We start from the raw sequence: 57671 nt of genomic DNA, 5'->3' as shown, positions 1-57671 counted from the left end.
GGCAGAAAATGCTGACATTCCTCGATAAATATATCGAACATTGATAAAGAGAGCCGCCATTTGGCGGCTTTCTTCATTTTACAATGGGGTAATTCATTCCCTAAAGAATACGTTCGACGGGTTTCGATTTAACTAGCGCTAAATAGTCGCTAAGTTCGCTTCTGGCGAGTTCGTAATCTTCAAAAAGTTGCGCTGATTCAGGCTCGCGCATTAACGCTTGAAAGGCAACATCAGTACGATCGAGTAGTCGTTTTAGATAGGCGTTGTTCACATCCATTTTGGTTTCTCTTTAGAGGGTAGGGCGACAAACTTCCACTGCAATCGCCGATAAAAAAATTAAAAAGGTTTCGTCACCGCTAAAACAACGATACTCAATATTAACAACACCGGGGCTTCATTCAAAAAACGGTAGAACTTAGACGAATGATGATTCTCGTCACGTGCGAACGATTTCATCAGTTTATATAAATAGAAGTGATAGCCGTAAATTGCAAGTACCAGAGTGAGTTTTGCATGTAGCCATCCTGATGCCTTGAGCCACGCTAGCCCATATGATCCAATAAGGCATATGCCGAATACTGCGGTGAGTATGGCAAAAGGGGTTACGAAGAACCATAGCCTACGTTCCATAATTTTGAATTGTTCTTTCACCGCTTGTTCGGTGGCTTGAGCGTGATAAACAAAGATTCGGGGTAAATAAAACAAGCCTGCCATCCATGCGAGCATAAAGAAAATATGAAGGGCTTTGAGCCATAAAATAGACATAAAGAAGTTCTCTTATTCGTGAGCAGACGAGTGTACCAAACTTGGCGTACTGCAACTGCCCAAACTACAAGCCTCTGTTGATTCGAATCAATATTGGGCTTTTTGTAAATAACTCTGCAGGCGATTCCAGGTAATCACGCCTTGGATATTTTGCGGTTCATCCTCGTAGATGTAAACGCCACCGGTACGAGAACCTCGCAATATTTCGTACACTTCTGCCAGTGTTACCTGCGAATTTAAGCCATCCATGTCATGGTATTTTAATGCGGCGGCATCGTGCTCCAAACTCACATCGTACTGTACTAATCGATAACGAATATCGAGTTCAAATTTGTGCTGTTGCACCACGACTCGTGTGGGTTCACCTTCCAAAAACTTATGAATGGCTTGTTCTGGCGCATCATAGAAATGTTTGAAGTTTGTGTCCATGGCCGCCATGACGCCGGTTTTCTCTAATGTTTCTCGAATCGACGACACGCCATAAGGTAGTTTTTGATAATCTAATTGGCGGATAAATATAGAACGATTGCCCAAAAATTGCGTTGATGTGACATAGGCTGGCACTATCACAAGCATTGCAGGCAAGATGATTTGTGGGCTGTACGACAACTCCATTACCGCAGAAAGGGCTGCCAGAGGCGCATGCAGAACTGCAGTTAGCATGCCGGCTATTCCGAGTAAGGCAAAGCTTGAGGTGTATTCTTCTGGCAATAGCCACTGACCAATGGGGAGCAGCAGTAATGCGCCAGACAGCATGCCTATAACCATTACTGGGCCAATTATACCGCCTGGCACGCCTAGCCCAATCGCGAACACCGCTAAAAGAAACTTTACGATCAATATCACTAATAAAACACTGAAGCTGGGGTTGTCTTGAAACAAGTGGTGCACGTCGACAAAACTAGCCCCCAAGGCTTCGGGAACAATTGCCCCTGCACTGGCTGTGATCACACCGGCTAAAATTAAACGCCATACCATGCTAAATCGCCGGAACAGCGTCATGATACTCATTAACAGGTTATTGAATAATGTGGCCAGTGCGCCCAACGCTATTCCCAGCAGCACGAGGTAAAAATATACCCATTGGCTAAATGACGAGAACGATAGAAATGACAGTTCATTCGCCTCACCGAAAACAATTCGTGTGAGTACTGAGCCACAGGCGGCGGCGAGCATCACGGGAACAAAAAGGTGAATGCGGTATTCTCTTAGTACCACTTCCATTACAAAGATTACTGCGGCAAACGGGGTGTTGAACGAAGCGGAAATACCAGCAGCAATGCCACAGCCTGCAAGAATACGAATACTGTTAAACGGGAGCTTTAACCACTGACCAATAAAACTACTACCTGCTGCTCCCAAGTGCACAGAAGGGCCTTCTCGACCAACGACAAAACCGCCAGCTAAGGCGAGCATACCACCAAAAAATTGGTTAATCGTGGTACGAAATGGAATGTGGCCATAAAAGTGTTTGACTCGGTGGATGACAAAGGGAATACCCAGCCGGTAATGGCGAAAGCCTGTGATAAACGCGATAACTAAGATACATACCACAGCAAGAAGAGGCATGAGTACCCAAATATACCCACTACTGACGCCGAACTCTTTGAGTTGATGCTCTGCCAAATATTGAACTAATTCAATGCATAAGCGAAAAAGTATGATCAATCCAGCGGAGCACACACCAGCTACAATTCCCAACAAACACAACTGCACCGAGGTACGTGGGTGAGCTAATTCACGACGCAAAGCCAGAAAACGCATACAATGGATTTAATACTCTGATTGATTATAATCGCAAGCTTATCACAAGTGATTGGTTTGCAAAGTGTAATCGCGGCTTATATCCGCCCGAGAGAATGAATCTATATGAAGTTAGCCGATATTAAGGGCGTGACCAGCAAAAACGCCACACTCATCAAAGTTATAGTCGCCATGGTCGTTATGCTGTATTTTGGCTACTACATTGCAGGCTTTCAACATCAAGCACAGCAGGACGAAATTCGCCGAGCCAATCAAACATTAGCGATGTTAAACAGTGACAACAACGCGCTAACGACGGCGAAAAATCAGCTAACGATGAAGCTGGACATTGCAACAATGAAGGCAGATAAGCTCGCCCAACGTCTCGCCGAAGCGAACGACAAAGTGAGAGCGCTGGAAAAAGAAAAAGCTTTTTATACAAGAGTGATGGCCCCAGAAGAAACCCAGGATGGTTTTCTGATAGAAGGCTTACAAATAACAGATGCTGCCAGCCCTGGTTTCTATCACGCTAATCTGGTGGTGTTGCAACAGCGACAAGTGAAAGCCGTGGTGCGAGGGACGCTGACCATACGAGTGTCGGGAAGTTTAAACGGTAAGCCAGAGCAAATTACCTTGGGGCCAAACAGCAACATTAATCCCGATCAGGTTGAATACGGGTTTAAGTATTTTCAGCCGGTGTCGTTTCTGTTTTCGTTACCGGCATATTTTGTACCTGAATCCTTGGTGATAAGCACTACCGTGTTTCAATACAAAAGAAAGCGCGGTGATTACCAGCGCGCTTTCAGTTGGCAAGAAGTTTATGAAAATGGCAGTGTTGCCATTAGTGCTGAGTAGCAGAGGGTGAGTGGCTTCTCTTCATATCAATATGCGGGATACCATCCTCTACATACATAGCTGAGGTGGGCGTAAAACCAAAACTGGCGTAAAAGTCAGTAAGATATTCCTGCGCACCAATTTCAATATTGTCAGATGGCCACAAACGCGCACATTCTGTTAACGCTTGTTGCACTAAGGCTTTGCCCAGTCCATTCCCTCTATGATCCGCCGCTGTTGCCACTCGACCAATCGATACCGAGGGGTAACTCAGGCCTTTTGGCAATAGCCTCGCATAGGCGATGATTTTACCGTTTTGATAACCGAGTAAATGACGGGTTTGCGGATGGCGGTCTTTGTCGTCCAACTCGGGGTAAGCACAGGCTTGCTCAACTACAAATACGTCAACGCGAAGTTTGAGTAGTTCAAACAACTGTGTTGTGGTGAGTTGGTCGAATGTGAGTGACTGCCATTGCATGTTAGTTTCCTATTTTACATCGGTTATTGGTGATTACAGTGCGGCTTTCCACGCACTTTCTGGTAGTAAGTACAGGCCTTTTTCGTGGTTTGCTCCTTCGCCGACGATATGGCCAATACCTGCTGCCATTACCGCGAGAGTCACGTCGAAGGCATTGAGGCTGTCACCATATCCAGCGGTTAAGTTAAACATGGACCCATCGGCAAGTAAAAACAGGGTCTTGCCGTTCAAGTCATAGGCGTTCACGTAAGGCATTGGCTCTGAGTGAGCTGCATTGTTTTTCAAATAAGCAACGTCGATTTCTCGGGCAACATGGCCAACATTAAGAATGAAAGTGCCTGTTTTCATATTGTCTAAGTGTTGTGCACTGACCACTCCGTATGCACCGGTGGCGGTGGCAATGACATCTGCTGTTTTAACCGCCTCGGCGAGATCTACTACCGGCCAGCCATCGTACTTGGCCTGTAATGCGCGAGCTGGGTCTAGCTCAGCCACTTGTACTTGCGCACCAAACGCCTTGGCTGAAGCCGCAACGCCTTGACCCACCAAGCCATAGCCAATCACTACCACGGTTTTTTCGTGCAAAGTAAGGTGAGTGGTTTGGAAGAAGGTTTGCCATGCACTCAGGCCTACCATGTGACGATTGTGCAAGCCCTCTTTTACTGGTAAATCGTCCCAGTTAAAAATAGGGTAACGAGGCTCGACACCGCCTAAACGAGTAATGCCAGAACCCGTAGCTTCAAGGCCTGCGATAATCTCCGGCTGATAATCGCCTGTGTGTAAACGGGTTGTGAGATCGGCGCCCATCTCACACAAGTGTGTTGGATTCCAAGCAAGGGCTTTATCGAATGAATCAGACCAATCACTATCACTCATGTCTCGCCATGCATGAGCCACTGCACCTTTTTCGACTAAATAAGCAACCACATCATCTTGCACAGTTGTGGGGTTACACGTGGTGAGAAATACTTCACAGCCACGATCGAGCAAACCCGCAACAAGAGGCGCCATTTTTAAATCGAGGTGCATATTACACGCGAGTTTTATACCGCTTAAATCGGGAAGCGCAGCGACAGCTGCGCGAGTGCGAGGCATATGTAAGGTGGCCCAATCGAGCTCTGCTTGAAAATCTTGATACATAGGAATACTTGAAAACAAAGAAAATGAAACACGAATAATAAGCCACAATACGACACGACTACAAACCCAACACGTGAGAATTAATGTGCCTTTGATTCAGCACAAATTACTCACCCTAACCGTTAAGCTCAGTGCTATAGTTGATTGAATTACTCAAGTATTAGATAATAAGGCCTTGCGCTTGAAAGTGCGACCAGCCGTAACAATATTGGTATACACCGTATTGAACCACCAAAGTTGTAAAGAGAGGACGTTATGTCAGTTGAGACAGCATTGCCCATCGAGTTTTCTGATGCTGCAGCCAAAAAAGTACGTGAGCTAGTGGAGGAAGAAGAAAATCCGTCACTAAAATTGCGCGTGTACGTTACCGGTGGTGGTTGCTCTGGGTTCCAATATGGCTTCACCTTTGATGAAAAAGTGAATGACGGCGATATGACCATAGAAAAGAACGAAGTGACTCTAGTGGTAGACCCTATGAGTCTGCAATATCTCGTAGGTGGTATTGTCGATTATGTCGAGGGCTTAGAAGGTTCTCGTTTTATGGTTGAAAACCCTAACGCAACAACAACCTGTGGTTGCGGTTCTAGCTTCAGTATTTAACTCTTCCAGTTTGATGATGGGCTGCTCCTTATCGTGAGGGTAGCCGTCTTCACTTCCTATATTGTATTCACTGTTATTTCTCCGCTGCGAAGTTTGGTAGAGATTAGTCTATTGTCTGTCGCAAAGTACTAGGGATACCCACTAGTCTGATCTAGCATGGTCGTTCACTTATTTATCATCAAAGCACATGGAGAGCGGTATGAAATTATATGGTTCGATCACGTCACCCTTTGTACGTCGAATTCGAATGAGTTTAGCTCAGACTGACTATACCTTTATTCATTGGAATATCTTTGAAGGCCCTGACCGCGAGGCATTGGCGTTAAAAAATCCAACAATGAAAGTACCTATGTTGGAAGACGGTGAAAATCTGATTTTTGATTCGGGGGTGATTTATCGCTACTTGTGTGAAAAGCTGTCGTTACCCAAATTAAGTTGGTCTCAAGAAAATTTAGTCACGTTAATCAATGCGGCCAACGATACCTTTGTTCAACTCTTTATGTTGCAGCGTTCTGGTATTGAACTGGAACAGGGCTGTCTTTATCACCGATTGCAATATGACCGTGTTAACAGCACATTGGCAGCTCTTAGTTCCGCAGCGGAGCAAGGCGAGTTTGACGAGTGGCATTATGCATCGATAAGCCTGTTTAGTTTATTGGACTGGGCGCATTTCCGAGGGTTGTATGACTTTACTGAGTCTGCGCCACTTAAAGCCTTTATGGAAAAACACGGCGACAGAGAAATTATCGCCACTACGGACCCTCGTTTAACCGCGTAAGTTTATGTTCTTACGAGGCTTCACACATCAATAACCCTTGGCAAAGTCGAACTCATACATCAGTGGTGTTCGGTTTTGCCAACGCATTAAATTGTCGGTAAATACCCTGACAATATCTTCAGGTTTGGATATGGCTGCGGTATGTTGGGTTACAATCACTTTAGGGTGACGCCATAATTCACTGTCATCGGCCAATGGCTCAGCTTTGAATACGTCTAGCACAGCGGCGCGCAATTGGTTAGCATCTAATGCCTTTATCAATGCAACTTCGTCTACACTGTTGCCGCGCCCTGCATTAATGAGCACTGCTGAAGGTTTCATCGCAGCAAAAAAACGCTCGTCTAACACATGGTAGGTACTCTGTGTATCTGGTAATAAGCTCACCACAAAATCGCTTTGTTGCGCCAAACGCAATTTATCTTCAACGGTGAAGATCTGGTTAAAACCCGATTTAGGCTTACCACTTTGCGACAGCCCAATTACACGCATATCAAATGCATTTGCGACAGGTAGTAGGTCGTCACTAATACTGCCTGCACCCACAATTCCCAGCGTTTTACCGGCAATGTAGTCGAAGGTGGGTTGTGTCCACTTTGGGTGCGGTACAGATTGTTGTTGAATATAAGTTTCGATGTGACGGCTGAAATACAGAATATGTGCAAATACATACTCCCGCATTTGTTGTCCGAATACGGTTTTCACACCTGTCAGGTGGTAATCTTTTTTGGGCGATTTCAGCAACGGGGCATTACCTGCCCAGCAAGACTGACACCATTGTAGTTGGTGGCAACGCTCAATGACCTCAACGATAAGGTCAGGATCACCAAGGAGTATGGTGACACTGTCACAAACGAGCTGCGCCGGATCATCCGTAGCTTGAATCACCTTACATTCTAGGGGAAGTAGGGGCTGGAGCAATTTCGTATAGACAGCGTGGTCCCTGCTTAAAATAGATATTTGGCTAGTCGTGGTGGTATCGGGGGACGGCCCTTTAATCATCATTTATCGTACTCACTACTTAGCCGTGGTTAAGCAGCCTAATACCGCCTCTCTCGCAGCGCCTGTTACACTGGGAACATTGCCGGGTATGTGTTGCAAATACGCATGAGCAAGCCATGCGAATGCGGCACCTTCTACCCATTGTGGGTGAATATTCAGTTCGCTGGTGGAGGAAACCGGGCTACTCAGTCGTTCCGCTAACGCAGCGATAAGCACAGGGTTGAATGCCCCGCCGCCACACACATAGCAGTGGTCAATCGGCGGTAGTGTTTTGACAGCATCGGCAATGCTCTGCGCGGTAAAGGCCAGTAACGTGGCTTGCACATCTTCTTCTTTGAGGCTAGGAAATTTGGCTAAGACTGTGTCTACCCATGCAAGATTAAAGTCTTCCCTGCCTGTGCTTTTGGGGTAATGACAAGCTAAATAAGGATGCTCTAGTAAGGCGAGCAATAACGCTTCATGCACTTTCCCCGATGCTGCCCACATTCCTTGTTGGTCATAATTCACTTGTAAATGTCGGCGACACCAAGCGTCCATTAAGGTATTCGCGGGGCCAGTATCAAAGCCAACTATTGTGCCGGAATGAGCCGGTAAATAAGTGACATTGGCAATACCGCCTAAATTAATAATCAGGCGATTTTCGTCTGGGTCACCAAATTGATGGGCGTGAAATGCAGGCACTAAAGGAGCGCCTTGGCCACCTAGTGCAACGTCTTTGCGCCGAAAGTCGTGCACCACATCGATGCCGGTTTCGATAGCGATGGTGTGTGGGTCGCCAATTTGCAAAGAAAATCCAGCACTTCCACGCACAACGCCTTCGGGGTAATGGCGAATTGTTTGCCCGTGGCTGCCAATGGCACGGATATCTTCTGGGGAAAGCTCGTTATCGAGCAAGAGTTGCTTTACACAACGGGCAAAACAAAAAGCCACGGCTCGCTCTGCTTCGCCCATAATATTGATTTCATCTGGGCTGGGTTCACACAGTTGATGCAGTGTGGCCAATAGTGAGTCTGAGTAGGGGAGCGAGGTGGCAGCGAGGGTGTGTAACTGATTGCCCTGAATGTCGACAAGCACCGCATCGACGCCGTCCATGCTGGTGCCCGACATCAGGCCAATATACTTCGTCATATCACTGCATTGCCAGCATAATACGTTTACTGGTATTTAACTGGGCCAAACGTTGTTCTGCTATTTCCATAAACTCAGCGCGTTCCGACGAATCAATCGGGCGAGCTTTAGGTAATTCAACAGTACGGGGGTTGCGATGTACGCCATCGACCAAAAATTCATAGTGCAAGTGTGCGCCTGTTACCATGCCCGTATTACCTAAGTAACCAATAGTTTGCCCCTGCTTTACCGTTTCGCCTTGCTTCACAGCGCGCTTTTTCAGGTGCAGATATTTAGTCACGTACTTTTCGCCATGTTGCACGAAAACGTAGTTCCCATTGTATTTGTTGTAAGCGGCTTTAATGACTCGACCGTCACCGGCAGCCATAATTGGGGTGCCTATTGCCGCAACGTAGTCAGTACCATTGTGGGCCTTCCAACGTTTTTGTACGGGATGGAAACGGGCTTTAGTAAAGTTAGAGCTTACATACTTAAAGTTGATGGGCGCGCGCAAAAAGCTCTTGCGCATACTGCGGCCTTCGGGCGTGTAATAGTTACCGTCTGAATGTTGAATAGCTTGGAAAAGATCATTCTGGTTAACGAACTCGGCAGCGACTATATCGCCATAGCCGACAAACTCACCGTCGATGTACTTTTCTTCAAACACGACATTGAAGCTGTCACCTTGGCGAATTTCCATCGCAAAGTCGATATCCCAGCCAAAAATGCCAGCTAAGTGCATAATCTGATTATCGGTCAGGCCTGCAGCAACACCTGCATTCCAGAAGCTGGAAGAAATTTCGCCTTGAGCGTAATTCAGGCGTATATCTACGTCTTTGGTGTCGATGCTAGCTTGTAAATCGCCTTTGTCACCCCCTTCAATAAACAGAGTTTGGGTGGCCGATAATTGATAACGCAAGGCACTAAAAAGGCCTTGTGCATCTTTGCGAATATCGAGTTCATCACCGGGAAGTAAGGTAACAAGGGTTTTTGCTGTTTCGCCTGCGTGTGAAACGCGATAGGTGTCTTTCGCTGTTAGCCCTGCGCGTTTGAATATTTTCGCGAGAGTGTCGCCTTTTCTCACTTTATAGGTTGCCCATTCACCGTCGTCTTCCATGTCTTCAAAAGCATCGGTTTCGGTAATAGACAAATTGAGAGGGTAGCGCACACCCGTGTCGAGAATCATGGCTGATTCTGCAGAACGGCTTGCTTCAACATCTTCAGAAGGCAAAATCATTAATGCGCAAAGCAGCGCGCTGGCGGCGATAATGCCGAGGCGATGTGCTTTGGGCAATTGTTTAAATGTTCGAACAATCACTGTATTTGCTTTCTCATGGTACAACTGGAATTGAGAATATATGCTTCGACCGAGACTTTCTAGCAAAGTTGCTCAAAAAAGCGCTTTTTTAGCTATTTCAGCCTTTTTTCATCGCTTTAATCACGCGACAGGCTTTAAATACGCTAGGCTGACGCGTAAAATGCCCAGCCAAGTTATGCCAATTATAGCAATTGGTGAAGTATAAAATAAGTACAGTGTGGAAATAAGCGTAATGACTGATTGGCAAACCGCTCTCGCGGAAATCAAGCGAGGCACAGATGAAATTCTGCCTGAAGAAGAACTGATTGAAAAACTCAAGTCGGGCAAAACTTTAACCATTAAAGCGGGTTTTGATCCAACTGCGCCTGATCTACACCTAGGTCATACAGTACTTATCAATAAGTTACGGACATTCCAGCAACTCGGCCATCAGGTAGTTTTCCTTATTGGTGACTTCACCGGTATGATCGGTGATCCAACGGGTAAAAACGTCACACGTAAACCGCTTACTGAAGAGCAAGTGCTTGAGAATGCGAAAACCTACCAAGAGCAGGTTTTCAAAATTCTAGACCAAGAAAAAACGGAAATCCGGTTTAACTCTGAGTGGATGAGCCAATTGGGTGCGGCGGGCATGATCAAGCTGGCGGCAAGCCAAACGGTAGCCCGTATGCTAGAGCGCGATGATTTCAAAAAGCGCTATAACGGTGGCCAGCCTATCGCAATTCACGAATTCTTGTATCCACTGGTACAAGGTTATGACTCAGTAGCGTTGAAGTCAGACGTTGAGCTAGGCGGTACAGACCAACGCTTTAACTTGTTGATGGGCCGTGAACTGCAAAAAGAAAATGGCATTGCGCAGCAGTCTGTGATCATGGTGCCTTTGCTTGAAGGTTTAGACGGTGTGCAGAAAATGTCTAAGTCTTTGGGTAACTACATTGGTATTACCGATACGCCAAACGAAATGTTCGGCAAGATCATGTCTATCTCTGATGATCTAATGTGGCGTTACTACGACTTGTTGAGCTTCCGCCCGCTAGAAGATATCGCTAAGTTGAAAGACGATGTAGCCAATGGTACTAACCCTCGCGACGTGAAGATTTTGCTCGCACGTGAAATTATTGAGCGTTTCCACGACGCAGCAGCGGCAGAAGGGGCTTACCAAGATTTCGTTCAGCGTTTCCAGAAAAATGCGATCCCTGACGATATGCCAGAAGTGACAATTACCCTTACCGACGGTGAAATTGCCATTGGTAACTTGCTAAAAGAAGCGGGTTTAGTTGGCTCAACCTCAGACGCGATGCGTATGATCAAACAAGGTGCAGTAAAAATTGACGGCGAGAAAGTAGAAGATTCGCGCCTAACACTGACTGAGGCGGGCGAAGCCGTTTACCAAGTGGGTAAGCGTAAGTTTGCACGGGTAACATTGAAATAAACCAATGATTCGCTTTATTCATAGATAACAAAAACCCCGACGCGTCGGGGTTTTTTATTGCCTGTTGTTGATTTAGGCGAAGGGTTGGTCGATGGTATTGGCGGGTTCAGTAAACCACTTGGGGCCGTCGTCAGTCATATAAAAATGATCTTCTAAACGAATGCCAAATTCACCGGGCACCACAATCATTGGCTCGTTACTAAAGCACATGCCTGTTGCCAGTGGTTGCGGGTTGTCTTTCACCAAATACGGCCACTCATGAATGTCCATACCTATACCATGGCCTGTGCGATGAGGCAGACCCGGTAAGTTATAATCTGGGCCTAACCCATAGGTCGCCAATGAAGCACGGGCCGCGGCATCCACATCGCCACAGGGCGTACCTAGTTGCGCAGCTTCAAAAGCAGCAAGCTGGGCGTCTTTCTCGGCTTGCCAGTAAGTGCGCAGTTTGTCACTAACGTCGCCGAAAGCGTAAGTGCGTGTTATATCCGATAAGTACCCATGTAATTTACAACCTGTGTCGATCAACACCAGATCGCCTTGCTTCAGCACTTGTGGATCTTTTACGCCATGGGGAAACGACGTGGCTTTGCCAAATAACACAATACAAAAATAAGAACCGCTCGCGCCGACTTTTTGGTGAGCGCGATGAATAAACTGCTCGACTTCTGTTGTTGTGATACCTTCATGCAGCATAGACGCCGTGGCCTTGTGTACCGCGAGCGTCATGTCCATTGCACGTTGAATCAATGCAAGTTCAGTGGAGGACTTATGCATACGACAGTGCGCAGTCACTTCGCTGGCATTAAACAGCGTATATCCTAAATTGGCTTTACTAAAACCGTCGGCAATGAAAAATGCAGTGGATTCATCGATGCCAAACTTATCACCCGTGGTTAGGCCTAAGCGATCCAATTCCTGCATGACTAACTCATAGGGAGACTCGTGTTCATGCCAGCCTTTAATCTCACCGGCCATCACTTTGCGCTCTTCTAATGAATCAATTTCAAACGCCGGAGCAATATACACAAGCTCGCCGTTGGCTGGCAAAATAGCACCGACTAGACGCTCGCTGGCGTACCAATCCATACCAGTAAAATAGCTTAAGTTAGTACCCGCATTTAAATAAATGGCAGCAATCTCGTGCTGCTGCATATAGGTTTGCGCTTTGGCCATACGTGCTACTAACTCATCTTTCTGGATGGGGGGCACGTCTGTTGTCATCGTTGAAAGCGAAGCGAGGGCTGCTTCGGCGCTACAACCGCCGATTCCGTTTTGATTCATGAACTACCTTCTTTATGTGGACTCAACCGCGCCAGTCGCACGCGGCTGAGTGCTCAAAATACTATGCTTTTGATAGCTTGGGTTTAAACAACAAAACGCCAAAAACAGGGCCTGCAGTATTACCCGGTTCAGGCTCAAATTTCACATTGACCGACGTTTTATCTTTGGTTAATGATTGTGGAATATCGTAAACCACATCAAAAAATTCCCCAGGCTTGTCGAAGTTAAGTGTTTGCGCGGCAATGCGCTCTCCGTCTACCAATATATAGAATAAACGTTGTCTTTCCTCGCCCCAATAGGTCGCTTGCAGTTTTAACGGGCCAGGTGCCACTTTCATATCAAAAGAGAAAAAGCCCATGGTTCTTGCATCACGGCCTGCTTTACCTCGGTATACCACGGGGTAGCTGATTTCAGATTCTAGGTTATGGTCACGTTCGGGCTGCATTTCACCTAGGTGCATCACGTCTACAGAGCGCTCAGCTAAGTCTTTTAATCGAGCTTGTTCGGCCGCATAGGCTTGTTCCGCTTGGGCCCATTGGGCATCAGTAAAACGTTGAAAATACACCGCGCTGCGTCTGTGGTGGTTGGCGTAAAACGGAGAGAACTTCATATCCGCCGGTCGACCTATGCCTTCAGATTGGAATGTGGCCTTGTTCAATTGAGTCGCAGTAAAGCTTCCCAACAGGTCATTACCTACCAATGCCGGTGCCGTGCCTTTGTATTCTTCATCACTACTCCCAAGATCCGCTGCCAACACCATGGGGCCGCGCAGAACCGCAACTACTTGATCATTGCCCGGTGTTGATTCAAAGCGCAAATCCATGGGTAAGGTGAGCGATACTTTATCGCCGGTTTTCCAACGACGGCGCAAATAGGCATAACCGCGATCTTGGGAAACATTGGCTGGTTCACCATTGATGCTAACTTGCCATTTTTCACCAGCCCATGCAGGAATGCGCAGGGCAAGGGTAAAGGCACTTTCGGCTTTTTCTATGGTGAGATCGATTTGCCCTTGATAAGGATATTGGGTGTCTAGTCGCAATGCGGCATTTTGGTTGGTCCATGACAGTGTCGACGGGATGTACAAGTTGACGAATAAGTTGTCGTCCTGCTCCCACCAAATGGAATCACCGTGTTTGGCGTGGCTCTCCATGCCCGAACCGGTGCAGCACCAGAAGCTGTCGAACGGTGTCGAATGTTCACGAGCCGAACCTGACATAAGCGGTGTCATGTAGGTCACCATGCCAGTTTCAGGATCAATTTGAGATAAAATGTGATTGAGGTGAGCGCGCTCGTAATAATCAAAGTATGCGGCGTTGGTTTCCCAGCTATAAAGGTGGCGAGTTAACTTGAGCATATTATAGGTATTACAGGCTTCACAGGTTTGCTCTGTGATGTGGTTGGCAATGCTGTCAGGTGTGAAGAAGTATTCTCGGTCTGCGTTACCACCAATCACGTAACTGTGGTGCTCGGTTACTGTGTCCCAGAAAAAGCTTGCTGTGTCGCCTTGTTCAGCCTTGCCTGTGAGTTCGTGCAAACGCGCTAAGCCAATCAATTTAGGAATTTGAGTATTGGCGTGAATGTTAGCTAGGTTATCAGTGCCTTCACTGAGCGGCGACAATACTTTTTTGTGATACAAGCGTTCGGCTAGGGCTAACCAACGTGTGTTACCAGTACGGGCGTAGAGTTCGGCAAAGCTTTCATTGATACCGCCGTGTTCACAGTCTAAGACCTTTTCCACTTGGGTATCATTTAAAGCAGCGAAGACCTTCTCTATATAGCCACCCAGCTTCTCTGCAATGGGAATACCTTTATCGATTCCGCAATAGGTTTGTGCATCAAACAAGCCCGCATAAAGTTTATGCCAGTTGTAAAACGGTACCCAACAACCATTGAGATCAAAACCCGCCGAGCGGATCTCACCAGCCATGATCTCTGGGAAAATCTCTTTGCCATCTACCACGGTTTTGTCTTTTCTTTTGCGCGTGAAGCCAGCGACATAGCCATCACCTTGAGCGTCTTGAATACGTGCTAGTTCGTCGATGATGTAGCTTAAACGCTGCTTGGCTTCTTCGCTGCCTGTTTGTGCGTGAAGTAAGGCCAACGCTGACATGTAGTGGCCGAGGCTATGACCTGCAATCGTGTCGCCTTCCCAGCCGCCATACACTTCGCCTTTGGCAGGTAAGCCAGCAAATACGTGGAAGTTGTGTAAGAAGCGGTCGGGCTCTAGTGCCATTAAGTAGCCCGTGTTAGCGGTAACTGCCTTTTTAAAATCTGAGGCTAATAGCCTGACATTATTGAGCGGCACCGCTTTCGCCGATGTAGGTAGTGACACACCTTCGATGATTTTTTGTGGTTGTTGTGAGCAGGCAGTAAGCGGTATTGCTGACAGTAAAGCCAAAGACGACATGCCTTTGAGCACCTGTCTACGTGTAGGGTGATTGTCGCAGAGCTGACACATAAATGATTTCCTTTTTGTTCTTCGAATTCGCCCTTTACCGCTCAGGGGCGTCACTAGCAGTGAAATAGTTTTATTGTTATACCGTATACGATATACGTCAAAGGTGTCGAAATCAAGGAGTCGTTTTATGAATAATTTGAAGCGTGTGTCGCAGAGCGTTGCAGCGGTACTGTTTTTTTCCTCAGCCAGTTGGGGCGCTTTCGCCAATCAAACCGATGAACAATTTGAAGCAGTATACAAAAAGGAATGGGCGTGGCGTCAGCAGCAGTTCAGTGTGAATGAAGACAGCATGGTAGAGGCGGTACCTTCGTCTTTGCCCGACGTGAGCCTTAAAACACAACAAGCACGAACGGCTTATTGGAAAAATATCGATAAGGCATTAGCGCAAATAGATGCGAGCAAACTGAGCGACAATAACAAGGTTAACTACGCGATTTATCAATATCAAATAGATACCTTACTTTCTGATCAATATTACAAGCTTTATGAAAAGCCGCTATCGGGTGATACGTCATTTTGGGGCGACCTTGCTTACATGGCACAAACGACCTTGCACAGCGAAGAAGACTATCGTCATTACATCGCATGGCTTAATGATATGCCGCGGTATTTCTCGCAACAAATAGACAATATGCGAGCGGGCCTTGCTCGTGGTTTTACGCCGCCTTTTATTGCCCTTCAGGGAAGAGAAGCCACCGCAGCAACAGTGGTGCAAAGTGCTAGTGTGGAAGATAACGTGTATTTTGCGCCTTTTACTAACTTTCCGTCTGGTTTTAGCGATGCACTACAAAGCGAACTGACCACGCTAGCTGAAAAAGCGATCAAACAGTCTGTGATCCCTGCACACCAAGCAGTATTAGACTTCATGCTTGATGAATACATCCCCGAGTCACAGCGTTCAACGGCTGCCTACGATTTGCCCGATGGCAAACGCTTTTATCAATCTCAAATTGAGAAGTACACCACACTGGATCTCACACCAGATGAGATACACAACATAGGCCTAAAAGAAGTGGCGGCGATCAAGGCGCGTATGTATGAAGTAATGGAGGAAGTGGATTTTGACGGCGATCTTACAGCTTTCTTAGACTTCTTGCGTACCGATGAACAGTTTTATGTGAAAAAGCCCCAAGACTTGTTGGATAGAGCGGCGTGGATAGCAAAAGAGTTTGACGGCAAAGTGAGTGACTGGTTTGGGCATTTACCAAGAAGCCGTTTTGCCATCGTTCCTGTGCCTGACGACGTTGCGCCTTTTTATACCGCTGGTCGCGGTGGCCCCGGTATCTATCTAGTGAATACCTATAATTTGCCTTCTCGCCCCCTGTACTCCTTACCGGCGCTCACGCTACATGAATCTGCACCAGGGCATGCCTTCCAAATGCCGTTATCGGGAGAAAATACCGCCATCCCAGAGTTTAGACGCAATAGCTATATCTCTGCGTATGGAGAAGGCTGGGCGTTATACGCCGAAAAGTTGGGCGAAGAAATGGGCATGTACCACACGCCTTACGAAGTGTTTGGTATGTTGAGTTATCAAATGTGGCGAGCTGCGCGTCTGGTGGTAGATACAGGAATTCATGCCAAAGGCTGGACCCGCAAACAGGCGCAAGATTTTATGAAAGACAACACGGCCCTGTCGGTTCATGAAATTACAACCGAGGTAGATCGCTACATTGCGTGGCCCGGTCAGGCGTTGTCTTACTACTTGGGCGAAATGGCGATTGTAGAGGCGCGCGCGCGAGCAGAAAAAGCACTGGGTGCCAAATTTGATATTCGAGCCTTTCACGACACTGTTTTACAACTTGGCTCGGTACCATTAACGGTACTGAATGCGCGTATCGACCGATTTATTGAGGAAGGAGGAGAGTCTCCTTACCAGTAAAGATCACTGGAGTTTCCCTTCATGTGTGTTTGTGCTGTGTGGAGCGATCCCGCAGCACTTTTTTATGTTCCTCGTTTATTTCTGATCTAGCAAAAAAATAAAAATTTCTCATTTATAAAAATTTACGCTCCCGTTTTAATCTTTTGAGAATGGGTAATAATCCTTATTTTTCATTTATTTAGTTTGATTTATTATTTCCCTTACAGCCTATATTATAAATAATATCGTATAATATATTTGACATGCAATGTGGATCTGTGCGTTTATTGTACGTGGCAGGGAGTGCTCGTTCATGACTCCTGTTAGCAAAAAAACAAAAGCAACAAGTGTGAGGAAAACAATGAAAACTAAAACTGCGATGAAAAAGGGAGCGGTGCTGCTTAGTGCAGTGTTGGGCGCTGCCCCCTCGATCACGGTGCAGGCTCAGGAAGCGGATGGAGACAGTAAATCACTAGTTGAAAGTATTACTGTGACTGGATCGCGTATTCAACGAGCTGAATTCGAAAGTAATAGCCCAATTTCAGTTGTCGATGACAGTGAAATTGGTTTCCAAGGTGCAACATCGGTTGAATCGGTACTGAACAAAATGCCGCAATTCACTCCAGATGCGAACGAAAACGTGTCTAATGGCTCAGACGGCACCGCCAATATTAACTTGCGTAACCTAGGGTCGAACCGCGTATTGACCTTAGTTAATGGCCAGCGCTTGTTGCCAACAATGGGGATGGACGTCAACTTTATTCCGTCGGCACTCGTCGACCGTATCGATGTTGTCACCGGTGGTGCGTCGGCTGTATATGGTTCTGATGCCATCTCAGGGGTAGTCAACTTTGTATTAAAAGACGACCTAGACGGTGTGATTTTTGACGTACAAGCAAGCGGATATCAGCACAATAATGATAACAAAGCGATTCGTTCATTGGTGCAAAGCTATGACTACGAAACACCTGATAGCAGTGTTTTCGATGGTGAAAAGTACGACTTTAACTTTGCGGCCGGTACCGACTATGCCGATGACAAAGGTAACATCACATTTTACGGTGGCTTTCGTCGTACAGAACCTGTAACACAAAGTGAGCGTGATTATTCTGCTTGTGCAATCAGTGCTAACAGTACCCTAGACGGTTATGCGTGTGGTGGGTCAAGTAATAACCCATGGGGCCGTTTCCAAGTGTTAAGTGGTGAGAATGCGGGTGGTTCTTACAACAACACCAAAGACGGAGAGAAAACCTGGGATGATTACAGTAGTGAATATCTTTATAACTACACGCCATTAAACTATATCCAGCGTATGGACCGTCGTTACACTGCGGGTATGATGACCCATTATGACGTTAGCGACACGATGGAAGTGTACGGCAGCTTTATGTTCATGGACGATCACAGTTATTCTCAGATCGCACCTTCTGCTTTGTGGTTCGGTGACAGCTATGCGATTAACTGTGACAACCCGCTAATGAGTGATTCACAACGCGAATTGTTGTGTGGCAGCGAAGCGGGAAGCAGTACTATTATCGACACCTACGTTGCTTATCGTCTAGATGGTGAAAATGCACGCCCTCGTCGTGATGACCTGCGCCATACTGATTATCGTTTTAATATTGGTACACGTGGTGACCTGACTGACGGCATTACCTATGACGTTAGCTACCTACGTACAGTTGCTTTGTATCAAGAGTCGTTTTATAACGATGTTAACCCAGACAAAGCCGCTAATGCCTTGCTTGCAGTAGAACAAGACGGTGAAATAGTGTGTCAGTCTGTCGTTAATGGCAGTGATGAAGACTGTGTGCCTATTGACGTGTTCGCCTACAATGGTATTTCAGATGAAGCGTATGACTACATCTTAACGACCAGCTCAACAGAAAGTACCCAAACCCTTGATGTATTGAGCGCGTATAGCCAAATCGACCTAGATTACTACGGTGTTTCCTCACCTTGGGCGAATGTTGGCCCAGCAATCGTAGTGGGTTATGAAAGCCGCAAAGAAGTGTATGACTTTGAAGCTGATGAAGTATCAGAATCATACGGCACTGAAGACTCTTACGGTGAAATCGAAGTAGAAGAACTGTATACCGAAATTGATATTCCATTGGTAGAAGATGTGGCTTGGGCACAATATTTAGGTATTAATGCGGGTTATCGTTATTCTTCTTACACGAACAGTGACGATGCCGGTAACTCAACTGAGTACAGTGCTAATACCTACAAAGTTGAAATGACCTATTCTCCAAACGATGCTTTGCGTTTGCGTGCTAGTTTTAACCACGCTATTCGTGCGCCAAACGTCAGTGAGCTCTTCTCTTCACAAGGCTTGTCGATTTACTCAGGTTCAGATCCTTGCGCTGGTTCATCACCTTCAGCAACCGCAGATGAGTGTGCCCTTACTGGGGTAACAAGCGCTCAGTACACCAACATTGTTGAATGTCCTGCTGATCAGTGCGGCTACATGTATGGTGGTAATCCCAACCTCAAACCTGAAGAAGCTGATACCTTTACTTATGGTTTAGTTTTTACTCCTGACTTTATCGATGGTTTGAGCGTGTCATTGGATTACTACACCATCAAAGTGGATCAGTACATTAGCTCAATTGACCCTACGCTTATCCTGAATCAGTGTATTGCAACTGGCGACAGCTATTACTGTGATCTTGTTACACGTGATAGCGCGGGTTCTATTTTTGGTGCGAATGGTTACATCACCTCAACCACCTTGAACACAGGCTATTTGCAAACATCGGGTTATGACTTGAACGTTGTATACGATATGGACCTTGGCGATTGGGGAAGCGTTAACTTTGGCTTCATGGGAACTTTGTTAGATGAAATGGTAACAGAGCCTCAACCCGGTTTAGGTACGTATGACTGTAAAGGACTTTATGGCCCTACATGTGGTCAGCCAACACCAGAATGGCGTCACAATGCGCGTGCAACGTGGACTACACCATGGCGTGATGCTCAGCTTTCTTTGATGTGGCGTTATTTCGGCGAAGTGAGCTTATCTAGCAACGAAAGCAACGAGTTCTTGGCGTCTAGCTCAACATACATTGTTAATGCTGAAATTGGCGCATATAGCTATCTCGACTTATCGGGTAATGTTTCCATTACGGATAACATTGTCATGCGTGCAGGTATCAATAACTTGCTAGATCGCGATCCTCCCGTGATTGTATCGAATGTGCTTTCTTCATTCGGTAACGGTAATACCTATCCTGGTGTGTACGACCCACTTGGTCGTCAGATCTTCGTAGGTTTTACTGCTAGCTTCTAAAACAACTCTGTTCAGTAAGGTAAAGCTCTGCCCTCCCTAGCAGAGCTTTTTTTTATATGATGAAATACCTTTTCTTGATATTTGGCTTGGCGCTAGTGAGTTGTCATCGTTCAGCTTCCTGGCAGGCCATTTCAGCAAGTAACCCATTACTACAAAATGCCGCTGTGTTCACGGCTGATCCGGCTCCCTTTGTTGTTGGCGATGAGGTGTATTTACTCACGGGTCATGACATGGCAGCGCCCGATCAAAATGACTTCATTATGCCAAACTGGTTTCTGTTTAAATCTACTAATCTGGAAACAAGGCAATGGCAGCAATTGCAACAACCCATCAGCCCAGAGCAGGTATTTGATTGGGCACAGCCCGCGCGCGCCTATGCATCTCAAATTGTTCAAGGCAACGACCAACGTTTTTACTTGTTTGCCCCTGTTGTGCTTAAACACAAGCACTACGAAGATAATTTCGCTATTGGCGTCGCGGTAGCTACGAGTTTAGCTGGGCCATGGCGAGATCTGATCGGCGAACCGTTAGTGAGTCAAGCGACTCCTAATGCCGATAATTTGCAGAATATTGATCCCACGTTAATTAAAAACAAAAAGGGAGAGTGGGTGATGGTTTGGGGCACTTTTGGTGAATTACGTGGTGCTTTACTTAGCGATAATTTTACTGCGCTGGCGTCTGAAGTAAAAACGTTAAACGGCGCGAAAGACTTTTTTGAAGCTCCTTGGTTAGTGAGAAAAAACGACACCTATTATTTGTTTTACGCGGCCAATAATGCCGAAGACGGGCACCAATCCGAATGCTCCGAAACTCTTTATTACGCTTGTATTGCATGGGCGTATTCAAACAACCCATTAGGGCCTTGGACTTACGGTGGCGTAACGTTAAAACCCGTTAGTTCCACAACCTCTCATCCTGGTGTTATTAACGTTGATCATCAATGGTGGTTGTTTTATCACACCGCCGATGGCGAAGAGGGCGGACACTTCAGGCGCAGTGTTGCTTATGATAAATTGTATTGGGATGAGTCGGTATTCCCTCATCAACCCAAACTGGTTACGCCGACGTCTGTAAATCCCAGTCACATTGTCGACCCTAACAACCTCGCTCCATACGCGCGCATATCGGTGTCAAATTGGCCTATTCCAATAAAATACTGGCTCAAGGCGGTGAACGACGAGAAAGTCCGACACAATCCGCTTCCTCCTGAAATATGGCGAAGTCAGGGTAACGAAACACAGCAAGAGGTGTTTTTACAGTATGATTTTGAGTCGCCACAGAGTAGCAGTCGAGCTGAAATTAACTTGTGGCAAGACGGTGTATCAACAAAGTATCCTACTTCGATAACACTTCAAGCAAAGGTTGCAGGGCAGTGGACCGATTTAGCGCATTCGGCGGTTGCCAATTCCCCCCGTTCCGATAATTGGGTTGTACTGACTTTCGCGCCTACTCGTGCGGGGCAATATCGTGTAGTGCTGTCTCAGCCTGTTGCGGCAGACACAGCCCCCGTTTCATATACGCCAGTGGCGGTACAGGAATGGCGGCTGTTAAAACGCGATGAGGCTAGTGTTGAGGCGACTTTTTTGGCGGATAAAAAATCAAAAACTCTTGAGCCGGAAAGTCCAAAGCATAACCATTAAATAGGTTCAGTATATCGTTACCTAAAATCAGTTCGGGGCGTGATTCGCCTCGCGGCGGGGTAAACCGTACCGGCACGTCACTGAGTTTTATCGGTCCGAGTTGCAAGGTGTGGATGGTTGCTTTTTTGATTGACGTGACATCGCTGGTGGCTCCGGCAATTTCACCGTCATCGACCAAGTGCTCATCATTAAAGTTCCAGCCTAACGCCGCTAAAACGCCTTCATTTGCGATAGTTGCGGCGGCACCGGAGTCGATAAGTGCAGGAACATCAATACCATTGATCTGAACTGTCACAGTTAGCAAACCTGAGGCAGAATCGTGCGCTTTTAACGTGGCATAATTACCCGGAACCTGCCCCGTTGGGTAAGTGGTTAAGTATCGCTCGTGGGTGTGAAAGGCCAGCGCTTTGTCGATAAACATATCCATACCTATAATGCCAGCCGCCTGTGTAGACCCTGGATTAGGTAATGCCAATAAACCCACATCACGTATATCAAATAGCGGGCTGGTAAAGCGGTCGACAGGGTAAAACTGTGCCTTTACCGCACCTGTTGCGCCATTAATAGTCATATCGCTATCTAAGGCTGTAAGCCCTAGTAACTTGGCTAACTGAGGCACCATGAGTGTGGCTTGAGAAGCAGTATCAACCACCATGAAGTAGGGGCCTTTACCGTTCATTTCAGTGGCGATGACTGGGCGATTCGCTCGGTCGTAACGAATTTCTGCGTGAGACGCTTGCTCTGGTAACCAAGGGGCGACTGGCGATGGCGCTTGTTGTGCTATCGCATGTGACGAAAGTATGCCCATACTGAGCCATGTGAATACTGCCAAGCTTGTCTTCAATCTGGTTGTCCTCTAGCTGTTTGTTTCCATATTACAAACAGAGGCTTACCCGAGACTGACAGTATGTTGAAAAGTAGGGCAATGTATCGCTTGGCACTAAGGCTTTTGGTGTCTAACTCATGACGCGTTTTGTTAGTTTGGATGTCCAAAACGTTAAACAAGCTGCCGCTATCAAAAGTAATGCGCTAATGAGAAACGTGAGTCGGTAACCGTAGGTATCAAAAAACACGCCACCTATGATTGACCCCAGCGCAATTGACAATTGAACCACGGCAACCATTAAGCCACCTCCCGCCTCTGCATCATTTGGAAAGGTATTTGCGATCCATGCCCACCAGCCAACCGGTGCAGCAGTAGCCACTAAGCCCCAAAGGCTAAGAACGATGGCAACGGGAATGACCCAATGCCCAACTTGCGTTAATGCAATCGCAATAACGGCCATGAATAACGGTATCGCCACGAGGGTATGATAAAACCCGCGTTGGAGCGGAATATTGACCAAGAGTGTACCCACAAGTCCAGCGATACCAATTAGCAAAAGGATAAAAGATAGCGAGTTAACATCAACCAGCGTCACCCTTTCAAGAAAGGGGCGAACGTAGGTGTAAAGGCTAAACTGACCCATAAAAAATATACCCACAGACAGCATGCCGATTATTACCACTGGGCTTCGCAAAAGCGCGAATGTCGCAAATGCATTTCTCTTGTTGTCGGGCTTGTCATCAGGCAGAGACGGTAAGCTAATGCTAAGCCACAATAACGCGAGAAGGGATATCGGCACTAAACAAAGAAATGCACCGCGCCAACCTATGACCGCGCCCAAGTAAGCGCCTAGTGGAGCCGCAATAACAATCGCCAGCGCGTTGCCACTGTTAAACACGGCCAACGCAGTAGAAACTTGTTTTTCAGGGACTAATCGCATGGCAATTGCAGCAGACATCGACCAAAAACCGCCGATAACGGCCCCTATGAGCGCCCTCCCTATCAGGTAGGTGACGTAGTGAGTTGTCATGCCAACAATCGCACCAGACAACCCCATCATTACGGTGAGTATTAACAGCAATGTTTTGCGGTTGATACCGTGTGTTATTGACGTGATAAAAAGGCTGGTAATAACGGCAAATACACCTGAAATCGCAATACCTTGTCCTGCCATGCCTTCTGTTACAGAGAGCGTTTGGGCTATCGGCGTTAAAAGGCTCACGGGCATAAACTCTGACGCTACAAGTGCGAAGACACAAAGCGTCATCGCAAATACGCCGCTCCAATAAGCGGGGGCTTCATTGGCGCTGGCGTGTGTATCGACAGAGGCCACTACACGGGTATTCTCATGTGAATTCATAGCGTACCGTTATTTGCGTAACTGCTGATTAAAGAAGTGTACTAATCTGGCAAATGGGATCTTGTCTGTTTGCTCGTACAGATCCACATGTTTATCTTTCATGAACAGCGCCCTCGTTTTTACTATGTTGTTCATCACGGAAATGTCGAAAGATATTGACACACTCTGATAACTTTGATTAGTAGGTGTAATCTATAAAGACTGCTGAGATTTTTTCATTAATGAGTATGCATAAAGTCGATGACCTCCAAGCGTTTTTAGCCGTAGCACAAGATCAGAGCTTTACTAAAGCGTCAGCCAAATTGGGAGTGACACCCTCTGCACTAAGTCACAGAATGAAAGTGTTAGAAGAGCGGTTAGGGCTTCGTTTGTTGTCTAGAACCACCAGAAATGTTGCGCCAACCGAGGCTGGTGAGCGGTTGCTCACTTCACTCGCGCCGTTATTTGACCGTATTAATGACGAAGTTGAAGCGTTGGGGGAGTTGCGGGATAAACCTGCGGGCACACTTCGTATTTCTTGTACTGACGATCAAATTGAGCTGTGCTTACGATCGGAGTTGTCTGCGTTTATCAGAGATTATCCTGATATCACGGTTGAGCTGTACGTTGATTACGGTTTTAGTAATGTTGTGAGCGAGAGGTTTGATGCAGGTATTCGACTTGGTGAGGCGATTAGTCAAGACATGATTGCTGTGCCGATTGGCCCTGAAATGCGCTTAGTGGTTGTCGGCTCACCAGATTATTTTGAACGACATGCTGCACCCGCAACTCCCTATGAACTGACTTCCCATTCGTGTATTGATATTCGACATCGGCCAGACGGCAATATTTACGCGTGGGAATTTCAAGAAGGCGATAGAGAATTCACCGTAAGGGGGAAGGGCAAGTTAGTGTTCAACAGTATTATGCATGTACTCAATGCTGCTGTTGACGGTATTGGACTAGCCTACGTACCTGAACAATTAGCCGCGCCCTATATCAACGAAGGCAAGCTGTGTTCAATATTGACCGACTGGTCGCCGTATTTCTCTGGTTTTCATCTTTATTACCCCAATAGAAGGCAATCATCACCAGCGTTTAAAGTCTTTGTTGAACGGTTCCGTTATCGTCGTTAACCGCGGCTGACTAACGGGGCTTTGTTAAGCCATGACGTTGATGTCCGCGTTTAAGACTTCGGCGGACATCAACAGTATCAACAATAATCGCTAGCGCTTGAGTGTGACTGTTGCCCCCGTACTAGACAGAGCAATTTCATGACGCCCTGCTTTTACCGGTAAGGCTTTGTCGACAGCGTATTGTGCGCCGTAAGACATTATTTTGAGCATGGCCGCGTTAGTGTATTGAGTAGCGCCAGCAAAACTCACATCTACACTACCCGTGCTAGGGTGGTAGACCACTTGCTCGAATTTACCGGCGTCGAGTTGAAGCCAGAGTTTTGCCGGGGCAATATACATGCGGGTTGCGAATGTATCTTTGGGCGTAATGATGATCGCGTCATGTTGGCTTTGATCTTGTACTTGAGCACCAAAACCTACCCATCCGAATTCAGGATGGTCGACGGCATAACTGCCAATTTCATAAGCATGACCAAAGAAGCTAGAACCATAGTCACCGGTATACGGGTCGAAATCCATGTAATCTGGGAAGCTATGGAATGCGGCCGAGGCGAAACCCTTCTCATCAATATTGGTTAAGCTGCCCATCATGCCGCCATAGCCAACACGAAGCAGATAAAAGTCGTCTGGGTTTCTACGGTAGCTATCTAGCAACGGGATCGCGTTAATACTGGAACCATAGTGATGGAGTTGTCGCTCTATACGGCTGTTTTTCCCGGCATAGAGGAAATCCCAAAATCGGCGGGCACTGCCGTTGTAACCCCAATGAGGTAATGTGAAATCGTAACCAAGAATCACTTCTCGGGTTTGTTCCGCTTGTGGGGTTTTGTCGAAGTAACGCATCCACGCGTACACTTCTTCTTGGCCGGTGGAATCCCAAGGCATTTCACTGCCGAAGGGGTATGCTAAACTGGCCCAATGCTCGGCGCGCTTGCGCATCACAGCTTCAAGTGCTTTGGCGTCATCTAACATGTTCTCGGCGTAAAGATCGTTGAGGATCTCAACAAAAACATCGCCTTCCATTTGCCCAAATTCAACATAGGTCGGTGCGAGTTCAACCATCGCGATTGAGGTGTCACAAGCACGTTTTAAATACCACTGCCAATCGTGGTTGGTAACAAGCCCTTGATGGAAGCGAGCGAGTTTGTACAGCACCCATTGAGCGGCTGCAACGTGCACATAGTTGAACGAACGAACCACGGAATCGGCGGCTTCTTTGTTCCACGATGCCCAGGTTGTCCAGTCTTTAGTCTGATCATAGTCATAATCGGGAAGCGCTTCAGGATCATAGTAGAACAAGCTCTTTTTCACGCCGAATTGGTTATCGCCACTGGTGTATTGTAAACGCCCGTCGATGACTTCATCGTAAAAACGCATGACCTTGTTGATTTCGTCTGCATCAGGTTGGCCGAGTTGCTTCATTACCGCAGCTAGCCATGAACCAGCGCCACCCTCATCACTCAAGCCTGCGATCCATACTCTTTGATCTTGTAGCACGATAGATTGAGTTTCATTGTCGTAGCTCATTACAGATGGGCCGCGTTTAAATGGGTCGTTTTCACCCTCAAACCACTGCTGATTGAATAGAAAGTCGCCCATGGTCGAGACTGCTTTGCGCATGGGTTCAGTGACGAAGTAATGAATGGTTTGGGTTGAATTATCTGCGTAAGTTAAGGTGACGCGTGATTGACCCCATTGATTACCTTTTACCGCGTATTCTTTCCAGCCGTTAGGGCCTTTTACTTCGGTGAGAGTTAATGCGTTTGCAGGTGTAATATCTATAGTTTTTACTTCGCTCGGCGCTTTGAGTAACAGTCTGGCAGGTAAGTCGGTCGGCACTACATAACCAGGTAAACCTACCGCAACAGGGCGAGACTGCTCCACCAATGTCTGCTCAACCTCTCTTACTGATGGGGCCAGTGAAAAACGCACTGATGTCGTATAGGTTTCTCCTGCGCTCAGAGTGAGGGAAGTGGGAGTGTTCCATTGCGGTTTACCTTGCCATTCGTTATCTGCAAAGCCTTTGCTGAATATCATCCAATCGTAAAAACCTTCAAAGGTATGAGTGCGGTGTGTTGGGTCGTTATATATCTTGGGTGTTTCGTCTGGGTTTACCTCATCGAGAATGGGTTTCCAAACCTTCAAAGGTGCATTTTCTTCAGGCGTGACAAGCAGTGCAGGGCCTTGGCCGTTTAACCGAACCACTTGAACGTAACCGGCATCTTCACCCATGTAGGCTTCGGCATAGCTGGCTTTTTGGTGCGCTTCGTCTAACTCTCTGCCGCTCACCACATTGTCGAAAACCATAGGCAGCCCAAGTCCGCCAATTTCATAGTCAGTGGTCGTGTTGTTTTTAAGGGTAAATTTAAGGAGTAAATGGCCGTCTTCGACCACCCAGTCGCGTACTACGGTGAGCGGAATATCACCCAAGTCGGCGCTAATATCAGCGCTGTTTAAATTGCTACTGGCGACGAGTTCTTCAACTGGCCCGTAGTGCAATGCACTCGAAAAGTCCTGCCAGTCTGACGTATTGGATTGGCGCAATCGAATATCAATATCGCCCAATTGATAGTAGCCGTCACCCGTGCGGTTTTCTTGATGTTCGAAAGGAAGAAAATCAAAACCGGCTTCCCCATTTTTAGGCTTCATAGATATTAGGGTTTTTGAAACCGGGTCGAGCTGGAGTGCAAATTCAGGAGAGTCAATGGCGCTGTCATTGCAGCCTTGAGCGAGCAATAACACACTGCTCGCGGCCCCAATGAATAGGGCTTTTCGCACACACACTGCGAGGGGAGACGACGTTATTTCCTTAAACATATTGAGCCTTTCTATTTGTTTTATTTTTGGTGATCCATACCCATCGATTAGAGTGCGACAGGGCTAAGTGTAAATGAAAACGTTAACGGGCCTTCAAGTGTTGCCGGCAACAGGCGGTAGTTGTCATAAGGCAACGCCCCCCAGCTATCGTCACCGCCCACACCGCGTTGTTGTTTGTCGATGCAAATTTCTGTTAGCGGACGAGGCTGAATATCACTGGTGTGACGGTTAACCTCATACTTGGGATAATCAAAATCGGCAATCGTATTGTGATGAGCGGTAAAATCAAACTGACGATTACCTGTGATTCGCAGCCCAACCCCCTTCGCGTCGGTGATAGTTAGCCAACGGGTATCGCTGCGATTCCCATTTTCTTGTGGGCGAATATAAGGGGTGTACAGCTCATTTACGTCAGCCTTATAAATCCCTAAATCCGCACTCATTTTTCTGTCTTGATAGTTTTCGAACGGCCCTCGACCATACCACTTCGCTTGGTTAAAGCCGTCAGGCATTTGAAATACCATACCAAATCGCGGCAGTTCAGGTTTGTCTTTTGGTACGGCTACCGAGTAATTCACCGTCACCTCACCTTCGGACGAAATTCGATAATCGATCAGTGCTTCGCTGTCTAGCTTGGGTAATGACAAGACAAAATGAATCGTAAATTCATTACTGGTGTTGTCTATATCGGCTTGGGTGACCTTGGCCCCTTCGAGTGCGTTTTGATAAGTGTCCGCGGTGATATCACCAAACTTATTGCCGTAGTCATTGTCTGTTAACGCTCGCCAAAAATTCGGTAGCAAAGGCGCTTTTATTAATGATGTGCCTTGGTATTGATATTGGCTGAGTGCGCCTTTTGTCATGTCGAAGGTAAGGTTAACATCGTCATTACTCACGGTTAGCGTATGCGCATCTTGCTCCATGTGTAAGGCGTTTTCCGCAAGGTGAGTCGGCACTGAAACGGTATCGGGTGTATGCAATACAAATTGTTCAGAGGCCATTTCTGCGCCAGCAGGCACCATTGCCGTGGCGTTAACCTGATTGAATTTCACATTGAGCAGGTATTCCTTATCGTCGTCTAATGTGAATTGTGCGAGTTCAGTAAGCTGAACCACTTCAGATTGCTGGGGCGAGGTAGATAGCGGGGGAAGGGCGTGCTTCATTACCACCTTGCCGTTTTCAAGTAATTCCCAATAGCCAGAATAATGCGATAAAGCGGTAAAGAAATGCTCATTGGTGATCCGCAGTGACGTCGGTGTTGCCAAGGCTATCTGGATATTTTGATAAGCTTTTTTCACTTCGTAGAGAGCAGGATGAGGAACGCGATCTGAGCCGATCAACCCATTGGCGCAAAAGTTCCCAGCATTCTCTACGCCTTCAGGTTCAAAGTCGCCGCCGTAGCCGTAAAACACCGTTCCGTCGGGTAGGACTTTTTGTAGACCTTGATCCATCCAGTCCCAAATCGAGCCACCTTGGAAATGCGGGTTTTCACGCACGTACTCCCACAACTCTTTGAGGTTGCCATTACTGTTCCCCATGGCATGAGAATACTCCACCCAAATAAACGGCTGTTCAGGGAAGTGACCATCGTATTTTTGTTTAATTTCTTCAAGATCGGCGTACATCCAGCCAATCACATCGGTCATTTTTTCTTTGTGCCACGTTCGGCGGTTTTCGTACTGAACGATACGGGTTGGGTCGAGTTGTTTGGCCATGCGATAAGTGGCGGCGATGTTAGTGCCCGGCCCAATTTCATTGCCGATGGACCAAGAGATAATCGACGGATGATTTTTATCGCGGGCGATCATACCGCGCATGCGATCCATGATCGCAGCTTTGAACATGGGGTCGTGGCCTAATGACATATCTTTGTCGTAACCATACCCATGTGCTTCGACATTGGCTTCGTCAATCACGTATAAACCATACTCATCGGCGAGGCGATACCAAAGCGGATCATTGGGGTAATGAGACGTACGCACCGTGTTGATGTTGTGCTGTTTCATCAATTGAATATCGGCCAACATTTGAGCTTTGCCAATGACTTGGCCTGTGATTGGGTCGTGCTCGTGGCGATTGACGCCTTTTATCAAAATGGCTTTGCCATTGACTAGTAGTTGACCGTTTTTCAGTGCTACGGTGCGAAAGCCAATGGGTTGATAAATACTTTGGGTGCGCTTTCCATCTTTATAAACAGAAAGGTAAAGGTGGTACAAATAGGGCGTTTCTGCAGACCACAAGTTCACATTTTCAATGGTGGTGTTGTAGTGCAATGATGTTTCGCTTTGTGCTTTATCGAGGCGCTGTGATTGCTGCCAAATAGGCGTGTTGCCATCGAATATCACCGCTTCAACTTTTAAATTTGGTTGGATGTTGTTTTGTGTTGCTGCGGTTGCGCTTGTTGGCGAGGTAGCTAACTGACGCACATCAACGTCGAGAGCAAATGTACCGTTTTGATTATCTTGGGTTAAGCCAGCTACTGCGTGGTAATCCCAAATGTGTTCAGGCGGCAAGAATTGCAGGAATACATCTCTTTGAATGCCACTCAAGCGCCAGAAGTCCTGATCTTCCAAATAGCTGCCATCACTCCAACGATATACTTCAACGGCAACTGAGTTTGTGCCTGACTTCACCCAAGGGCTGATATCAAATTCACTGGGAAGCTTGCTGTCTTGAGCGTATCCCACTTTATGTCCATTAACCCATACATAGTAAGCCGACTTTACTGCGCCAAAATGCAACACGATTTTGTTGTTCAATGACTCTGGCGTTAATGTGAATTCGCGCTTGTAAGATCCCACAGGGTTGTAGCTGTGGTCTATATAAGGTTTGTTTCTTGGAAAGGGATAACCAGAGGTGGTGTAAACGGGGTAATCGTAGCCTTGCATTTGCCAGTTACTGGGCACCGTAATGGTGGGCCATTGGCTGGTGTCATAGTCGTTTTTATAAAAATCTTGGGGGCGGGTTTCTGGTGTGGTAGTAAAATGAAACCGCCATTGCCCATTTAATGATTGATAATAAGGCGAGAGAGCCGGTGTTTCTAACTTTGCTTGAGCAGGGTTTTGATAAAGGTGAAAAAAGGTGCGTGGTGGCAGTGTATTGCGCTCAAATACGGCGGGATTTTCCCAATCTGGTGTCTCTGTTGCAGACACGGGAGGAGACAGTGTAAAGGCACAAATGGAAAGTAAACAGAATAGGGGAAATACACGAGCGTTTTGCAACATAACCACACTCCTTGTCGATATAAAAGAAGTGGGAGTGCACACACACATGAAAAGCATGCACCCCCAACGGAGAAACGGTTTTACGCTTTGAGGTAAGTCGTTTTTACATAGGTATAAAAGGTTTTTGCTTCACGACCTTGTTCACGAGCGCCGTAGCTAGAATCGCCCACGCCACCAAAAGGAACGTGATAATCAATGCCTGCTGTTGGCAGGTTAATCATCAACATGCCTGCTTTGGCATAGCGTTTAAAGTGTTCAGAATATTTTAGCGACGTAGTGCAAAGCCCCGCCGATAAGCCGTACTGGCTATCGTTGAGCATGGCTAAACCCGCTTCGTAACCGTCTACACGGAAGACGGCAGCCACGGGACCAAAGATTTCCTCTTTGGCAATGGGGTCGCTAGGTTTGGCATGGTCGAACAAGGTCGGCGCAAAGAAACACGCTGGCATATCGACCTTGCTACCACCGAAGACCAAGTTTGCTCCAGGATGGGCTTCCATTGTAGCGGTTTGATCCGCAATCAAAGCTTTTTGTTTCGGGCTAGCAAGTGGGCCGATCAGCGTTGACGGCGCAGTGGCATCACCAACCGTCGTTTCTTTTACGCGAGTCGTGAGTTTTGCAACAAACTCATCAGCAATGGCATTATCAACAATGATACGTGATGTGGCGGTACAGCGTTGGCCAGCAGCCAAAAATGCCCCGTTCAATGCCAGTTCAACCGCGCCGTCAAGATCAGCGTCTTTCAAGACCAATAGCGCATTCACACCACCCATTTCGGTTTGTACTGGAATACCGCGTTCAGCTGCCGCCATGCGTACTTTTTTACCCGTCGCTTTTGAACCTGTAAAGCTGAGTGCATCTACACCTTCGTGTGCACACAAGGCTGCGCCTGTCTCACCTGCGCCCAATACCATGTTCACGGCACCCGGCATCACACCGGCTTCTTCAATCAACGCCATTAATGCTTGTGCGGTAGCCGATGAAATTTCAGACGGCTTCCATACAACTGTGTTGCCGTAGGCGAGTGCCGGAGCAATTTTCCAAGCAGGGATCGCAATAGGGAAATTCCACGGTGTGATTTGGCCAACAACGCCGATAGGCGCGTATTCGACTTCTACCATGGCGCCATTGCGGGTCGATTCTAATCTCTCACCTACAATACGTAATGCTTCACCTGAGAAAAAGCCGAAGATTCGCGCAGCGCGACCCACTTCACCTTTGGCATCGGCGAGGGTTTTTCCTGTTTCTCGGGCAATGAGTTCAGATAATGCGTCACTATTTTTCATAATGAGTTGTTGTACGCGTGCGAGTGCGTCTGAACGTGCTTCGATACCTTGATCGCGGAATGTATCGAATGCAGCTTTGGCTGCTTCAACAGCCTTATCAACGATCTCTGCGCCAGCTTCAGGCAATGACACTTGTAGATCGTCTTCTTTCGACGGATTGTACTGATGTAGAACGGGCGCGCCTGTGACTGCTTGTCCACCAATGTGGTGTCCTAGTGTAATGACTTGCATATCTTCCTCGCTTGTTTAAAGGTTAAATAACCTGAAACCCTTCAGGGAAAGGCTCTTGGTCGTCTATCCATATTTGGTTGAATCCGGTGGTGTATGCACTCCCCTGAATAGATGGGATGATTGCCGGATAGTCGCCAAGTGTGGTCAATGCCTCCACTTTTCCGTAAAAGCGACTTTTAATGTAACTCTCGTGCACGAAGGTATCGCCTTCTTTCAGGCGGCCTTTGGCTGCTAAATGTGCCATTCGTGCTGATGTTCCCGTGCCACAGGGGCTGCGATCGATGGCTTTATCACCATAAAATACCGCGTTGCGTCCATGGGCATCAGGACTGGTTGGATCGCAAGTCCATAAAACATGACTGAGACCCTTGATAGAAGGATTTGTTGGGTGTACAGGGTGGAACTGTTTTCTCACAGCCTCGCGAATGAGCGGGCTGTATGTGAGAATTTGTGAGGCGGTAAGCGATGTTAAACCTTTATAGTTTTGTTGTGGTTCAACTATCGCGTAGAAGTTACCACCATAGGCGATATCGACACTGATTTCGCCCAGCTCAGGGATCTCAACAGTGATGTTTTCTGCCGCTAAGTAACTGGGCACATTGCGTAATTTTACCCACTCTACTTTGTCGCCAACCATGTGGTAGTCCACATAAATCAGGCCTGCGGGGGCTTCCATTATCAATGTACCCGGTGTTTTGGGTGTGATAAGACCATGTTCTAAGCCAAAGGTGATGATCCCAATTGAACCGTGCCCACACATGGGGAGACAACCACTGGTTTCAATAAAAATCACACCAAAGTCGGCTTCAGGGTGTTTAGCTGGATAAATAAAACCACCAGACATCATGTCGTGTCCGCGAGGCTCAAACATCAAGCCTTTGCGAATATGGTCAAAATTCGCCATAAAATCCTGGCGCATCTCACTGAGGCTTTCACCTTTTAACAGCGGGTGCCCGCCAGTAACTAGTCTTACAGGGTTACCGGCAGTGTGACCATCAATGCAAAAATAGGTATGACGCATGGTGGCTCTCTTATTAAGCTTTGGTTGGGCGAGTTGCGGCAGCTGTTTCAACCATGTCGATAACTGCTTTTCTGCGAGCACCAGCTAGTGGTAAACGAGGCATACGTACGCGCTCACTACCACGGCCCATGATCTCTTCAGCAAGTTTGATCGCTTGTACCAGATCGTGGCCTGCATCAAGGTGAAGCAAAGGCATAAACCAACGGTAAATTTCTAATGCGCGAGCCATATCACCGGCTTTAAATGCCTTTACGATCTCAACAGATTCTTGGGGGAAAGCAGACGTTAGGCCAGATACCCAAGCACACGCACCTAGCATTAGGCCTTCAAGCGCCACATCGTCCAAGCCAGCAAGCACTTTATAACGATCGCCATAGGCATTAATGATGTCGGTGAAGCGGCGAGTATCAGCAGCACTTTCTTTGATCGCCACGATATTGGGCACATCAACCAAATGCGCCAATGAATCAACGCTCATGTTCACGCGGTAAGACGTTGGGTTGTTGTACAGCATGATAGGCAAAGAGGTTTCTGCTGCAACGGCTTTGAAGTGCGCTACGAGTTCTTCTTCTGTAGGTACATAAACCATGGCCGGAAGTAGCATTAATGCATCGGCACCAATCTTTTCTGCATCTTTAGCAAATTGAATGGCGGCTTCTGTAGTGAACTCAGACACACCAGAAATAATCGGTGCACTACCTTTCACTTCTGCTGCTGATGCTAGTACTTTGCGCTTTTCTTCCGCTTTTAGCGAGTTGTTCTCACCACAAGTACCAATAATAACCAGGCCGTCTACGCCGTCGTTTAACAGATTTTCAAAACCTTTTTGGGTGGCATCGTAATCAATTGATAGATCTTCTTTAAATTGGGTTGTCGCGGCAGGGAACACGCCTGTCCATTGTGAATCTTTCATACTCATTGGTTTTGTATCCTGTTTTCTAAGTTTTATAGATATTATATAGTATACGATATAAAAACAACCCTGGATCTGAGATTAGACTCAAATACTTGCTGTTCACCTTACTGGCTACTCAAATCTTTCCACGCACAATCCAGATGCCAAGCTACCTGCGTCACCCTGTTGAAGTAAGCTGGCGACTAGTTCTGCCGTTGCGGCACTGAGCGTGAGGCCTAAATGCTGGTGGCCAAACGCATAACTTAGATTGCTGGCTTTGCTACTTGTGCCAATTGCTGGGAGATAGTCGGGCAATGTTGGGCGTGCTCCCATCCACTGCTTGGCATGGTGATTAAGAGGAATGCCAAGCGCCTGACAATGGGCTATGAGTTGTTGCCACTTGCGCTGATCTGGCGGCGTATCTTTATGGGCAAACTCCACGAAGCTGCAGGCTCTTAAGGTATTGGCATAGCGGGTCACAATCATCGAGCGGTCTTCAAACACCAACGGCGGAAGCGTGCTCGGCCATGCTGCTTCGCTTACCTCTGCTTCAATGTGATAACCACGCTCGGCAATTAACGGAATCTGTGGATGAATATTGGCAAGGAGGTCGGCTGAATGAACACCGGCACTGACCACAAAATGGTCTGCTTTTATGCTGTTTCCTGACTCGGTTACCGCTGCTGCTTGTTGGTGTTGCAGTGTTAAAGGGCAAACCTTTTCATTAACTATGGTGCCGCCTGCAGAAAGAAACGCTCGCTCAAGCTGTACCGCCAATCGGGAAAGTGACTGGATTTGGCCCGTACCAACAAAGCGTATCCCTGAAAACACTGGGGTTTTCAATGGGGCTGTCGCAGCCGATAACTCACCCCCTTCTAGTGGTAAAAAGTGGCAACTACCAATATCGGTGGCTGACCATTTTCTTGTGCTTTTTAGCGCCGACTTTTTACTTTCCCACAGTACGTAGTGGCCTGCACGTTGATAGAGATCTTCAGCGTCTATGGAAGCAACCAGTCGAGACCATGCTGGGTCGGCCATACTGATAAGTTCGGCCAGCTTTTTAACGCCGAAGCGATACTGTTTAGGCAACGATGCTTTTAGGTATTGTCCAATCCATGGGATTACCCCTGGAGATGTCAGCGCAAAGTCGAGTGCGCCACCGAATGCGAAGAGCCGTTGATAGGCTGTCATGATGGCGTTAATTGAGGCGAGAGGCGCGATTTGCTCAATGGCAATGTGGCCTGCGTTATTCCACGATGGTGCGTCGAGAGCGGTGCTGGGGTCAAACAAAGTTACCTGAGCGCCTTGCTGCTGTAGTTTGAGTGCGATGGTTCGTCCAACCACACCGGCCCCGATGACTGCTATTTGTTGTTTTTCCGACATGCACTATCTAATATTTTCTTTTATATATCGTATACTATATAAAAAGATCCGGTGCAGCAATAGACTTTGTATAAATTACAGGCATAAAAAAACCGCTCAGTCGAGCGGTTTCTAATGCTAAACAGTGCTATTTCAACTGTTCTCTCAAATCTTCCAAGGTGCCCTTGTTGTGTTCTTTGAGTAATTTTTTCACCAGTTTTGCGTCTCTCGCCATCCAAGCATCGTAGATTTTTTGGTGTTCGTGGAACGCGTCAGCTTCACGATTGGGCGGCTCAAGGTGTTTACGTACATAACGTTCAGACAATAAGTGCAAATTCTCAAGTAAGGTTTGCGTAACTTGTTTTTTCGCACAGTCGGTGATCGCAAGATGGAACATACCATTGATCGTCACGGCTCTAGGGCTGACCTCATCGGCGAAGTTTTGTAGCTCTTTGAAGATTTTGGAGACTTTCTCTCGCTGTTCTTCTGAAGCTACTTTACACGCTTCTGCAGCGGCATCAGGCTCAATCGTGATGCGCAAATGAAACACATCTTCCGCTTCTTCTACCGACAGTGGTTTAACTAAAAATCCTCGGTTTGGGTGAGACAACAACAAACCGTCGTGCTCTAAACGCGTTAACGCTTCGCGCAGTGGTATTTTGCTCACGCCCAAACCCTTAGATAACGCATCTTGACGGATGGGCTCTGAGGGGAGGATATCATTTGAGAGTATTCTCTCTCTTATAATTTCGTATGCCTGTTCAGACAGTGTTTTTACAACAATTGACATGCTTAATTGCACTCCAGCGCTGACCTTATTTTTATTTACGGCAATGTGTCAGCGTACTTATTGATATTTATAAAAGCGTTTTTGTAAGGATATTGTATACCATAGACAAAATATTTTCTTCTCATACATTTTTTGCTTAATTATTCCAATTTGGAACAGGTTGCTTGAGCAAGTGTTCAACGAAAAAGGCAAACTGTTTACGTTGGATGTAGTCTATCGGGCCGGTTGAACGGCCGGTAGAATGTTCTCCACCTGGCACAATGAGCAAATCGAATGTCTTGTTCGCTTTAATCAACGCATTCACGACTTGCATTGACGATGCAGGGTCGACGTTACTGTCTTGTTCGCCATTGATAATCAACAGGTTACCTTGCAAGTTGGCGGCGTGCTCCATACCTGATGCGTCAATATAAGATTGGTCTACTGGGTAGCCCATCCATTGCTCGTTCCAACTCATTTTATCCATGCGGTTGTCATAGCAGCCTGCAAACGCAACGCCAACGGTATAAAAATCTGGGTGGAAAAGTAAAGCGCCCAACGTGCTTTGCCCTCCCGCTGATGCGCCATAAATACCAACGCCGTCAGCAATGTTATACCAGCTAAATTGTTTGGCCGCTGCTTGGTGCCACAAAATACGGTCTGGGAAACCCGAATCACCTAAGTTTTTCCACGCAACGTCATGAAAAGCTTTCGAACGATTGGCTGTGCCCATGCCATCCATTTGTACCACGATAAAACCCAAGTTGGCTAAAGCTTGCATGCCAACCACCTTGTCTCCACCTGAGTGATAACCAAAGGGCCAAAAGGTTTTAGGCACAAAACTGTCGTGCGGGCCAGCATAGATGTTTTCAATAACGGGGTAAGATTTAGTGGGGTCGAAATCGATTGGTTTGACGATCAAACCCCAAATGTCGGTTTTACCGTCTCGACCTTTGGCAACAAAAGGGGTTGGCGGTACGTAACCCGCTTGTTGTAGTTTATCCATTTTCCCTGTGGCGATGGTACGGATCGGTTCACCAGTAGTCGTATCTCGCAATTTTGCGACATTAGGTAAATCTACACGAGAGTACACATCGACGTAATAACGCATGTCCGGTGAGAAACTGACTTGATGAGAGGCGTGTTCAGGTGTTAACTCAGTGAGTTTGCTGCCGTCAAAATTCACTCGATAAACGTGCTCAAAATAAGGGTCTTCACTTTGGTTCATGCCACTGGCGACGAAGTAAATTTGGCGTTTGCTGTCATCAACATGAAGTACTCGACGTACAGGCCATTCACCTTTTGTGATTTGCTGTTTTACCTTACCTGATTTGCCGTCGATTAAATACAGGTGAGCCCAGCCATCACGCTCTGAGCGCCAGATAATTTCCTCGCCTTTATTTTGTACATCGTGGAAAAAGCCATACCACTGATAAACAAAGGTTTCGGCTTGTTCATCAATAACCACCTTTGTGCTGGCTGTGGAGCGATCAACGGCAATTAAACGCTCATCTTGGTGCCCGCGTTGAGTATAGTGAAAGGCAAAGCTTTGACTATCTTCACGCCAATAGAACTGGGTTAGCATGTAGGCTTCTGAAAACAGCGATTCATCAATGATTGTCGTTTTGTGTGTCGCGACATCGATCAGAATGGGTTGGTCGTGATCCACGCGATCGCCGGGTTTAGGGTAAAGCTGAGTGATCACTTTGGGCTGAAGTTGATCGTCTGGTGAACTGAGCACACGGGTAACATACCTTTGCTCACCAGGCTCAACTTTTACCACCACAAGCGCTTGGCTGTCAGGTGACCAAGAGACAGATTCAATGTCATAAAAATTGTCTTTGGTTCCGTCGTTGGTGCTGATTACCGTTTTGCCGTCGTTTTTAATAGCAATGTTGTAGCCAGACTGAACAACTGTGTATTTTTCATCGGGAGATGGGATTTTGGTTTGCGATACATCCACGCGTAAGTCGCGAACCACGCCATCGGCTTTAGGTCTTCCTGAGTATTCAATCGCGTGACATTCACTGCCATCAAGTGCACATTGCCAAGGTTCATAATGAAAGCTAAAGCTGATTTGGCTGTCAGTAAGATAAAACTGGTCGAAGGGAAGGGTATTGGCGTGAGTGGTTTCGCCAGTCGCGATTGTTAGTGCGTTGGCGATGGCATTCTGATCAAATGCTAATACCGCTTCACCGGTTTGCACATTTTCCTTGTAATAAGCAAAGCCGCCTTCAACGGTTTTTCTATACGTAATATATGTGCCGTCTTGTGTCCAGGTTACTGGAAACACCACGTCTTCAGTGAGTGTTTTCCAATTTTCTCTCAACCCCACTGAGTGGGCAAAATCTTGTTTTGTCGGCGCTGCGGTAACACTTAAAGTCGTGCTTACCAGTGAACCTAATAATAATGCAGTGAATTTCAATCTTGCGTCCCTTTAGTTAGCCTGTTTGGCCTGTTTTGTGGTTATTTGCGGAGCGGAGTGTGGTGATCCTTGACTCGATGCGGTGTCGACGCTGACTTTGTTAAAACAGAACCAGTTGGCATAACAATACAAGCCTGAGATAAATAAAACAAAAAAGTGATACCACAAATACGGTAGATACGCGGTAGTCGCAACGCCTAAGGTTGTTGCCATAAAAACACCCCCGTCGGTCCACGGTACCATTGGCGTAGTTACCGTACCGCCAGCTTCTGTATTGCGTGACAGTACCCGCCTGTCGACACCTAACTGGTCGTAATTTTTTCCGGTAATGGTACTTGCCGTAATCAGCGAGACATAGGCGGCGCCACCTAATACATTACCGAGGAAACCGGCTAACAATGTAGAGGTACCCAAGCGACCCAAGTTGTTCGCCCATTTCTGTAACCCATTAGCAATTGTACTTAAGACACCAGTGACTTCCATCAAGCCACCTAAGCCCAACGCAAGTATGACAAGTACAATAACCTCTAACATTGAAACTATGCCCCCGCGATTGAGCAATAAATTTAAAAAAGTCACCGGGGAGTCTATATGATTACCAGAATATAATGTGGAGATAGCGTCAACAGCGGGGAGCTGTTCAAAAATAATGGCCCAAAAAACACCCAGTACCGCGCCAAAGCAAATGACGGGAACAGAGGGTAATCGCGCCATCAGCAACGCTATGACAGCCAATGCGGGAAGAAGCATATACCAAGCAATGGTGTACTCATTAGCAATGGCGTTCATGACTTCAGCGGCTTTCGCGGTACTTCCATCGTGGCCGTATTGAAACCCAACAAGGGTAAATAAGATCCCAGATAGGATCACTGCAGGTGTGCTTACGTACAGCATCGACTTTATGTGGTCGACTAAGCCTACTTTACATAGTGAGGCTGTCATAACTGTGGTGTCTGACAGGGGAGAAAGCTTGTCGCCTACATAAGCACCTGAAATGACCGCGCCTGCCACCAACGGGAGAGGGAAATCAAACCCAGCGCCAATGCCTATCATTGCAATGCCCGCTGTACCCACAGTACCAAATGAGGTACCTGTTGCCAGCGAGGTTACCGCACAAATAATAAAAGCGGCTAACAGGAATATCGAAGGGCTCATCACCGACAAACCAAGGTAAATAATATTCGGTACGATACCGCCTGCCATCCAACTGCCGATCAACGCGCCAACCGCTACCAGTACGAGGATTGCATCTAGACCTTGGGCTATTCCTGTGGTTAGGCCGTGCTGCATCTTGTCGTAATGCAAGCCGAGTAACTTACCAAAGCCAATTACGATAAACCAACTGGTAAGTAGTGCTAATTGAATGGCGATACCCAAGGTATTCACAAACAAAAAGATCACACCAATAATGGCGGCGGCGACCAACAAGATTTCATAACCTTTGGGGAGTCGGTGGGTGGTCATACTATTTTCCTATTTTTATTATTGTGCTTTAAAGTCGGTGGAAAAACGCCATTGGGTGCGATAGTCCTGCGGAATAGGCTTGTCTTGGATCAGGAGGCGTAATAGCTCGATAGGCATGGAGTTTTCAGCCATTACCCGGTCGTGGAAGGCTTTTTCGGTCCAGCCTTTTTCGAGCATTTCATTGCGCAGGGCGTAAAACTGTAAACCGCCAATCATGTACGCGAGTTGATACAAAGGGACGTAGCTGGTGGCGAAGGAGCGGCGTACTTCAGCCTCGGCGTTTGCATACTCATGACCAACGTCGTTCACCAGCATATCTATGGCTTGTTGCGGAGTGATCTGCCCAAGGTGGAATTGCAACGAGAACATGATCCTTGCGCAGCGATGAATGCGCCAGAATAACATGCCCATTTTTTGTTCTGGTGTGGTGGCGAAACCTTTATCCCACAACACAATTTCCCAGTACAAGGCCCAACCTTCGGTCCAAAATGGGGTTCTGAAAGACTGGCGATGGGGCATATTACGTTGAGCCATGAAGTACTGAAGGTTGTGACCGGGCAGTAATTCATGCTGAACCGTCGGATAAGAGAAGTTTGGGTTATTGCCACGCATGCTCATGAGCTTGTCATCGTGACTCATGTCTTCTGTGGGGTAGGAAATACTAATGCGACTGCCACCAGTGAAGAATGGATTAATCTTCTGGCGTTCTGGCGTCATCATGATCATGCGCCATGTTTCTTTTGCCAACGGCGGCAAGGTAATTAAATCTCGTTGTTCGACAAACTCTACGCTGTGAGTCATTAAATCGTTAATGGTTTGCGGCTGCATACCGGGCGCAACGTAGGTGTCTTTTACATGTTCTAAAGCCGCGCGCCAATCGTCGCCAAAGCCCATTTCGCGAGAGGCCTTAATCATCTCTTCTTTGCACCAATCAAATTGCTCTTTGGCAATGGCGATCAAATCCTCTGCGCTGTAGGGGATATATTCACTGCGTAGTTGGGCCTCTATTTCTGCTTTGCCGATGGGATGGCCGATAATCCCGCTGCCATCGTCTTTAACCGAGCTAGATCGATAGTTGCTAGTTAAAAATTCACGGTATTGGTTAAAGGCTTGGCTTAGTGTGGCGTGAGGTGTTTGCATCCACCACGTAAATTGAGGGTCGTAGTGATTATAAAAATTAAACGCTTCTTCTAACCCTTGTTGCAGCGAGTCAACCACATCCGCGGCGAGCTTGGCTTGTTGCCAGTTTTCGAAAGGGTGCTCTTTTAATGCGTTGCGCTTATGAGTAATGGCTTCTGATGCGGCGATAAAGGCTTTGGCTAGCTGAGAGCTGTTGGGTTGTGTTCCCCGACGGCGCTGGGAAATAAAGCGATTGAGAGGCTCGGCAAAGTCGACCACGCTACTCACATCGAGAAATTGCTTGTATTGCTCTGCGAGGCTTTTGCTCTCGTGCTGTACCTGTGTTTTGAGAAGAAGGTAGTCTATTTGCGCTTCACGGCTGAGATTTTCAAAGTTAATGGCGGCGAGTTTTTGTTTCCAGTCGTCCAGCATGGTGAGTTCGCGCTCAAAGTATTCTTTAGACAGGTGAACAGCGTAAAATCTATCTATTGCCTCTCTATCGGCGTTATAGGTGTATACGGTGTCTGCGAATTCACTGGTTGCAGCGTAAGACTGAGACAGGGTAATCGTTGACGCCACCGCGAAGGCGATTTTAGATAGGGTACGGAGTCGCATTTTTTTGCCATTGTTGTAGTGTTATTTTTAAATAACGTATACTATATAACTTATGTCATCAAGTGTCGGGTTAGTAATTAGGCAACGAAAAAATGTTCAATACAGAGAAATTAGCCACTTTTTCCATGGCCATTGGATTGTTCAGTTTATTGGCAGTACAAGTGTGGAATGCACTGATAGAAAAGGATTGCGTGATGGTGAGTTTGCGTGATGAATTTTTAATTGGCGGTCATTCACGCTTTTATCATAGTAACGACAGAGTTTCGTTGAAACACCAAATGATCGCGACGGCTACCCAATATTGTGCCGAGCAAGGGCAAAGCATGGCTTTGCTTAACCCTCACCAATTGACTCATGTTAACCAGCTCTTTAGGTTGGCATTGTCGGTCAAATTTACATGCCAACAACAAGATTGATGGAAGTGAATAGCACGTATTGTCTGGTGCTATTTTTTCTTTTTAAGGTCGAGATCCATCCCTTCCAAATGCACTTCAAGCGCTTCTAATGAAATTCTAATTTCTCGCACAGACTGCAGAAGAGAGTAAAGTAGCGCGACAAGGCTTGCACCAAATAACCAGTTGCCCACCGTTTGATAAGTGAGGTAAATGGCTAGCATCGACAACACACACAAGAAAAAGCTAATCACGCCAGCTTCTTGCATACGCTTAATTAAAAAGGTACGACGGCGCAAATTGCGAATTTGGGCAGTTGTATTGTCGTTGTAATCGTCTTTCGAAAAGTGACGAATTAAATTCGCCAAAGTAAGAAAACGGTTAGTGTACGCCAGCAATAACAAAGAGATTGCTGGAAACAACATAGCCGGTGTGGAAATATCAATGCTCATTATTCATGTATAAATTTGGTGTGATACAGAGATTTTACCACAAGCCTTGGTGGGAAGTAGTTATCAATATGTTGAGATTAGTTGAAGAATAATCACACTAAATAATGCCGTGAGAATAAGAGATAGCCAGAAGTGGCGCATAACCGCACGGTAGCAATAGGTCATGTCTGAGTATTTTACTTGGCGTGGCCCACCCACGCGAGGGTAACGGTATTTGACACCGTGATAAATGGCGGGGCCGCCGAGCAATATTCCCTGACCGCCGCCGAAGCTGGCTAATAACAGAGAAGTGATGTCTTTTACCTTGGCAGCTTTCAGGGCTTTAATCGCACCAAACGCATCAGACACAAATAACATGATAAAAGCGGCAATACATTGAGGAACAACACTCATTAACTTGGCCAGTAGCCGAATTGGTTTGGCAAAGTGCGTAAAACCGGGCTGACGAAAATGCCACGTGTAGGAAAATTCAAGGACAAGGCGATAAAATAACGCGCCAAGCCCGCCGGTCAGACAGTACCAAAATACCACACCACAATACTGGGTATAATATCTCAGCAGAAGCGCTTCAATAGCAGCTTTAGCAATACCGATATCTGACAAGGTAGAACAATCACGAGCCACCAGTTGAGCTAAGGTCTCTCTGGCTAGCATTTTCTTGCCGTCACCTAAATACTGAATAATTCGCTTTATACGTTTAGTTGTGCTGCCCAAGGTTAGGGCAAGGTACAGCAGCACACCGTCAAAGAACCATTGATGCTCTGCAACAAAAATAAAGAACACCAAGATCAACATTAATGGGCCAACGAGCATAATAAAGCCCAGTGAACCTGATATGTAATGCTGACTGACTGGGCTGTCTTGAGCGGGTAACACCTTGTCGGCCATTCTACGCGCTAAAAAACGCATGGCGGTGAGTGGGTGACTCGCGGCGGGTATTTGCCAAAGTTGGTCGAGCAATGCCACAACCAGCAGGGTGATTGCGACTTGCAATGGTCCAGACGTTAATAAACCTTCCATGGTGCGAAGAGAATACTTAGGCTGCCAAATGTTTGATCATACCCATAACCAACTGGGCAGAATTTTTTGATGCGGTTTCTAAGTAAGATTGAAAAGAGACCGTTGAAGTTTTGCCGGCAATGTCTGACAAACTGCGGATCACCAAGCAAGGTGTTTTCAGTATGTGACAAGTTTGCGCAATGGCGGCACCTTCCATTTCACATGCTTTCATCGTAGGAAAGGCTTCGCGAATTTGTGCGGCGGCTTCATCTGAACCGATAAAACTATCGCCAGTACAAATCAAACCGCGTTTTGATTTTATATCAGCAATTTCTTCGGCGGCTTCTTCGGCTGCGCCAATCAGACGTTCGTCGCAAGAATAAACGGCAGGCATACCACTGCATTGTCCTAGCTCATAACCAAAGTGTGTCAGGTTGACATCGTGGTGTTGTACCCCTGTACCTATGACTAAGTCGCCAATATTTAACGCACTATCAAAACCGCCTGCAGAACCGGTGTTAACCACGTAATCAGGAGAGAAGTGGTCGATTAGCATCGTTGTTGCAACCGCAGACGCCACTTTACCAATACCGCATTGCACTACCACTACTTCAATGCCGTATAACGAACCATGATAAAAAGTCAGGTGTGAGTGAGTGGTGGTTTGCATATTTTCAATGGAGGCTTTTAGCAGCGCAACTTCTTGTTCCATCGCACCTAAGATACCAATTTTCATAGTCTTCTCTTTATCTGGTTTAAAGGCAGGATTTTAGTGGAATTATGCGGGAATACCAATGCTTAAAGCAAAAAGCCATGCAATGCATGGCTTTGAGTTGTCTTTGTGATGTTGCGACCGTATTTATGCGGCTTGCGGGCCTACTTGTGGTCGACTTGAGCGCAACGGGCGAGTTGGTCGCTTATTTGGCGCTGGGGTAAAGGTTTCTGCAGCTTCAGCCATACGCTGTTGACGTTTACGCATGGGGATCAATTTGTTTTCAACGCACTCGCGGATGTCGTCTACGCTGTAACCGGCTTTGACTTTAATGCGGGCGTGGGGAATGCCAGCTGCGTCGAGTGCTCCACTTACAAACCAATCGCGTTGGGTTTTATAGCCTTCTTTCCCTTGTTTGTGCACGAGATCAATGGCGAGGATAGGTGTCATATCTTGACGGGTGCAGAGTACAAAATCGAGTTGTTTGCCTCCTGCACGTAGTTGCGCTGCTCTCGCTTGACGCTTGTTAGCGTGCTTGTGTACGGTTAATACATCGGTGAGCCTCACGCGCGATATAATTCTGAATTCATGCCCAACGGCTTGCTCAAGCAGCTGCAGAAAAGCGTGTTCCACTGGGGTAAAAAGTTGCTGCTTACCTCTAAATGGGAAGGCCACGCCACTGTCGGCGAGCTTTAACGCACCTACCGACACAACAATCAGTAACATAGTTAAAATTATAGCCAGTTCCATACCATTCCTCGATGTGTTGATGCCCGAACGTCAATTTAATGACAGATAAGGCGACCTGTTTATCTTTGGTTATGGAATTGCAAAGGCAGTGCCAATTAGATTGAAGGCGGTGCAGGCTCTTTCATCAGTAACACGTCAACTTGGGCGCCCTTGTTATCTGGGCTTACAATAACTCGGCGCAGACCATCTTGGCTGACCAGTAATGTACGGTGGTTGACGGGTTTTTTGGCTGATAAGTCTGGGTAATGAGCGAGATAAAAAGCTACCAGTGAATTGGGCGTGTCACTGACAAAATACACAAGGCTTACCGGAAAATCTGTGTCAAATCGCTGACACTGAGTGGCCTCTTGGTGTAACTTCACGCCGTGAAATTGTTCCGGGCAGGTTGTGGCTTTGGGGCCAACTGGCATTGTTTCGGCGGCTAAAAGTGCGCTTTGCCCTAGTATCATTGCCACGATTATTGAAAGTTTACGTTTCATCATTTGTCTTGTTTCGCTACCACTACAAAAACTATAGATACTGGCCCTGCATGGCGCAATGTAGTTAGGCTCGTAATAGGTATGTGAAATCCCAACAAGGTATTGTTGGTCAGGGTTATCTGATACTATCCCGCGTCGTCAACGTTAGCGGGTTAAATCTGTACATGCTACCTCCAATTTTATTACTCATCGCCACTATGTTGTGGGGAAGTTCGTTTATTGCTCTCAAAATCGCCTTCGCGGAATATTCACCTATGTGGGTGATATTTCTTCGCATGGTTGTGGCAAGTGTGTGCTTTTTATTAATGTGGAAAGGGCTACGCAGTTTTAAGTATCACAAGGGAGATTGGAAGCTCTTGTTACTGATGTCTGTGGCTGAACCTTGTTTGTATTTCATCTTTGAGGCGATGGCACTGCAATATACGTCGGCAGCGCAAGCGGGTATGGTGACAGCCGTTTTACCGCCAATGGCGGCTGGACTCGCATTCTTGTTCCTCAAAGAGCGCATGACTGCCACGGCCCAGTTTGGTTTTTTTGTCGCCTTTATTGGTCTTGTTTGGTTAAGCTGGGCGGCCGAAGAAAATGAGCATGCCAGTAACCCTATCTTGGGCAATAGTCTGGAGCTGGCCGCTATGGCGTGTTCGGCGGTGTATTGTGTGTGTTTAAAGAAGCTGTCTACTCGTTATACGCCCTTGGTATTAACCTCATTACAGGCATTTTCGGGAACGATATTTTTTATGCCTTTGGCGTTTTCTCAGGGCGTGCCCACGCTGACACTGGGGCCAGCGTTGTATGCTATTGTTTTTCTAGGTGTTTGCGTCACGCTAGGCGCGTATTTGCTATACAACATCGCGATTACCAAAATGGACCTGACCAAGGCGACTATTTTTAGTAATCTCATTCCTGTTTATACCATTGGGTTTGCTTTTTGGTTGCTGGATGAGAGCCTGACAAGTAGTCAGTTGATGGCGTGCGGTTTGATTTTGTCTGGTGTGGTGCTGGGGCAATCTCGTCGTCGTAAAGTACCATTAAACGTTGCTCAAGAGGCTGTTGAATAGCCGGAGTAAAATGTAAAAGCGGCCGTGTTTTCCACGACCGCTTTTGGCAAACTTTGTTAATTCAATGAATTAAAAACTCACCGTCACACCAGCCCAAAAGTTTCTGGCCTTGTCCTTAACGTTATAGTCGTCAGTAAAGTTCACTTCACTGGTCACGCCTCGGCCTGTGAGATATTCAAATTGGCCATCGCCATTGAGATCGTCATAGGTCACAGAATAAGTGGTAAAGTCTCTATCGAGTAAGTTGTTTACCCGTAAATTTACGACTACGTATTCATTGAGTTGCCAGCGAGCACCTAAATGCAGCATGGTGTAATTTTTAAAATAGAGCTCGCGATCTAACGTAGAGTCGTAGCCACGGTATCTATCTGAACGAACCTCTGCTTGCAGATAAACATTCAAGTCGGCGTTAATATCCCAAGTAAGGTTGGCATTGGCCATGTGCTCTGCGGTATTGGTAAGTGGTAGGCCAATTTGAGAGCCGCTCTTTTGCTCGCTGTCAGTCCACGTATAGTTGGCATACAGCGACCAATCTTCAGTAATGCCATACCGACCCGCAATTTCCACACCTTGCAGTTCTACTTTGTCGATATTGATGTTTTGGCTATAGGTGTCATAACCCAACTCATCATATTCCCCTAAGTTTACGCAAGGGCGAACGCCACCGGTTGTCGCACAACTTTGTACCGTATCACCACGTGCGATCTTGTCGTCAAAATCAGTTTTGAAGTAGGTAATGTTGAAACTGTGGGCATCGCGACTCCAATACAGCGCGATCTCTGAGTTAACACTCGTTTCAGGGGTGAGCTCAGGGTTACCTGCAAATGGGCTGGTACCTTGACCACCAAAGCCGGTAATGCCATCGTACAAATCGGTGGTTTCTGGTGTTTTATAACCCGTACTAACACCGCCTTTCACTGTCCAATAATCTGAAATATTGTAAACCGCGTAGATGCGAGGAGAGGTCTGGCTACCGAATACATCGTGATTGTCATAACGGAAACCAGCGGTCACTGTCATATCGTCGATGAAACTCCAGTTATCTTCGAGGAACAATGAGTACATCTTTTGTTCCTGCACTGCGCCGGGCGAGCCAGACTCCAGACCAAATACACCGTCTTTTAACTCACCGTCAATAACTTGTGTACCCAATACCAAGTTGTGATCGCCCACAACGTCCTGGATCGGGATATCTAAACGCAAATCAAACGTATATTGTTGGCTATCGAGTGGGCGAGCAGGGCGAGGTAAAAAAGTATCTTCAGCGAGGTCGCGACGCGCCTCTTCGGTCATGCCTTCATAATCGCCTGTACCATCGTACATTTGTTGCAGCAATTGACGTTCTGACACGCTAAGCGGCAAAGTACGTCCATTGTTTTGGGTGTCGACAAAAGACAGTGAGGCGGCAAGGGTACCAAAGTCCCATTTTCCATCATAAGTTAAAGCCCACCATTCACGGTCAAACTCTTGTTCAGCCGCATAGCCAGCACGCGGATTCACTTGGCCTCGACGACTCTGCCAGATACTTTCAATGCTATCGCGAGTACCCAGTGGGTAAATGATTTCGCCAGTTTCAAGGTTGTATTCTGGCGTATTGTCATACTCTTGGTGTGAGTTGTCGTAGTCGAAGCCAAATTCATGACCTTCTGCTGCGGTATAGTTTAAGCTGAAACCATAGTGTTCGCTGTTGTTGTCAACAGTGCGGCCGCCACCGCCAAAGCCCAGCGAGCGCATGTGCTCTACACCATTGGGATCAATCGCTGGTGCCAACTGTGGTGTTGACGCTTGTTGTTCGTATAAACTTCCACGAATGCCCAAGCTCAATACGTTATCAATCAGCGGGCCTGTTACCGAAAAGTCGGTGGTGATGTCGTTGCCGAAGTCGTTGTTAGTTTGCAGGCTGCGCCCGAAGGTAATATTACCGCCCCATTCGCTGCGATGCTTCTTGGTAATGACATTGATAACACCGCCGAGAGCGTCAGCGCCATACAAAGTAGAAGCTGGCCCGCGAATGACTTCGATTCGCTCAATGGTATCCAGTGGTGGCATGTGATTAAAGGCGTTACCACCGAAGTTGTTGGGGTATATATCGCCATGGTTATTTTGGCGACGACCATCTATGAGTAGCAGGGTATATTCACCCGTTAGGCCACGCATACTAACGCTGCCTTGGCCTGTTTTGTCTCGCGTTGTACCTATATCAATCCCTTCCTGAAATTGCACCGCATCCAAGAGAGAGGTAAATGAACGCGCTTTGAGGTCTTCCGCTGTAATCACTGAAATACTGGCAGGAGCCTGAGTGATTTTTTGTTCGTATCCAGTGGCTGTCACCACTAAGTGTTCGATGTTCTCGGAGTCGGGAACTGCATTGGCAGAAACCATAGAAACCATGCCTACATTAATGGCGATGGCGAGACTTGTTTGGCGCATTCTCATTGAGATGTCCTTTTGTGAGTGTGTTTTTATGTCGGTGTTTTGAATCGGGGTACATGATAAGTTTTGTAAAGGTAATGTCAACGTTAATGCGAATGGTTTTCATTATTGGATTTTATATTGCTGTTTTGTAAGGGGTTTATTGATAAATTGCCGCTTGACGTTTCTTTGCATTTCTTTGCGTTTGCGGTTTTGTCGCGTAAATGTATACATAGATAAGGGTAAATTTGAGGGGGTGGAATAGGGGAGGCCCCAGGAAAGTAAACTTAGATAATTGTAATGAAAATAATTAAGCGCATAAAAAAGCACGATTAACGACAAGTCGTGTTAATCGTGCTTGATAAGTTTTATATACGGCTGCGTAAAACTAACGCCTCGCGTATCGCAATTTGAATACAGCGCTTACACGCCGATGTAATCCATGATCCCATCAGCCGCTTTACGGCCTTCATCAATTGCTGTCACTACTAGGTCGCTGCCGCGAACCATATCGCCACCGGCAAAGATTTTCGGGTTTGACGTTTGGTAAGCAAATTGGCCATTGGCTGGAGCGCGAACACGGCCTCTCTCATCTAGAATGATACCGTACTCGGCAAACCAAGGGGCTGGGCTAGGCTGGAAGCCAAAGGCGATGATCACTGCATCGGCTTCCATTACAAATTCAGAGCCTTCAACCACTTCTGGACGACGGCGACCTTGAGCATCGGGTGCGCCCATTTCTGTGCGAACCATGCTTACGCCAACCGTTTTGCCATTTTCGTCAACCGCGATATCTAAAGGCATTACGTTGAACTCAAATTCAACGCCTTCTTCTTTGGCATTAACCACTTCGCGGCGTGAACCTGGCATGCTTTGTTCGTCACGACGATAAGCACAAGTCACCTTATCAGCACCTTGGCGAATAGAAGTACGTACACAGTCCATGGTGGTATCACCACCACCGAGTACTACCACTTTCTTGCCTTGCATATCGATGTATTCGCTTGGGTCTTTCTCAAGCCCCATGACGCGATTTGTATTCGCGATAAGGAAAGGTAGCGCTTCGAATACGCCCTCAGCGCCTTCGTTGTCAAAACCGCCTTTCATGTACTTGTAGGTACCCATACCAAGGAATACGGCATCGTAATCGTTCAGTAGTTGCTCGAAAGGAATGTCTTTGCCTATTTCGGTGCCGAGCACAAACTCAACACCCATTTCGGTAAAGATTTCACGACGCAGTTTGATCACGTCTTTTTCAAGCTTGAACGATGGAATACCAAACGTAAGCAGGCCGCCAATCTCGTCGTATTTATCAAATACCACGGGTTTTACGCCGTTGCGTACTAGAATATCAGCGCATGCAAGGCCAGCAGGGCCTGCACCAACAATAGCGACTTTTTTGTCAGTCCATGTAACGCCTGACATGTCAGGGCGCCAGCCCATTTTAAACGCCGTATCGGTGATGTATTTTTCAATACTACCAATTGTTACTGCGCCAAAATCATCATTCAGAGTACACGCACCTTCACATAAACGGTCTTGTGGGCATACGCGGCCGCAGACTTCAGGCAGGCTATTGGTTTTGTGAGACAGCTCTGCTGCCTCCAAAATTTTGCCTTCGTTTGCCAATGCTAACCATTGTGGAATGTAGTTGTGCACGGGGCACTTCCATTCACAGTAGGGGTTACCACAGTCCAGACAGCGATCGGCTTGACCTTCTGTCTGTGATTGACTCAATGGCTGGTAAATCTCTGCAAATTCAGACTTACGCACCACGATTGGCTTTTTAGGTGGATCAATTCTTTCTACATCAACAAATTGATAAACGTTCTTTGCCATTTGTTACCCCCTCCTATTGTGCCTGTACGCGCAATTCTGCGCTTGAACGGCTAATGTGGCCCAACAGGTTTTTCACATCACTGGTTTTCGGTTTAATTAACTTGAAGCGCGTTAACGCATTCGCAAAATCAGTCAACAAGGACAATGAATGCTCACTGCCTGTCTCTTCATAATGCTGGTTAATCAAGCCACGAAGGTGTTCGGTAAGAATACCTTTTTGCTCAATGTCGAGGATCTCAACCAGTTCAGGGTTAACACGGTCTTGTAGGTCATTGTGCTCGTCGTAAAGATAAGCAAAACCACCTGTCATACCGGCACCAAAGTTCACGCCAATTCCGCCCAATACAGCAACAATACCGCCAGTCATGTATTCACAAGCGTTGTCGCCAGCGCCTTCAACGACTGCAATGGCACCAGAGTTACGCACACCGAAACGTTCACCAGCACGGCCAGCAGCAAATAACTTACCGCCTGTTGCACCGTATAAACAGGTGTTACCCATAATGGCACTGTTGTGTGTATCGAAAGTCACGCCTTTGGGAGGGTGGATCACCAGCTTACCGCCGGTCATGCCTTTACCTACGTAATCGTTTGCGTCACCTTCTAGGTACATGTTCAAACCACCGGCATTCCAAACACCAAAGCTTTGGCCACATGTTCCTCTGAAGCGAACAGTAATCGGCATGTCTTCCATGTCGTGGTTGCCGTAACGCTTGGCAATTTCACCAGACAAGGTAGCGCCAACAGAGCGGTCTGTGTTGCGAATTGGGTAATTCAACAACAGGCCTTTACCTGCCTCTACGGCGGCTTTGGCGTCTTTAACCATTTGAGCGTTCAGCAAACCTTTATCCAACGGCGCGTTGGTGGTTTGTGAACAGAACAAACGCGTATGTTCTGCTGCTTCTGGCTTCTCTAATAATGGCGAAAGGTCGAGCTTACTTTGTTTCGCGGTATAACCGTCGATAACTGCTAGCAGCTCAGTGCGGCCGATGAGTTCATCAAGTTTGCGCACACCCATTGAAGCCATAATTTCACGCACTTCTTGAGCAATGAACTTAAAGTAGTTCATCACCATTTCGGGTAAGCCGATGTAGTGCTCTTCGCGAAGTTTTTCATCCTGCGTTGCAACACCTGTCGCACAGTTGTTTAAGTGGCAAATACGCAAGTATTTACAACCTAACGCCACCATAGGACCAGTACCAAAACCGAAGCTTTCAGCACCGAGGATTGCCGCTTTAATCACGTCTAAGCCCGTTTTCAAACCGCCATCGGTTTGTACGCGTACTTTGTGGCGCAAGCCGTTTTCAACTAGCGCTTGTTGTGTTTCCGCTAGGCCTAGCTCAAATGGGCTACCGGCGTATTTCACAGACGTTAATGGGCTTGCCCCCGTACCGCCGTCATAACCAGAAACGGTGATCAGGTCAGCATAGGCTTTGGCAACACCCGTAGCGATAGTCCCTACACCTGGCTCAGATACCAGTTTCACTGAGATAAGCGCAGTAGGGTTAACTTGCTTCAAGTCGAAAATGAGCTGAGCCAAATCTTCGATTGAATAAATATCGTGGTGGGGCGGTGGTGAAATAAGCGTAACGCCGGGCACTGAGAAACGCAGTTCAGCGATATACTTGTTCACCTTGTCACCGGGTAACTGACCACCTTCACCGGGCTTCGCACCCTGTGCCACTTTAATTTGAATAACGTTCGCATTCACCAAATAGTGGGGTGTGACACCAAAGCGACCAGACGCCACTTGTTTGATTTTCGAGTTACGCTCAGTGTTGAATCGTTTTGGATCTTCGCCGCCCTCACCAGAGTTAGACTGGCCACCCAAGCGGTTCATTGCAATGGCTAGCGCTTCGTGTGCCTCTGGGCTCAACGCACCAATCGACATAGCCGCAGTATCAAAACGCGGGAACAAGCTTTCAGCAGGCTCCACTTCGCTGATATCAATAGCTTCGGCATCAGGTGTGACTTTTAATAGATCACGCAATTGTGCTGGTGCACGACCGTTCACTAACGCTGAAAACGTTTGGTAATCTGTGTATTCGCCAGACACAACAGCTTGTTGCAAGCTCTTCACGATATCTGGGTTGTACGCGTGATACTCGCCACCGTGAACGTATTTTAACAAGCCGCCGTGGCTAATCGATTTGCGTTTTAGCCAAGCGATGCGATTAAGGTTAATTTGGTCTTGTTCGAAATCTTCAAAACCTGCACCTTGAATACGCGAAGGTACGCCTTTAAAGCAGAGTTCAGTCACGTCTTTGTTGATACCAATCGCTTCGAACAGTTTCGAGCTACGGTAACTGGCAACAGTGCTGATCCCCATTTTCGACATGATTTTGTACAAGCCTTTATTGATACCTTTACGGTAGTTCAACATTGCTTGCATTGGTGTGATGTCTAAATCGCCTTTATCACAAAGCTGCTCAATGGTTTCATAAGCGAGGAATGGATAAATAGCTGTCGCACCTAGGCCAATCAACACGGCGAAGTGATGAGGGTCTCGGGCAGAAGCGGTTTCCACTACAATGTTTGCATCACAACGCAATGCTTTATCAATGAGGCGACGTTGCACTGCGCCCACCGCCATCGCGGCAGGGATGGGTAAACGATTCTGTTTAATATTGCGATCCGAAAGAATCACAAAGGCAGCGCGTTTCTGTTTAACGAGGTATTCCACTTCGTTACAAATTCGCTCAATGGCTTTCTTCAAACCTTCTTCTTGCGAGTACATCAACTCAACCACTTCTGAGTAATAGTTCTCAGGGTTGAATTCACGTAATTGCTTGAGGTCTGTGTACATTAATATGGGTGAGTTGAACAACACGCGGTCAGCGTAACCACTGGTTTCGCTAAAGACGTTTTGCTCGCGCCCGATACAAGTCGCCAATGACATCACGTGGTTTTCACGCAATGGATCAATGGGTGGGTTGGTAACCTGAGCAAATTGCTGACGGAAGTAGTCGTAAAGTGTACGGTGCTTCGACGACATGACTGCCATTGGCGTGTCATCGCCCATCGAACCTACGGCTTCTTGCCCGTCTTTACCCAATACCTTAATCACTTGATGAATTTCTTCATAGCTGTAGTTATACAGCTTGTGATAAATGCTCATTGTATTGTCGTCGAAGACACGTTGACCAATCAATGAAGCATCGAGTTTTTCGATAGGGGTAAGATGACGAATGTGTTTGTCTAGCCACTCTTTATATGGGTGACGTACTTTCAATTCATCGTCGATTTCAGTAGAACGCCAGATCTTACCTGTGTAAGTGTCCACGGCAAGCATTTCACCGGGACCAACGCGGCCTTTTTCAACTACGTCGTGTTCGCTGTAGTCCCAAATGCCGATTTCTGAGGCAAGGGTAATAAAGCCATTTTTGGTTAACACATAACGAGCTGGGCGCAAACCGTTGCGGTCTAGGTTACAGGCTACGTGACGACCATTGGTCATTACAATACCTGCAGGGCCGTCCCACGGTTCCATATGCATTGAGTTAAACTCGTAAAACGCACGTAGTTCAGGGTCCATCGTCGCGTTGTTTTGATATGCTGGTGGCACTAGCAAGCGCATGGCACGGAACAAGTCCATACCGCCAGCCAGGAATAGCTCTAGCATATTGTCTAACGATGAAGAGTCAGAACCTTCGGTATTCACGAATGGTGCTGCGTCTTTTAAGTCGGGGATCAATGGTGTGGCAAATTTGCCGCTTCGGGCTTTGGCCCAGTCGCGGTTCCCTTTGATCGTGTTGATCTCACCATTGTGTGCCAAGAAACGGAATGGCTGAGCCAAAGGCCATTTCGGCAATGTATTCGTTGAGAAACGCTGGTGGAATACACAAATAGCACTTTGCAAACGCTCGTCGGCCAAATCGGCATAGAACGCAGGCAAGTCTTTTGGCATGACCAAGCCTTTGTAAATAGTGACCAGGCCAGACAGGCAAGCCACGTAAAAGTCGGGGTCGGTTTCCAAACGTTTTTCTGCACGACGACGCACCATATATAAGCGGCGCTCGAGGTCGCGTTTACGCCATCCTGCTGGCGCATTAACAAAAACCTGCTCGATTTGGGGTACGCCTGTCAATGCAAGCTCACCAAGCACGTCTTTATTGACTGGCACTTTACGCCAACCAACAACAGACAAGGTTTCTTTTTCTAACTCTTCATTCAGCACGTCGCGTGCTGCTTGAGCGAGTTCAGTGTCCTGGCTAAGAAAAATCATACCCACGCCGTACTTTTTGCTGAGTTTCCAGCCATTTTCGTCGGCGATCGCATGGAAGAATGCGTCGGGTTTTTGCAATAAAAGGCCACAGCCGTCGCCGGTCTTACCATCGGCTGCAATACCGCCACGGTGTTGCATTCGATCCAGACCTTCAATAGCTGTTTCAACCAGTGAATGGCTTGCCTCTCCGTGAATATGGGCGATCAAGCCGAATCCACAGTTATCCCGAGAATCGGTGGGATTGTATAAACTCATCTCATAACTCCTTCAACCTTCGACTGGGCAAGGTACTTGTTGTGTGTTTTTGCGCAGAGGTTAGGCCACTACAACAAATTATTATTATGTGACGTATCTACCGGGCAATGGCGCCCAGACAATCGCGTCTTATTGTCGTTTATTATTATTAGAGGATACCAGTCGTGTACCGCATTTTTATGCATGTTTACCAAGCGGGCCGTACAACATACCGACATTAAATAGCAAAATCAATTACAAAGTTGGTAGCCGCTGTCGCGATTTATTCAAAGCTTAAAATAATGTTTTTTAAACAATCTCTTACGGTGTTTTTATGTATTGATGTTGTTTTGTTTTTGATGGCTTAATTCTCATTTTTTACCTCGCGTCTGAATTTAAAAATGAAAATGCAAATGAGAATAATTATCTATTAAATATGAATAAAGAGTCACACTCTTCTTGTTTGAAATGCTGTTAAGTCACAGATGGACAGAACATCAAACCGCCATTGCGAAGTCGAATTGACACAAATAGTGTTCGGCAATGGGATGTTTTTTTAATTTGAATTTCTATTGTGCGCTTATTTTGACGAAAAGCAATGATGTTATGTCATAAGTTTACCTGCTAGGATACCGTCAAGTATTCACTACAATAGTTAACCAATGCATATAGATACTCCTAATGATTCTTGGGCGATTCGCTTTGCTCAATTTGTGAAACGTATAGGCACCATTAAGTTAAGCATTTTGTTTGTTTTGCTAACCCTAGGTTTTACCGTAGGGGGCTCTTATGTCATCCGGCTGAGTTTAGGCAGTGAAGTCGCCCCAGACGATTTCATTAGCGCAGTGATCTTAACCATGTTGTCGGCACCTTGGGTGCTGTATTTTTTCAGTGAACTGGTAAAACAATTAGAAAACTCACGTACAAACCTTAAAGATGTGGTGAGTCAGTTAGAGCACTTACGCGAAGAAGATGTGTTTTTGAATCGAGAGTTGCAAAGTAATATTCGTCAGCTCAACCATGAAATAGAACAGCGTAAAGCGGCGCAAGAAGAGCGTGAAACTGTTTTTAAAGAGCTAGAAAAAGAGATTCAGGATAAATCTGAACAAGAATTACAGGCCCGTCGACTGTCTACTTTATTGCGTTCGATTATCGACGCATCCCCTGATTTAATTTACTACCGCAACGAAGAAGGCCGTTTTGCCGGCTGTAACCGCGTAGCTGAACAGCTAGTGGGAATGACTGAAGAGGAATTGTTGGGTCTTACTCCCCATGATGTGTACGAAGAAGAATTAGCGCGTCAAATTGTGGCCAGTGACCACGAAGTTCTGGAAACCAATGCCAGTATCACCGATGAGCTGTGGTTGCGTTTTGCAGATGGGAAGCGCCGCTATTTTGAAATGCGTCGCGTACCTTTCTTCGACCAAGACGGCAATCGTTTAGGCTTATTAGCGTTTGGTCGAGACATGACAAAGCGCAAGCAGGCCGAGAATGCCGCTGAAAAAGCCAGCCAAGACAAGACCCGCTTTATTGCAACAATTAGCCACGAGTTGCGTACGCCACTGAACGGTATTGTTGGGCTTAGCCGAATGCTTCGCGATACAGATTTAAGCGAAGAACAATTTAACTGGGTGAGTACGATATACGCCAGTGCGATTACCTTAGGGAACATCTTCAACGACATTATTGACCTCGATAAGCTCGACCGCGACAAACTTGAGCTGTCATTAAAAACCGTGTCTCTGCGCGATTTTACCGAAGAGTTAAGCAGTATTATTCGCTTGTTGGCGGGTGACAAATCTCTAGAGCTAATCACCAATATCAACGAGCCATTGCCACATTTGGTCGAAGTTGACGG

At 46.8% G+C, this 57671-nt stretch carries 42 protein-coding genes (2 of these 42 cut by a window edge); 12 read left to right on the top strand and 30 right to left on the bottom strand.

Annotated elements, in window-relative coordinates:
- On the top strand, positions 1–44 hold the 3' portion of the coding sequence (locus tag ACXAH6_RS11435) for an alpha/beta hydrolase family protein (RefSeq protein WP_474876932.1). 1921 nt of this gene lie to the left of the window's left edge; the window shows 44 of its 1965 coding nt (coding positions 1922–1965); its start codon lies beyond the left edge, outside the window; it ends in the stop codon at positions 42–44.
- Positions 45–100: 56 nt separating this feature from the next.
- Here ACXAH6_RS11435 and ACXAH6_RS11430 read toward each other — a convergent pair whose 3' ends face one another.
- From ACXAH6_RS11430 to ACXAH6_RS11420, 3 genes are all read right to left on the bottom strand, one after another.
- A complete protein-coding gene (locus tag ACXAH6_RS11430) occupies positions 101–277 on the bottom strand; it encodes a hypothetical protein (protein ID WP_474876931.1) in 177 nt (58 codons plus the stop codon).
- Positions 278–336: 59 nt separating this feature from the next.
- Positions 337–765 carry a protoporphyrinogen oxidase HemJ gene (gene hemJ, locus ACXAH6_RS11425; protein WP_474876930.1) on the bottom strand — a complete coding sequence of 143 codons (429 nt, stop codon included), beginning with the start codon at positions 763–765 and terminating at the stop codon, positions 337–339.
- 87 nt (positions 766–852) lie between these two features.
- Positions 853–2529 carry a chloride channel protein gene (locus tag ACXAH6_RS11420; RefSeq protein ID WP_474876928.1) on the bottom strand — a complete coding sequence of 559 codons (1677 nt, stop codon included), beginning with the start codon at positions 2527–2529 and terminating at the stop codon, positions 853–855.
- A 105-nt stretch (positions 2530–2634) separates the two neighbouring features.
- On the opposite strand from ACXAH6_RS11420, the gene ACXAH6_RS11415 reads away from it, so the two are divergent.
- Positions 2635–3363, top strand: a complete 729-nt coding sequence (locus ACXAH6_RS11415; RefSeq protein ID WP_474876926.1) for a DUF6776 family protein — start codon at positions 2635–2637, stop codon at positions 3361–3363.
- Here ACXAH6_RS11415 and ACXAH6_RS11410 read toward each other — a convergent pair.
- A complete protein-coding gene (locus ACXAH6_RS11410; RefSeq protein WP_474876924.1) occupies positions 3350–3820 on the bottom strand; it encodes a GNAT family N-acetyltransferase in 471 nt (156 codons plus the stop codon). The two genes, ACXAH6_RS11415 and ACXAH6_RS11410, sit on opposite strands and share 14 nt — an antisense overlap.
- Positions 3821–3853: 33 nt before the next feature.
- Positions 3854–4960: an adenosylhomocysteinase gene (locus tag ACXAH6_RS11405; protein ID WP_474876922.1), complete on the bottom strand. Its 1107-nt coding sequence runs from the start codon at positions 4958–4960 to the stop codon at positions 3854–3856.
- 255 nt (positions 4961–5215) lie between these two features.
- Between ACXAH6_RS11405 and erpA the strand changes: the two genes are divergently transcribed.
- Both erpA and ACXAH6_RS11395 read left to right on the top strand, forming a co-directional pair.
- Entirely contained in the window at positions 5216–5560 is a 345-nt protein-coding gene (gene erpA / locus ACXAH6_RS11400; RefSeq protein WP_474876921.1) for an iron-sulfur cluster insertion protein ErpA, read from the top strand.
- 199 nt (positions 5561–5759) lie between these two features.
- A complete protein-coding gene (locus tag ACXAH6_RS11395) occupies positions 5760–6338 on the top strand; it encodes a glutathione S-transferase family protein (RefSeq protein WP_474876919.1) in 579 nt (192 codons plus the stop codon).
- A 27-nt stretch (positions 6339–6365) separates the two neighbouring features.
- Here the strand turns inward: ACXAH6_RS11395 and ACXAH6_RS11390 are convergent, their stop codons facing one another.
- The 3 genes from ACXAH6_RS11390 to ACXAH6_RS11380 all read right to left on the bottom strand — a co-directional run bounded on the left by ACXAH6_RS11390 (position 6366) and on the right by ACXAH6_RS11380 (position 9762).
- Positions 6366–7223: a D-2-hydroxyacid dehydrogenase gene (locus ACXAH6_RS11390; RefSeq protein ID WP_474876917.1), complete on the bottom strand. Its 858-nt coding sequence runs from the start codon at positions 7221–7223 to the stop codon at positions 6366–6368.
- 129 nt (positions 7224–7352) lie between these two features.
- A complete protein-coding gene (locus tag ACXAH6_RS11385; RefSeq protein ID WP_474876916.1) occupies positions 7353–8465 on the bottom strand; it encodes an anhydro-N-acetylmuramic acid kinase in 1113 nt (370 codons plus the stop codon).
- Between the two features lies 1 nt (position 8466).
- Positions 8467–9762, bottom strand: coding sequence for an OapA family protein (locus ACXAH6_RS11380; protein WP_474876914.1), 1296 nt, complete (start codon positions 9760–9762; stop codon positions 8467–8469).
- A gap of 232 nt (positions 9763–9994) precedes the next feature.
- Between ACXAH6_RS11380 and tyrS the strand changes: the two genes are divergently transcribed.
- A complete protein-coding gene (tyrS, locus tag ACXAH6_RS11375; RefSeq protein WP_474876912.1) occupies positions 9995–11194 on the top strand; it encodes a tyrosine--tRNA ligase in 1200 nt (399 codons plus the stop codon).
- Between the two features lie 72 nt (positions 11195–11266).
- Here the strand turns inward: tyrS and ACXAH6_RS11370 are convergent, their stop codons facing one another.
- Both ACXAH6_RS11370 and ACXAH6_RS11365 read right to left on the bottom strand, forming a co-directional pair.
- The gene (locus ACXAH6_RS11370) at positions 11267–12478 is read right to left on the bottom strand and encodes a M24 family metallopeptidase (protein ID WP_474876910.1); all 1212 of its coding nucleotides are present in this window, start codon (positions 12476–12478) and stop codon (positions 11267–11269) included.
- A gap of 61 nt (positions 12479–12539) precedes the next feature.
- A complete protein-coding gene (locus ACXAH6_RS11365; protein ID WP_474876909.1) occupies positions 12540–14939 on the bottom strand; it encodes a beta-L-arabinofuranosidase domain-containing protein in 2400 nt (799 codons plus the stop codon).
- 127 nt (positions 14940–15066) lie between these two features.
- Between ACXAH6_RS11365 and ACXAH6_RS11360 the strand changes: the two genes are divergently transcribed.
- The 3 genes from ACXAH6_RS11360 to ACXAH6_RS11350 all read left to right on the top strand — a co-directional run bounded on the left by ACXAH6_RS11360 (position 15067) and on the right by ACXAH6_RS11350 (position 21732).
- On the top strand, positions 15067–16821 hold the full coding sequence (locus ACXAH6_RS11360) for a DUF885 domain-containing protein (protein WP_474876907.1): 1755 nt from the start codon (positions 15067–15069) through the stop codon (positions 16819–16821).
- 340 nt (positions 16822–17161) lie between these two features.
- On the top strand, positions 17162–20092 hold the full coding sequence (locus ACXAH6_RS11355) for a TonB-dependent receptor domain-containing protein (RefSeq protein ID WP_474876906.1): 2931 nt from the start codon (positions 17162–17164) through the stop codon (positions 20090–20092).
- A gap of 56 nt (positions 20093–20148) precedes the next feature.
- The gene (locus ACXAH6_RS11350; RefSeq protein WP_474876904.1) at positions 20149–21732 is read left to right on the top strand and encodes a family 43 glycosylhydrolase; all 1584 of its coding nucleotides are present in this window, start codon (positions 20149–20151) and stop codon (positions 21730–21732) included.
- Here the strand turns inward: ACXAH6_RS11350 and ACXAH6_RS11345 are convergent.
- Positions 21656–22576: an aspartyl protease family protein gene (locus ACXAH6_RS11345; protein ID WP_474876903.1), complete on the bottom strand. Its 921-nt coding sequence runs from the start codon at positions 22574–22576 to the stop codon at positions 21656–21658. The two genes, ACXAH6_RS11350 and ACXAH6_RS11345, sit on opposite strands and share 77 nt — an antisense overlap.
- Before the next feature lie 112 nt (positions 22577–22688).
- The gene (locus ACXAH6_RS11340; RefSeq protein WP_474876902.1) at positions 22689–23918 is read right to left on the bottom strand and encodes an MFS transporter; all 1230 of its coding nucleotides are present in this window, start codon (positions 23916–23918) and stop codon (positions 22689–22691) included.
- Positions 23919–24139: 221 nt separating this feature from the next.
- Here ACXAH6_RS11340 and ACXAH6_RS11335 point away from each other — a divergent pair, with 221 nt between their 5' ends.
- Positions 24140–25033 (top strand): LysR family transcriptional regulator, encoded by an 894-nt coding sequence (locus ACXAH6_RS11335; RefSeq protein ID WP_474876900.1) that lies wholly within the window; start codon positions 24140–24142, stop codon positions 25031–25033.
- Positions 25034–25123: 90 nt separating this feature from the next.
- On the opposite strand, the gene ACXAH6_RS11330 is transcribed toward ACXAH6_RS11335, so the two are convergent.
- The 10 genes from ACXAH6_RS11330 to ACXAH6_RS11285 form a co-directional block, all read right to left on the bottom strand.
- On the bottom strand, positions 25124–27850 hold the full coding sequence (locus tag ACXAH6_RS11330) for a DUF5695 domain-containing protein (protein WP_474876898.1): 2727 nt from the start codon (positions 27848–27850) through the stop codon (positions 25124–25126).
- Positions 27851–27897: 47 nt separating this feature from the next.
- Positions 27898–31074 carry a beta-galactosidase, LacZ type gene (gene lacZ, locus ACXAH6_RS11325; protein ID WP_474876897.1) on the bottom strand — a complete coding sequence of 1059 codons (3177 nt, stop codon included), beginning with the start codon at positions 31072–31074 and terminating at the stop codon, positions 27898–27900.
- Positions 31075–31154: 80 nt separating this feature from the next.
- Positions 31155–32591 carry an aldehyde dehydrogenase family protein gene (locus tag ACXAH6_RS11320; protein ID WP_474876895.1) on the bottom strand — a complete coding sequence of 479 codons (1437 nt, stop codon included), beginning with the start codon at positions 32589–32591 and terminating at the stop codon, positions 31155–31157.
- A 22-nt stretch (positions 32592–32613) separates the two neighbouring features.
- Positions 32614–33612, bottom strand: coding sequence for a 4-hydroxyproline epimerase (locus tag ACXAH6_RS11315; protein ID WP_474876893.1), 999 nt, complete (start codon positions 33610–33612; stop codon positions 32614–32616).
- 13 nt (positions 33613–33625) lie between these two features.
- A complete protein-coding gene (locus ACXAH6_RS11310; RefSeq protein ID WP_474876891.1) occupies positions 33626–34531 on the bottom strand; it encodes a dihydrodipicolinate synthase family protein in 906 nt (301 codons plus the stop codon).
- 108 nt (positions 34532–34639) lie between these two features.
- On the bottom strand, positions 34640–35890 hold the full coding sequence (locus tag ACXAH6_RS11305; RefSeq protein ID WP_474876890.1) for an NAD(P)/FAD-dependent oxidoreductase: 1251 nt from the start codon (positions 35888–35890) through the stop codon (positions 34640–34642).
- 127 nt (positions 35891–36017) lie between these two features.
- A complete protein-coding gene (locus ACXAH6_RS11300; protein ID WP_474876888.1) occupies positions 36018–36659 on the bottom strand; it encodes a GntR family transcriptional regulator in 642 nt (213 codons plus the stop codon).
- A gap of 136 nt (positions 36660–36795) precedes the next feature.
- Positions 36796–39063: a S9 family peptidase gene (locus ACXAH6_RS11295; protein ID WP_474876886.1), complete on the bottom strand. Its 2268-nt coding sequence runs from the start codon at positions 39061–39063 to the stop codon at positions 36796–36798.
- Between the two features lie 12 nt (positions 39064–39075).
- Positions 39076–40527 (bottom strand): Na+/H+ antiporter NhaC, encoded by a 1452-nt coding sequence (gene nhaC / locus ACXAH6_RS11290; protein WP_474876884.1) that lies wholly within the window; start codon positions 40525–40527, stop codon positions 39076–39078.
- Positions 40528–40545: 18 nt separating this feature from the next.
- Entirely contained in the window at positions 40546–42261 is a 1716-nt protein-coding gene (locus tag ACXAH6_RS11285; protein WP_474876883.1) for a DUF885 family protein, read from the bottom strand.
- A gap of 92 nt (positions 42262–42353) precedes the next feature.
- Between ACXAH6_RS11285 and ACXAH6_RS11280 the strand changes: the two genes are divergently transcribed.
- The gene (locus ACXAH6_RS11280; RefSeq protein ID WP_474876882.1) at positions 42354–42677 is read left to right on the top strand and encodes a hypothetical protein; all 324 of its coding nucleotides are present in this window, start codon (positions 42354–42356) and stop codon (positions 42675–42677) included.
- A gap of 29 nt (positions 42678–42706) precedes the next feature.
- Here the strand turns inward: ACXAH6_RS11280 and ACXAH6_RS11275 are convergent, their stop codons facing one another.
- From ACXAH6_RS11275 to ACXAH6_RS11255, 5 genes are all read right to left on the bottom strand, one after another.
- Positions 42707–43105, bottom strand: coding sequence for a DUF2721 domain-containing protein (locus ACXAH6_RS11275; RefSeq protein WP_474876880.1), 399 nt, complete (start codon positions 43103–43105; stop codon positions 42707–42709).
- A gap of 63 nt (positions 43106–43168) precedes the next feature.
- Positions 43169–44125 carry a cobalamin biosynthesis protein CobD/CbiB gene (locus tag ACXAH6_RS11270; protein ID WP_474876878.1) on the bottom strand — a complete coding sequence of 319 codons (957 nt, stop codon included), beginning with the start codon at positions 44123–44125 and terminating at the stop codon, positions 43169–43171.
- Positions 44126–44141: 16 nt separating this feature from the next.
- Complete coding sequence (locus ACXAH6_RS11265; RefSeq protein ID WP_474876876.1) at positions 44142–44840, bottom strand: 5'-methylthioadenosine/adenosylhomocysteine nucleosidase; 699 nt, start codon at positions 44838–44840, stop codon at positions 44142–44144.
- Positions 44841–44963: 123 nt separating this feature from the next.
- The gene (locus ACXAH6_RS11260) at positions 44964–45566 is read right to left on the bottom strand and encodes a DUF2726 domain-containing protein (RefSeq protein ID WP_474876874.1); all 603 of its coding nucleotides are present in this window, start codon (positions 45564–45566) and stop codon (positions 44964–44966) included.
- Positions 45567–45661: 95 nt separating this feature from the next.
- Positions 45662–46048: a hypothetical protein gene (locus ACXAH6_RS11255; RefSeq protein WP_474876873.1), complete on the bottom strand. Its 387-nt coding sequence runs from the start codon at positions 46046–46048 to the stop codon at positions 45662–45664.
- A 161-nt stretch (positions 46049–46209) separates the two neighbouring features.
- Between ACXAH6_RS11255 and ACXAH6_RS11250 the strand changes: the two genes are divergently transcribed.
- Entirely contained in the window at positions 46210–47103 is an 894-nt protein-coding gene (locus ACXAH6_RS11250; protein WP_474876871.1) for a DMT family transporter, read from the top strand.
- A 69-nt stretch (positions 47104–47172) separates the two neighbouring features.
- Here the strand turns inward: ACXAH6_RS11250 and ACXAH6_RS11245 are convergent, their stop codons facing one another.
- The 3 genes from ACXAH6_RS11245 to gltB form a co-directional block, all read right to left on the bottom strand.
- Entirely contained in the window at positions 47173–49494 is a 2322-nt protein-coding gene (locus ACXAH6_RS11245) for a TonB-dependent receptor domain-containing protein (RefSeq protein ID WP_474876969.1), read from the bottom strand.
- A 444-nt stretch (positions 49495–49938) separates the two neighbouring features.
- Positions 49939–51354: an FAD-dependent oxidoreductase gene (locus ACXAH6_RS11240; RefSeq protein ID WP_474876869.1), complete on the bottom strand. Its 1416-nt coding sequence runs from the start codon at positions 51352–51354 to the stop codon at positions 49939–49941.
- Positions 51355–51367: 13 nt separating this feature from the next.
- A complete protein-coding gene (gene gltB, locus ACXAH6_RS11235; protein WP_474876867.1) occupies positions 51368–55834 on the bottom strand; it encodes a glutamate synthase large subunit in 4467 nt (1488 codons plus the stop codon).
- 641 nt (positions 55835–56475) lie between these two features.
- On the opposite strand from gltB, the gene arcB reads away from it, so the two are divergent.
- Positions 56476–57671, top strand: partial view of an aerobic respiration two-component sensor histidine kinase ArcB gene (arcB, locus tag ACXAH6_RS11230; RefSeq protein WP_474876865.1) — the 5' portion only. The gene runs 1162 nt beyond the window's last position; 1196 of the gene's 2358 nt are visible here — the first part of the coding sequence; its start codon is at positions 56476–56478; its stop codon lies beyond the right edge, outside the window.

The sequence above is a fragment of the Alteromonas sp. ABE4_545 genome, from assembly GCF_056161325.1.
The sequence above is the reverse complement of the archived record's forward strand: the minus strand, read 5'-3'. Positions and strand labels throughout refer to the sequence as shown.

What these genes read in the sequence shown, in the direction of transcription:
- ACXAH6_RS11430 (WP_474876931.1), bottom strand. Translation starts at nt 277, where the DNA reads ATGGATGTGAACAACGCCTATCTAAAACGACTACTCGATCGTACTGAT.
- hemJ (WP_474876930.1), bottom strand. Translation starts at nt 765, where the DNA reads ATGTCTATTTTATGGCTCAAAGCCCTTCATATTTTCTTTATGCTCGCA.
- ACXAH6_RS11420 (WP_474876928.1), bottom strand. Translation starts at nt 2,529, where the DNA reads ATGCGTTTTCTGGCTTTGCGTCGTGAATTAGCTCACCCACGTACCTCG.
- ACXAH6_RS11415 (WP_474876926.1), top strand. Translation starts at nt 2,635, where the DNA reads ATGAAGTTAGCCGATATTAAGGGCGTGACCAGCAAAAACGCCACACTC.
- ACXAH6_RS11410 (WP_474876924.1), bottom strand. Translation starts at nt 3,820, where the DNA reads ATGCAATGGCAGTCACTCACATTCGACCAACTCACCACAACACAGTTG.
- ACXAH6_RS11405 (WP_474876922.1), bottom strand. Translation starts at nt 4,960, where the DNA reads ATGTATCAAGATTTTCAAGCAGAGCTCGATTGGGCCACCTTACATATG.
- erpA (WP_474876921.1), top strand. Translation starts at nt 5,216, where the DNA reads ATGTCAGTTGAGACAGCATTGCCCATCGAGTTTTCTGATGCTGCAGCC.
- ACXAH6_RS11395 (WP_474876919.1), top strand. Translation starts at nt 5,760, where the DNA reads ATGAAATTATATGGTTCGATCACGTCACCCTTTGTACGTCGAATTCGA.
- ACXAH6_RS11385 (WP_474876916.1), bottom strand. Translation starts at nt 8,465, where the DNA reads ATGACGAAGTATATTGGCCTGATGTCGGGCACCAGCATGGACGGCGTC.
- tyrS (WP_474876912.1), top strand. Translation starts at nt 9,995, where the DNA reads ATGACTGATTGGCAAACCGCTCTCGCGGAAATCAAGCGAGGCACAGAT.
- ACXAH6_RS11370 (WP_474876910.1), bottom strand. Translation starts at nt 12,478, where the DNA reads ATGAATCAAAACGGAATCGGCGGTTGTAGCGCCGAAGCAGCCCTCGCT.
- ACXAH6_RS11365 (WP_474876909.1), bottom strand. Translation starts at nt 14,939, where the DNA reads ATGTGTCAGCTCTGCGACAATCACCCTACACGTAGACAGGTGCTCAAA.
- ACXAH6_RS11360 (WP_474876907.1), top strand. Translation starts at nt 15,067, where the DNA reads ATGAATAATTTGAAGCGTGTGTCGCAGAGCGTTGCAGCGGTACTGTTT.
- ACXAH6_RS11355 (WP_474876906.1), top strand. Translation starts at nt 17,162, where the DNA reads ATGAAAACTAAAACTGCGATGAAAAAGGGAGCGGTGCTGCTTAGTGCA.
- ACXAH6_RS11350 (WP_474876904.1), top strand. Translation starts at nt 20,149, where the DNA reads ATGATGAAATACCTTTTCTTGATATTTGGCTTGGCGCTAGTGAGTTGT.
- ACXAH6_RS11340 (WP_474876902.1), bottom strand. Translation starts at nt 23,918, where the DNA reads ATGAATTCACATGAGAATACCCGTGTAGTGGCCTCTGTCGATACACAC.
- ACXAH6_RS11335 (WP_474876900.1), top strand. Translation starts at nt 24,140, where the DNA reads ATGAGTATGCATAAAGTCGATGACCTCCAAGCGTTTTTAGCCGTAGCA.
- ACXAH6_RS11330 (WP_474876898.1), bottom strand. Translation starts at nt 27,850, where the DNA reads ATGTTTAAGGAAATAACGTCGTCTCCCCTCGCAGTGTGTGTGCGAAAA.
- lacZ (WP_474876897.1), bottom strand. Translation starts at nt 31,074, where the DNA reads ATGTTGCAAAACGCTCGTGTATTTCCCCTATTCTGTTTACTTTCCATT.
- ACXAH6_RS11320 (WP_474876895.1), bottom strand. Translation starts at nt 32,591, where the DNA reads ATGCAAGTCATTACACTAGGACACCACATTGGTGGACAAGCAGTCACA.
- ACXAH6_RS11315 (WP_474876893.1), bottom strand. Translation starts at nt 33,612, where the DNA reads ATGCGTCATACCTATTTTTGCATTGATGGTCACACTGCCGGTAACCCT.
- ACXAH6_RS11310 (WP_474876891.1), bottom strand. Translation starts at nt 34,531, where the DNA reads ATGAGTATGAAAGATTCACAATGGACAGGCGTGTTCCCTGCCGCGACA.
- ACXAH6_RS11305 (WP_474876890.1), bottom strand. Translation starts at nt 35,890, where the DNA reads ATGTCGGAAAAACAACAAATAGCAGTCATCGGGGCCGGTGTGGTTGGA.
- ACXAH6_RS11300 (WP_474876888.1), bottom strand. Translation starts at nt 36,659, where the DNA reads ATGTCAATTGTTGTAAAAACACTGTCTGAACAGGCATACGAAATTATA.
- nhaC (WP_474876884.1), bottom strand. Translation starts at nt 40,527, where the DNA reads ATGACCACCCACCGACTCCCCAAAGGTTATGAAATCTTGTTGGTCGCC.
- ACXAH6_RS11285 (WP_474876883.1), bottom strand. Translation starts at nt 42,261, where the DNA reads ATGCGACTCCGTACCCTATCTAAAATCGCCTTCGCGGTGGCGTCAACG.
- ACXAH6_RS11280 (WP_474876882.1), top strand. Translation starts at nt 42,354, where the DNA reads ATGTTCAATACAGAGAAATTAGCCACTTTTTCCATGGCCATTGGATTG.
- ACXAH6_RS11275 (WP_474876880.1), bottom strand. Translation starts at nt 43,105, where the DNA reads ATGAGCATTGATATTTCCACACCGGCTATGTTGTTTCCAGCAATCTCT.
- ACXAH6_RS11270 (WP_474876878.1), bottom strand. Translation starts at nt 44,125, where the DNA reads ATGGAAGGTTTATTAACGTCTGGACCATTGCAAGTCGCAATCACCCTG.
- ACXAH6_RS11265 (WP_474876876.1), bottom strand. Translation starts at nt 44,840, where the DNA reads ATGAAAATTGGTATCTTAGGTGCGATGGAACAAGAAGTTGCGCTGCTA.
- ACXAH6_RS11260 (WP_474876874.1), bottom strand. Translation starts at nt 45,566, where the DNA reads ATGGAACTGGCTATAATTTTAACTATGTTACTGATTGTTGTGTCGGTA.
- ACXAH6_RS11255 (WP_474876873.1), bottom strand. Translation starts at nt 46,048, where the DNA reads ATGATGAAACGTAAACTTTCAATAATCGTGGCAATGATACTAGGGCAA.
- ACXAH6_RS11250 (WP_474876871.1), top strand. Translation starts at nt 46,210, where the DNA reads ATGCTACCTCCAATTTTATTACTCATCGCCACTATGTTGTGGGGAAGT.
- ACXAH6_RS11245 (WP_474876969.1), bottom strand. Translation starts at nt 49,494, where the DNA reads ATGGTTTCTATGGTTTCTGCCAATGCAGTTCCCGACTCCGAGAACATC.
- ACXAH6_RS11240 (WP_474876869.1), bottom strand. Translation starts at nt 51,354, where the DNA reads ATGGCAAAGAACGTTTATCAATTTGTTGATGTAGAAAGAATTGATCCA.
- gltB (WP_474876867.1), bottom strand. Translation starts at nt 55,834, where the DNA reads ATGAGTTTATACAATCCCACCGATTCTCGGGATAACTGTGGATTCGGC.